The organism is Brucella pseudogrignonensis (genome assembly GCF_002252525.1).
In the GTDB taxonomy this organism is placed as follows: Bacteria; Pseudomonadota; Alphaproteobacteria; order Rhizobiales; family Rhizobiaceae; genus Brucella; species Brucella pseudogrignonensis.
In genome coordinates this window covers 1-55,446 of the sequence record NZ_NNRM01000020.1, presented here as the reverse complement: position 1 = coordinate 55,446, position 55,446 = coordinate 1, and the positions used below count along the sequence as shown (strand labels likewise).

Below are 55,446 nucleotides of genomic sequence, written 5' to 3'. Positions count from 1 at the left end.
TGCGGGTTTTGAAGCTTGTCGCACTCTCCATCGAGCGTGAACAGACTGCCGTCACGCGCATGTTGCCGCTTGCCTGAATATCGGCTGCAAAGGCGTTGGCAATCGTGCCTGTACCCCAGATACCCCAGCGAAAATCCTTGCCGTCGCGCTGCTTACTCGTCATGGTTTTACCGCCAACCCCTTCGCGATACCCTTGTCATCCATCTGTTGTATATCGCATGATATGCGGGATTACGACCGGCTTTGCCTGCCGCGTCCTTCTTCATGCAATCAAGGTAAAAATATGGGTGGAATTGTTGTAGCCGTTGCGCGCGACGCCGAGCACCGTTTCTCGAAACAGCTGGTTTCAGAGATAAGCATTGTTGCAGGCCAGGGCGTTGAAGGCGACGCGCATAAGGGTGTTACCGTCAAACATCGTTCACGCGTAAAGGTCGATCCGACTCAGCCGAACTTGCGTCAGGTTCATCTTATTCAGGCGGAGCTTTTCGATGAGCTCACCGAGAAGGGCTTTGACATTGCGCCCGCGCAGCTGGGTGAAAACATTACCACGCGCGGGATTGACCTGTTAGCGTTGCCCAAGTCGGCCATCCTCAAAATCGGGTCCGATGTTGTTCTCGAACTCACCGGCCTGCGTAATCCATGTTCGCAGATTGAAAGCTTTGAAAAGGGGCTTCTTGGTGCTGTCCTCGATAAAACGGAAGACGGCGAACTGGTGCGCAAAGCAGGCGTCATGTCGATCGTTATTGCGGGCGGAAATGTGCAGGCTGGTGATAATATCGAGATTGAACTGCCACCGTTGCCACATGTGAAACTGGAGCGTGTTTGAGCATTTAAATCGGTTAGTATTTTAGAAAAAGGCCTATCAAATTTGCGTCATATGCCCTAGATCATCCAACAATAGGATACAGACTGTACGCGCTGGCGCTAAATACTGCGACAGCAGCAGCTAAGACAGTCCAGTCTGTCGGCTCTCTATTTCTGTATGACAAGCCAGTTGGCTGTGTTTCAAAAGGGCAAAAAATGGAAAAAGCAGATATCGGAATGGTCGGCCTCGGCGTGATGGGTTCGAACCTTGCGCTGAACATCGCCGAGAAGGGCTACACGGTAGCCGTCTATGACCGCGACGAGCCCGTCCTGCAAGCATTCATCGAAAAAGCTGGCGCGCTGCGTGACAAGATTATCCCTTGCGCCACTTTTGAAGAACTGGCTGACAATATCCGCAAGCCACGCCCAATCATCTTCCTGATCAAGGCTGGCGCACCAGTTGACGCTGAAACCACCCGCCTCAAGGCTTATCTTGAGCAGGGCGACATCATGATCGACGCCGGTAACTCCGACTATCGCGACACGATGCGTCGTCTGAAGGCACTTGGCCCGAACGATCCAACCTTTGTCGGCATGGGTGTATCGGGTGGCGCAGAAGGCGCGCGCAACGGACCGTCGATGATGGTCGGCGGCACGCAGGAAGCCTATGATCGCATCGCGCCAATCCTTTTGGCTGCGGCTGCAAAATATAAAGGCGAACCTTGCTGTGCGCTGGTTGGCCCGGATGGCGCAGGCCATTTCGTGAAGACCGTTCACAACGGTATCGAATATGCAGATATGCAGATGATTGCCGAAATCTACGGCATCCTGCGCGATGGTCTCGGCCTTTCGGCGCCTGCAATCGGTGATGTGTTCGAGAAGTGGAATGCGGGTCCGCTCAATTCCTACCTTATTGAAATCACAGCAAAAGTTCTGAAGGCAACTGACCCTGAAACCGGCAAGGCGATGGTCGATATGATCCTCGATCAAGCTGGACAGAAGGGCACCGGCCGTTGGTCGGCGATTGAAGCACAGATGCTCGGCGTTCCTGCAACCGGCATTGAAGCAGCCGTTGACGCACGCTCGATTTCGTCGTTGAAAGCCGAACGTGAGGCCGCTGAAAAGGCCTATAAGCCTGCACCACGCACGCTTGATATTGCTGATCAGGCGCAGTTCCTTGCTGACCTTGAGCAGGGTCTGCTGGCTGGCAAGATCGTTGCCTATGCACAAGGCTTTGCCGTTCTGGCCGCAGCGTCCAAGGAACATGGCTGGAACATCCCGCTTGCAACCACCGCCCGCATCTGGCGCGAAGGCTGCATCATCCGTTCGCTGTTCCTCGACGATATTGCGCAGGCTTTTGAAGGCCAGGAAATCGAGAACCTTCTGCTGGTTCCTGCCTTTGTTGAACGCATGGGCAAGGCATCGAAGGGGCTTCGCAAGATCGTTGCACAGGCAGCACTTGCAGGTCTGCCGCTTCCCGCACTTGGTTCGGCATTGAGCTACTTCGACAGCTTTACGCAGTCGCAGGGTACGGCCAATGTCATTCAGGGTCAGCGCGACTTCTTTGGCTCGCACGGCTTCAAGCGCATTGACAAGGACGGTGACTTCCACGGTCCATGGGGCAACTAAGAGCTTAAACTTATGGCCCTGAGTGAGGATAATCACAAAAGGGCCATAATCTTGACAGCGCTGGAACACAAGTTTCACAAAAAAAGCCGCCCGTTTGGGCGGCTTTTTGTCATGTCATGTAGCTTAATCGGCCAAGACGAGCAGATCATGCGATGCAAAATGCACCGTCACTTTGTCGCCGCGCTGTGGCGGTGGCTGTGTGGGGTCGTTGAACGTGTCGAATGACAACTGGTTCTTACCAAGTGCCACACGCGTACGAATAACCGAACCGAGGAAGTGCACATCCTCGATGGTCGCATCGAGCGAAGTGTCGTGGCTCTTGCGCGCTTCCATGCTGACCGCTTCCGGACGCAGTGCGAGTGTGATCGCCTTGCCCTTCTGGTGATGGCTGAGCTCTTCATTCACCTTGATCGTGCGACCGTCGAGGTCGATGCTGTTCTGGCCCGGTTCGGCAACCGATGCTTCAAGCATGTTGAGCGTGCCAACGAAGGAGGCAACAAAGCGCGATGCAGGACGGTTATAGATGTCGAACGGTGTTCCGATCTGATCAGCCCGGCCTTCATGCATGACGACGATACGATCAGAGATCGACAATGCTTCTTCCTGATCGTGCGTTACGAAAACCGTGGTGATGCCGAGCTTCTGCTGGATTGCACGGATTTCCTGACGCAGCGAGATACGGATCTTCGCATCAAGTGCCGAAAGCGGCTCATCAAGCAGAAGCACTTGCGGCTTGGTTGCAAGCGCACGGGCCAAGGCCACACGCTGCTGCTGGCCGCCGGACATCTGATAAGGATAACGATCCGCAAGATGCTCAAGCTTGATGAGGCTGAGCATTTCCTTGACCGTCGCGTCGATTTCGGCCTTCGACTTGCCCGAAACCCGCAGACCGAATGCCACGTTCTGGGCAACGGTCATGTTCGGAAACAGCGCATAGGCCTGAAAGACCATGCCGATATTGCGCTGGTTTGGCTTGAGATCGACAACATCTTTGCCATCGATTTCAATTGCGCCCTGATCGGCACTTTCAAAGCCCGCAATCATACGCAGAACCGTGGTCTTGCCGCAGCCCGATGGGCCGAGGAAGGAAACGAATTCGCCCTTTTCGACAGCGAGGTTGAAATCGTGGACGACGGTAGTGGCGCCGAAGCTCTTTTTCAGGTGCTTGAGATTAAGAAAAGCCATGAATGTTACCCGGCGGTTGTCTTGAATTTGTTGAGGCGCGAAACGAGCTGCAACATGATGATGCTGAGCCACGTAATACCGAAGGAAATAATCGCCAGCGCGGAAGGTTCATAAGCGCGGTTTGCGCCGACGAGCTGGAGATAAGGACCAAAGGCAGGACGGTTGAGCAAGGATGCCAGCGTGAATTCACCAATGACGATAGCAAAGGTGATGAAAGCACCGCTCATGACGCCTGACATCACGTTGGGGAAAATCACTTTGAACATGATCCGGCCCCAGCCAGCGCCAAGGCTCTGGGCGGCTTCGGTCAGCGTGCGAACATCAATCGTGCGCATAGCCGTATCGACTGCGCGATACATGTATGGCAGCGATAAAGTCATGTAGCCGAACATCAACAACAGATCGGTTGCACGCGTTGACGAGGTGAATGGCAGCCACGACGACGAGTTATAAATGCGCAGATAACCGAACACGATGACGATTGCCGGAATGACTAGCGGCATCAGCGTGATGAACTCGATTAGCGGACGCAGATGTGGCAGACGAAGGCGAACCCAATAGGCGGTCGGCACAACAAGCAGCACACCGAAGATGATCGTCAGGATGCCGAGAATAATCGAGTAGGAGAAGGTCGCCTGGAAATTCGGATCGCTGAAAACCACGCGATAGGCGTCGAAGGAATATTCGCCACGACGCATACGCAGCGAAAATTCAAAGGTGCCGATCAGCGGAACGAGGAAGTAGATCGCGCCAATCGCGAAGGCGATCCACGCGCCGATCTTCTGGAAGTTGAAGCCCTTATTCATCGCTGCCACCTTTCGGCGCGCATACGCAGCCAGATGTAAAGGAGGTTGGAAAGACCGGTGATGACGATCATACCGAGTGCCAGCGCGTAGCCCAGATTCTGGTTATGCAGAACGTCGCCTCTGATCTGTGCATAGAGCAGGATCGGAACGATGTTGAGCGATGAGCCGGTCAGCGCATAGGCGGTTGCAATCGCACCAAAGGCGTTTGCGAACAGCAGCAGCGTTGTGCCGAGCAGGCTTGGCCAGAGAATCGGAAACGCAACCATGCGCCAATATTGGAGGTTGGTCGCGCCCAGGATCGAAGAGGCTTCACGCCATTCTTTCTTCAGGCCGTCCAGAGCAGGCGTCAGAATGAGCACCATCAGCGGAATCTGGAAGAACAGATAGGTGATGGTCAGACCGAAGAAGCTCAGAAGGTTGAAGCCGGTCGAGTACAGGTTGAAACCGAACCACTCACGAAACAGGATTGTTACGAAGCCGGTACGGCCAAGAGTTGCGAGAAACGCGAAGGCCAGCGGAACGCCAGCGAAATTCGATGCAACGCCCGAGAAAGTCAGAACTGTTGGGCGTAGCCAGCGTGGCAGATTGCCAAGCACCACAGCCCAGGCCAGAAAGAAGCCGATCAATGCGCCACCGAGCGCCGATGCGAGGCTTACTTTGATCGAAATCCAGTAGGCACTCATAATCTGAGGCTGGAAGAGATCCTGAACATTCTGGAGCGTGAAATTTCCGTCCGGATCCTGAAACGCGCCGACAATCAGATACATTGTCGGCCATAGCAGAAAGAGAATCGCAAACAGGAAAAACGGCGCAACGCCAACATAGGAGAGTGGCAGTTGACGCTTACGCACCTGACTTGGCTGTGAGGTGGTATCGGCTGTTGAACTCATACGTACTTTCTTAGAAGCAAAGTTTCGAAAACACCACAGGCGTTCCGGAAAGGTCAGCATCAAAGCAAAGGGCTAGGGTTGTTTCACAACAAATCAGGCGAACTGTTTTGGCTAAAAAGCAGAATCTGCGACGACCATTTCTGGCCGCCACAGATCATAAACAGGGTGAGTTAAAGCGACTTTTGCGCGTCCAAGAGGACGTACAGCGCTCTAAATCCGCTTACTGAACGTTTGCGCCAACAACGCTGTCCCAGTTCTTGGTGATTTCTGCCTGAGCGGCTTCAATCTGTTCAAGAGTTGGGAATATAGCCTTTTCATAGGCTTCTGCTGGTGGCAGCTTGTCGAGCAGTTCCTGTGGGATCTTGCCAGCCTTCGCCATCGCATTGAAGCGGATCGGGTGGCAGTAGCCCTTCAGATAGCCAAGCTGGCCTTCGTCAGAATACAGGTGTTCCATCCACAGCTTTGCAGCGTTTGGATGCGGTGCATAAGCGCTGATCGCCTGAACGTAAACGCCAGCAACAACACCCGACTTTGGAATTACGGTTTCGATTTCCGGGTTGCCCTTCAGGGTGTCACGGTCTGCGAGCGCGTTGTAATCCCAACGGATGACGATTGGGGTCGAACCCTGTGCCAGCGAAGCGGCCTTGCCGATGACTGGAACGAAGTTACCGTTGGCGTTGAGTTCCTTATAGAATTCAAGGCCCTTCTTGCCAGCTTCGGCACCTGGTTCTGCACCGCGTGCGATGCCTGCAGCGTGAACGCCGAGGATTGCCTGTGCGGAAACGCGTGGATCACCAGCCAGAGCAACCGAATTTGCGTAATCGCTCTTGAGCAGGTCTTCCCAATCCTGTGGGACGTCCTTAACGATGTCCTTGTTCACTTCGAAACCAAGAACGCCGTAATAATCGCCGTACCAGTAACCTTCAGGGTCCTTGGCGCTGTCTGGAATTTCGTCCCAGGTTGCGACCTTGTAAGGCTGGATCAGGCCGTCTTTCTTGGCGGTGGTGCCGAAAGCAAAGCCAACGTCGATAACGTCAGGAGCCTGTGGGCCCTTGTTGTCCTTGTTTGCCTTGATGGCTTCAATTTCGTCGCCCGAACCAGCATCAGGGTTCAGTTCGTTGACCTTAAGGCCGTACTTGTCTTTGAAGCTCTGGATGATTTCGCCGTAGCCGCACCAGTCGTGTGGCAGCGCGATGGTGGTCAGCTGGCCTTCAGCCTTGGCTGCAGCGATGAGTTCAGCTGATGGTTCAGCAGCAGCAATAGACACCCCGCCAACAGCGATTGCAGTCGAAAGCGACAGCAGACGCGCAGTAAATGCAAGCATTGTTTGACTCCCCTGTTAAAGTCGGGCGAACGCTCCCGGTCGATTCCAGTGTTCGCGCACTCCCGATAGCCGTCCTAGATGACGGTTGGATGACAGTTTGCTTAATGTCACAAAATGTCAACGACAGAAAGTGAAACACGTTTTCAGGGACTTAGCAATTGATCCATAAGGTTGAACTGCATTTTTATGACAATAAATATGACAAAGGTTTCGTCACTGTCACAATTTAAAAAGACGCTTTTCCCAAAACGACAGGAGTTTGCCTGCGCGCGGCAAATGGCGCGGAGAGCTAATTCAAACGAAAATTTATGAAATACTCGCGAAGCAGATTCGGTTTCGTATGAAATCGAATCTGGACGCTTTATACCAAAGCTCCATGAGTATGACTCATGGAGCTTTGGTTAAGCCCGAGTGGCGATTGAACTTTTTCAAGGCGTGGATAGCGTCAGCATCTTCGCGCCTTGATATTAGTGACCGCCGCCACCGCCTCCGGCGGCTTGCTTTGGCTTGCGTAACATCACGGCACAAGCTGCGAGCGTGCAGAACATCATCGTGAGAATGAAGAATACGTCGATGAAGGACATGAGTGTTGCCTGCTGGCGCACCATGCCCGACATTTTGGAGATGGCGATTGTCGCACCATCCAGACCGGCCGCATTATACTTCGCAGTCAGGTTCGCCAGCATCTGTTCGGCTTCCGCATTCCCCCAGCGCACATGCTCGGCCAGACGCTCATAATGCATATCGCTGCGACGGGTGAGAATGGTGTTGATCACAGCCAGACCGACAGCACCACCGAGATTTCGGGTCAGGTTGAACAGACCGGAAGCGTTTTTCAGCAGCGCAGGTGGCAAGGTGCCAAGCGCCAGATTGTTGATCGGCACCATGCAGAGCATCAGCGAACAGCCGCGCAGGATCTGCGGCAGCAGAAGTTCATAGAAATCCCAGTCCGCAGTCAGACCTGTGACCATCCATGTACCGGCAGCAAAGCCAAGGAAGCCGATCATCATCATCAGGCGCGGGTCCATGCGTGTGGACAGGAAGCCTGCGAGCGGTGCAGTGAAGAACATGGCAAGACCGCTGACAAACAGCGCTTCGCCGATCATCAGGGCGTCGTAGCCGCGGATGCTACTGAGAAACAGCGGATAAAGATAAGTGAGGCCATAAAGGCCGACACCCATCACGAACGAGAACAGTGAGCCAAAGGCGAAGTTGACATTCTTGAAGGCACGTAAGTCCACAATGGGTTCTTCGGCTGTGAACGCTCTGAAGAAGAAGAGAATACCGCCTATAACCATTACGCCGCTCAGAATGAAGATTGCTTCATCCTGCAGCCAGTCGTTGCGCGGGCCTTCTTCGAGCACATATTCCATCGAGCCTAAGAAGGCTGCCATACCAGCGAGGCCCCACCAGTCGAATTTGCTCAGAAGCGAGCTGTCGCCTTCGTCGAAGTCGATGAGGTTCCATGCAGCGATTGTGACGAGGATGCCGGGGCCGACATTGACCAGGAACAGCCAGTGCCATGAAAATGCGTGGCTTAGATAGCCGCCGACGGTCGGGCCGATGGTTGGTGCAAGCGTCGCGACAAGGCCGATCATCGGTGAAACGATGGAGCGTTTGGATGGCGGGAAGATCGTGAATGCGGCTGCAAACACGCTCGGGATCATGCCACCGCCGATGAAGCCCTGAATGGCGCGATAGACGATCATCTGATCGATATTGGTGGCAGTCGCGCAGAGCATGGAGGCAAGCGTGAAGCCAGCGGCGGAAACGGTAAACAGCACGCGGGTGGAGACAAGGCGACCCAAGAAACCTGAGAGCGGGATCATGATGACTTCCGCAATCAGATAGGATGTCTGAACCCAGGAGATTTCGTCGGAGCTGGCGCTGAGGCCTGCCTGAATTTCAGACAGCGATGCAGACACAATCTGGATGTCCAGAATGGCCATAAACATGCCGAACACCATCGCAAGAAAGGCAATCGCCTTCTTGGGATCGATGCGATCTTCTGCGGGAGCCATCGGCCCCATCGTGGTGTTTGCAGCCATGAAGGCGCACTCCGAATAGGAAGAGGAAAGGGGCGCGAAAGCTGTTCGCCGCGCCACCACATATTCTAATGAGCCGTTTTCACGCGCATACCGAAAGCTGTTTCACAATTTTCGGTATGCGCCCTCAAACGCAATTGCTTCTTTAGTTAGCCCTTAATTGGCCTTGTCTTCCGGTGCGGTGCGGGTGTCCACATCGACCGTCACGCTGAGACCTGCACGGATTTTGCCGGAATCGAGCGCGTCCTGTGGGATCATGATACGAACCGGAACACGCTGAACGATCTTGGTGAAGTTACCCGTCGCATTTTCAGGTGGCAGCAGCGAGAACACAGCGCCCGATGCCGGAGCAACCGATGCCACCTTGCCTTCAAAGTAAGGGCCGTCGATGGCATCAACATAGATACGCGCGGTTTCGCCGGTTTTGATGTGGCCGAGCTGCGTTTCCTTGAAGTTGGCATCGATATAGAGCGCGTTTACAGGAACGAGCGCTGCGATCTTCTGGCCAGCCGAAACGAGATCGCCCTTCTTGCCGGAAAGATTGCCGACAACACCATCAAAAGGTGCGCGCAGGGTGGTGAAGTTGAGGTCGCGTGCAGCCTTGTCGCGGGCGAGCTCCAGCGAACGCATGGTGCTTTCCGCTTCCTTATACTGCGCATTCAGCACTTCGATATTCGCATTTGCCGAAGCGATCTGCGCATTCGAACCGGCAAGCTTTGCCTTGGCCTGATCGAGCGCTGACTGTGCGTTGTCGAGTTCGGACTGTGCAGAGAAGCGCGTATCATGCAGCTTCTGAATTCGGACCATGGTGCTTTCGGCGTTCTTCAGAACGGCCTGCGAAGCCTGTTCGTCGGCCTGCGCCTGCTGCAAACTCGCCTTTGAAGCGTCAACCTGCGCATTAATGCGTGCAAGTGTCTGCTTCTGCGTGTTGAGCTTGGCTTCCGCATCGTCAAGCGCGATCTGATAATCGCCAGCATCGAGCTGGAAGATCACATCGCCAGCTTTAACGTGCTGGTTAGCGACAACTGGAATGTTTTCGATATAGCCGGTGACTTTCGGTGCAATCGAAGCAATGTCGCCCTGCACATAAGCGTCGTCCGTTGAAACCATGAAGCGGCCAACGGTCCACCAGTCATAACCATACCAAAGGCCGCCAGCAACAGCGGCAATAAGAATGCCCGGAAGCAGAACGCGCTTTCCGAAGCCTTTTTTCTTGCCGCCCTTTGCGTCAGCAGGTGGGGCGCTGGGTGCTGCCGTATCCGGAGCAGTCTGCGGAGCGGGCCGTTCACCCAAGGGTTCGGCGTTCACTCTGGACTGTTCTCCCTGACCAGCAGGTGTAGGGCCAGCAGGGGTAGGGAATGGACGGATATCAGCCGTATCAACAGACTTGGGGGCGGACATAAGGCAAACTTTCTGTATAACCGCTTCAACGAACCGCTTGGTTCGATGTTGACTTAGAGCAATAAGTTGCCCATATCAAGTGACATCGAACCGCTTGGTTCGAAAAAAATGCGAGTTTTGTACAATGAATCGTGAATACCGCATATGTGAAGGTGCTGATGTTGCTGCAGAAGGCAGCGACACTGACGCGTTCGTGTGCGAACCTGATGCGGAAAGTGGGCGTACACGCCTTGCCGCCGGACAAGATCCAATCAAGCGTCAGCAAATTCTTGAAGGCGCGCAGAACGTCTTTCTGCGTATGGGGTTTGACGCTGCCAGCATGAACGATATCACGCGTGAAGCTGGCGTGTCCAAGGGTACGATTTACGTTTACTTCAACAGCAAGGAAGATCTGTTCGTCGCTCTGTGCGAGCATTACCGCATGACGACTTTCAGCAAGATGGTCGCCAAGATCGACAAAGGTTTCTCCACGCGAGAAGAACTGGCTGACTTCGGGGTAACCCTGGTTACACTTATTACATCGACAACGGCGATCCGTGCGCAGCGCATCATTCTTGGGGTCAGTGAACGCAAGCCGGAATTGTCGGCGCGCTTTTATGAACGTGGTCCGAAGCGCAGCCATCTGATCATGGCGGACTTCCTGTCCCGAATGATTGAGGCAGGCGAGCTTGAACCGTTTGACCCGCTGGAAAAGGCCTATCAGCTGACGGACCTGTTTCTGTCTGGTCTCTATCGACCACGCCTTTTTGGCGTCTTGAGTGAGCCGCCATCAGAACAAACTATTATCAAGAATGTCGAAAACGCGCTCGACTTCTTCTTTAGGGCTTACGGAAGTAAATGTCGGAATGTTTCAAAACAGAACATTCCCCCTGAAAGCTAAGAAATAGTTTTGCGGAAATTTCATTGGTAACGTAATTTTCACTTGCAAGAGCCTTTTTTCGACACGGTTCTTGTGTGTAATACATAGCAATCAATTTATTGCGGGTTGCATAGCGGCCCATTTTTTATGTGACTGATAAGTGATTGAAGGCCCGACGTAGCCGATTCGCCACCGATATTTTGTGGCGCCAGATGAAGCTCGTTTCGTGCTTTATTACCAAGGATATTATACAATGACTCTCGACTTGATTCATTTTCCGAATTTTAAAAAGACCTTTTTTGGCACATCTTTTCAGGGCGACACATTGGCGCTTTTAACGCGTATCCGGGATGAAATCGGATGCCGTTATATTATGCATACCTATCGCGGGCGTATGGGAGATTGCACGAAGATAAACTCATCGGATCTGACAGTTGTGATGACGTTTCCTTCCAGCTGGGCGACGCGATACTCGACAAAGAACTATTTTGTCATTGATCCTATTTTTCAGGAGGACGCCCCGTATTTCCGGAATGATACAAGTGGCATCGTCCGTGATCTCAAGGAAGATGCGAATGCATGCCCTGATATTGCAGAAATGATGCAGGATGCCGAAAAGCACGGCCTTGGTAATGTGTTTATCGCTGTTTCCGCACGCAATACAAACGGCGCGGCCGGCTGTACGTTGTTTTGTTTTGAACGGGGTGAAGACGAAGCGCGTGACCAGTTTATTTCCAAGATGCGCCCACGCCTGCTAAGTGTTTCCGGCATCATTCACAACACATTGTGCGGTTGTGAGCAGACAAAGCCTGTAGCATCGCTTCTGACGCCGCGCGAAATCGACTGCTTACGTTGGGCCGCAAACGGCAAGACAGATGGTGAAATTGCTGAAATTCTCAGTATCGCCCGCTGGACAGTGGTGACCTACCTTCAGAATGCGAAGATCAAGCTCAATTGTTCGAACCGGACGTCCGCGGTAGCGACGGCGCTTTCACTCGGCATTATCGAAATGCCCGAAGTCGCTCATTTGATGTAATGCTGCAATTGATGATGAATTTTTAACACCGGATGCCACAAGCGTCCGGTGTTTTTGTGCTGGCTGGATCATTGCCAGCAAAAGTGCGAAGCGGTTTTGCGTTGGACAATGCGTAAAAACAAACAGTTACAGCGGTTCCAACGATTCAGTCTTAACTGGAACCGCTGCAATATAAAATTATGCTTTAAATATAAAGTGTTAGATCAACCTTTGTGCGCCCGGAAGGGCGCGCGGCGCTCTAAGCAGTTTTCCGCAATGGAAGTCGGGCACTGTCGATCGCGTCGATCAGTCGGGTCGTATTCTGCGCAGGGTCATCATCCGGGTTCTCAAATACAATATGGCTGAGCTCAACGCTCGCCGTCTTGCCTGAAAGCGTCAGCCGGAAATAGGCATAAACACCCTTGTTGCGGAACTCCATGTCGAGAACGATGGAGGGGGCGCTGAACCAGTCGCAGTGAAATTCGCCACCATGGCCCAGTTCAAGCGTACCAGGGAAGAAATATAGTTCGGTCGCCGAAGCAACAATGTCGGCAATGTTTGCAAACAACTCGCAGCGGATGAAAGCGATATAATCGGCAGGGTCAACCAGTCGAAGTTCAGCAACGACTTCGCGGATGTTTTCGGCAATGATTGCCTCGCGTTCGTTTGAGAATTGAAGGCTCTTCATCGTGTCACCGCCGATCGGTAAGAACAGACTGATAATATATTAGAATATTCTAAAGTCATCTGAAAACCTATCATCGTATAGCATGCCGGGCATTGATGACGCGGATCAGTTCGGCGACCGCTTTATAGAATTCAGGTGCGATCATCTGGTCGACATTCACCTGCTTATAGAGGGCGCGTGCCAATTGTACATCCTCAAATACTGGAATGGAATTTGCGGTCGCTATTTCTCTTATCTTGAGCGCGATGAGATCTTGTCCTTTTGCAACAACGATTGGCGCTGCATCTTCATTGGGTCGATAGCGTAGTGCTACAGAAAAATGGGTCGGATTTGCGACAATCAGCGTGGCAGTAGGAACTGCGTTGATCATGCGGCGCCGGGCGCGGTCTCGCCCCAGCGAGCGCAGGCGTGCTTTAACCAGTGGATCGCCTTCCGACTGCTTGAGCTCGTCCTTCACTTCCTGCCTGGTCATGCGCAGTTCCTGCTTCCAGTGAATGCGCGACCATGCAAGGTCGAAGCCGGCAATCGCGGTGATCGCGAGGACATTGGCCACCAGAAGCCGCACCAGATTTTCACGCAGAAACTCGGGTAATGCACTCGGGTCGGTCGCTACCGCTTCGGTGAAGAGATTGTTGCCTTTGAAGAAGACAAAGAACACGATCACGCTTGCGGCAATGAATTTCGCCAATGATTTGAGAAACTCGACCTGACCGGCGCGACCGAAAATGCGCGACCAGCCTTTGAGCAGGGAAATGCGCGATGCTTGTGGGCGAATACGCTCACCGACAAATCGCGGCGCATTCTGGAAGGCGGATGCAGCAATGCCCGCAAGCGGAATGATGATGAAGACCGGAATGAGGGCTGCACCGACAGACAGCGCCAGAATGCCAAACAGATGGCTTGCATCTTCTGCGCTGTTAAGGGTCCAATCTTCCGGGCGGTCCATCAGTTCGCGCAAGAAGACAGCCAGTTTGGTTGTTGCGGGTGCCGCGACGAAGACTGCAATCACCAGAAAGGACGCGATACCAGCGAGGATCGGCGTTTCGCGAGAGAAGGGCATGTTGCCCTTGTCCAATGCGTCGCGGATCTTCTTCTCGGTCGCGTCCTCGGTTTTGCTCTCTTTATCGGTATCGTCGGACATATGTCACACGCAAGATTAGAGCGCATCCCGAAAAGTGTGCAACGGTTTTCGGACAAGGATGCGCGTTAAAACAGATGATCAGAGTGCCGATTTGATCCAATCAGATTGGCGCTCTAACTCGGGTCTTCGCCTGAATCGAGAGTGATGATACCGCGCTCTGAAAGATCGATGGCGATGCGTGCAATTGCGCGCCGTGCGTCTGCGATGTTCTGGCTGGTGATGTTGCCTTGTTCGGCTGCCAGTTCGCTTTCGACCATGCGGCGACCGCGCGTGGAAAGCGAGGACAGCACCATTTCCTGAAGCGACGCATCGGCACCCCGCAAAGCGGTTGCGATCTGTTCGGTCTGGACTTCATCAAACAGCAGAAGACGGGCACGCTGCGAGAGGCGTTCCACATCTTCAAAGTTGAAGAGCTTCGCCTTGATGCGCGCGATGTCGTCCTGGCTGAGATCTTTGAGGCTCGACATGAGCTCTTCCATCTCCTGCCGGTCGAGCTGGTTGAAGATGTTGGCGATCTGTCCGTGATGGGCTTTGACCGGGCCTGCATCGCTGCGGCCAAGCAGGTCGCGACGCAATACATCTTCCAGAAGATCGGCTGCAGCTGGCGCAACATTGCCAATATGCAGCGAGCGCTGCACGACGGCACTGCGCAGCTGTGGCGGCAGACCTACAAACATGCGGGCGGCGAGGTCCGACGGCAACTTGGAAACGATATAGGCGATGATCTGTGGATGCTGATCGGCGAGATAGGCCTGCAGGCTCTCGACCGGCAGTCTCGCAAGCTGTACCCAGACGGATTCCTGAACGAGCTGTGGCTGAACGCGCTCTTCAAACACGGCATCGGCTTCGTCTTGTGGCAAGGCTTCGCGCAGCAGGCCTTCAAAGCGCTGTGCCGCTTCTGAAACGGGCGCGCCTTCGGCGAATGAATCTTCGAACTGCTTCACCAGATGTTCAAAGTCGAGCGGAGAAATGGGTTCAAGCGTGCGGGCATGGCCTGCAAGCTTCCGCAAATCTTCGGCGTTGAAGTGTTTGAGCAGCCGTGAGGCGGAAGGGCGGCCGATTGCGACGAGGATCGCAGCCGCTTTCTGCGGACCGGAAAGAGTGTCAATCACTCCGCTTACGCTATCATCGAGAGGCTTCTGCGATTCATTATCGGCCATGGTCGATCCGTTACTTACCGATGATTTCGGTGAGGCTGACGCCGAAGCGGGAGGAATCGTCTTCAAGAACGATCACTTCACCGCGCGCAATCACACGTCCATTGACGACGATATCGACCGGATCGCCGATCTGCTTGTCGAGGGTGATAACAGCACCGCGACCAAGCTTCATCAGATTGGCAACAGGCATGGTCGTTCCGCCCAGCACGACTTGCACGTCGACCGGAATGCCCATGATGAGCTCAAGATTAGGCTTCGCTGCGCCTGTCTTTGCAGCGCGCGGCTTATCTTCCTGCAATTCTTCGATTGCCTCGTTGAGCTCATGCTGCATGTCTTCATCCTTGCTTTTCTTGCTCATGCCTGCCCCGCAATTTCAACGGTCGCCTTCTTGACGGCGCGACGTACGAAGACAGGTAGTGCGTTCTTTTCTTTTGGCGCAGGCTCGCTTACGGGAGCGAAAGCCTGCTCCTCAATACGGGCGACTGTTGCCGTAACATTGCGTGCCTGACGCACATCACGGGAAAGAGCCTTGCGCACGCGGTTCAGCTCCTCAATCGCTTCGTCCATTTCCCGACGAACGCGGGCGGTTTCAGCGAGACGGGCTTCAAGGCGGACGGTTTCATCTGCAAGATCGGTGCGCTGGTTCTGCAAAGATTTTGCAACGCGCTCCAGACCGTTGGAAGCCGCAGCCACGCGAAGCGTCAGCAGCTTGCCGAGCTTGATGGTCTCGTTGGCTTTGCGCCCGACGATGATGAGCGCACCAAGCGAGCCGAGAGCCATCAGCGTGGAAAGTATGTTAGCCAGCAACAAGCTCATCGATGAGATCCTCTTCCTGATTGACCGGATCGCCAACCTTGACTGTAAAGTGAATGCCGGACTTGCCGAGCGTGCATTTGAAAAGCTGCTGATCGCCAGCGCGCAGACGTACCTGTTCCATGGCATCCGTCGGGAGCTTCAGAACCTGACCGATTTCAAGCTTTGAAAGAGCGTCGAGCGTCAGGCTCCCCTGCTGGATGAAGGCTTCAAGCTCAATCCGTGCGCGGCTGACTTCGCTGCGCATTCTTTTGCTCCAGGCGGGATCTGCCTGATCCATCGGACGGCGCAGGAATGCAGCCACGGCATCTTGCATTGGCTTGTGCGTGCTGCGGGGCAGAAGAAGATGCACGGCCCCTGTTTTGCCTGCCGCGACCACATCGATCCGGCAAACGAAGAGGCGCGAACGCTCGAATTCCTCGCTGTTGAACTCAGCCGCGTCTGCGCATTCGCCAGCAGCAAACAGCGCCTGGGCGTTGTTTGAGAAAACCTGATCAAGCGCTGCAGCCATGTGGGATGTCAGCAGGCTCGATATTTTGCGCTCCAGCATACCGAAAGGGCGTTCCAGATCGAAGCTTCCGAGATTTCCCTGTGCGCCAAACATGGCTTCGATCATGGAAAATACCAGTGTCGCATCAGCGGTTACATAGAGCGTGCAACCCCAGCGATCGGCTTTAAGCGGCGCGATAATCGCAGCCTTGTCCATGATGGCATTGAATGCTGCATCGTCCGCAGCCTCAACCTGGCCTGCTTCCGCATCAAATGCAGCAGCACTGCCCTGTTTGAGACGACCGCAAAAATGGGCGGATGCATCCTTGAACACATGCGCAAGCGACTTCAGATCGTCGCCCGACAATCCTGCCGCCCGCAACAGATTTTCAGCGAGCACGTCGTTTTTGCGGTTCTGGCCCAGTGTGGTCATATCAGGCTGCCTGCTGGATCGGCGTTGTCGCCATGGTTTCCTGCTCAACGACGTCGATGCTTGGACGTTCATAAGCGGAGATCGTCTTGCGGCCGTATTCGACGGCGATCTGCGGCAGCGAACCGTTCATATATGCAAGCAGGGTCTGCTTGACGACGGTGTAAAGACGGTTGTTCTTGTCACGCGTCGACTTGATCTTGGTAGCAATCGGACCAACGACACCATAGGAAAAGAAGATACCTGCGAAAGTACCAACAAGGGCCGCACCAATCAGATGGCCGAGCACTTCCGGGGACTGGTTGAGCGCACCCATCGCTTTAATAACACCAAGAACAGCCGCGACGATGCCGAGGGCAGGCAGCGCTTCGGAAATGCTGACCATCGCCTGATAAGGCTTGAGCTTGTCGCGCGAAAGCGTGTGGATTTCTTCATCCATAAGCGCTTCGATTTCATGCGAACGAACATTGCCAACGATGATGAGGCGGCAATAATCGCAGATGAAGTGGATGAGGTCGTCTTTCTTCAGGATGCTTGGATAGGCCTGAAAGATTGCCGATTCCTTGGGGTTGTCGATATGGACTTCCACCTCGTTGCGCGACTTGGCGCGCAGCTCACGCATCAGGCTATAAAGCAATCCGAGAAGATCGAGATAATCACGCTGCTTGGGCACTGCATTGGTAAAGGCCTCCACGCACGCCTTGCCCGTATCTTTCACAAGTGAAAACGGGTTGGCGATGAAGAATGTACCAAGGGCTGCGCCCAGAATAATGACGAATTCCCACGGCTGAACAAGCACGCCGACGTGACCGCCCATGGCGATGAAACCGCCGAGCATACAGCCCAGTGTGATGGCGAGGCCGATGAGAATACCCAAAGCGCAAGACTCCCGTTGGTTCGAAGTTATTCTTACACTGTAGGGAATGCGCCTTGCGCGAAGCTTGTCACATGACGCTTCAGCATAATTCCTTAAACTTAAATCAGTTTAAGGGAAAATTATGCTGCAAATATAAAGTGTTAGAGCGCGTTTGGGTCTGATTGGATCAGGGTGGTGCTCAAATCATTTGTTTTAACGCGTCTTGTTCCGAAAACCGTTTCACCCTTTTGCGGATGCGCTCCAAAATGCATCAGCTTCGGACAAGCTTGAGACCGCATAAAGGGTGTGAAAAATCGCAGGGGGTTCTCGCATGGTCAACACGATGATGAGTTATCGGCTGATCGCGTCCGATATGACGCGGTCGTTGCAGCGCGTTGCGAAGGAACCGCTGGTCGAGCGAGAAACCGCCTATTACAAAGAGAATATCGGCAAGGTGAAATCCATTGATGATTTCATGTCCGATACCCGGCTTTATAACTACGCCATGAAGGCATTCGGCCTGGAAGACATGGCCTATGCCAAGGCATTCGTTCGCAAGATCCTGACCGAAGGCGTCAAAGATGATGACGCGATGGCGAACAAGCTGACCGACAAGCGGTATAAAGAATTTGCGACGACATTCGATTTTGCAGGCAAGGGTGAAAAAGCCACCGAAAGCACGGCTGCCCAGCAAGGTGTGATGGATAAATATATCCGTCAGACACTGGAGACCGAGGCTGGCAGCCAGAACGAGGGTGTCCGTCTGGCGCTCTATTTCGAACGCAAGGCATCCACCATTACCAATGCATACGAAATCCTTGGCGATAAAGCTTTGCTGACCGTTATGCAGACAACGTTTGGCTGGCCCTCGGTGATGTCGAATGCTGACATCGACAAGCAGGCCAAGATGATCGAGGCCAAGGTCGATTTCTCGAAAATGTCAGACCCTGACTATGTATCGAAGATGATCTCGCGTTTTACAGCCATGTACGAAATGAACAATCCAACCACGAGCAGCCCGGCATCAATCGCCTCGCTGTTGCTCGGTGGCACGTCATCGGTCGGCATATCGTCGAGCATTCTGACCACTTTGCAGAACTTCAAGCCGGGCGGACGCTGATCAATGCAGAATAATTCCATCTATGTAGGCCTGTCTTCCCTCGTCACACTTGAACGGCGGATGGATGCCATTGCGCATAATGTGGCAAATATTTCGACGCCGGGCTTTCGCGGCGAAGGCACGAAATTCAATACAATCGTCTCGAACAAGGCCAGCGAAGACGTGAACTTCGCGACCGCAGGCAAGAGCTATATTCGCACAGAAGCAGGCTCAATGCTGGAAACCGGCAATCCTTTTGATGTTGCCGTTAAGGGCGATGCCTGGATGTCGGTCAACACCCCGCAGGGTGTTGTCTATACCCGCGACGGCCGCATGAAGATGATGCCAACCGGCGAACTTGTGTCTGTCACAGGCAATTCGGTTCTGGATGTGGGCGGTGCGCCTATCGTTCTCAATCCGGATGGTGGCGCGCCCAAGATTTCCAGTGACGGTGCGGTCTACCAGAACGGCGCACAGATCGGTGCAATTGGCCTGTTCTCGATCCCAGCAGATGCCGATCTCAGCTATGCAGGCAATTCCGGTGTCATGCCAAGCAAGCCTGCACAGGCTGTCGTTGACGATATGAGTGTCGGCGTTGTGCAGGGGATGATCGAAGGTTCCAATGTTGATGGCATGACGGAAATGACCCGTCTGATCAGCGTCAGCCGGGCTTTTGAGCAGGTGAATAATCTGCTTTCGCAACAGGAAAGCACGGTGGCTGAAGCCATCAGGACGCTGGGCTCCAAAAACGGATGACGCCTGATTTACCGCTCGCGCGGCTCGCCGCCTTTGCACGCCAACAATCGATAGCGCCAAAGTCTCTGACAGGTATTGGCGGTACGGTGAGCGATGTGTCGCGTTCGGCGATTGCGGTACGGGGTCTGTCGCGCAATGCGCGTTTGGGTGATGCGGTGGCTATCCGTGCCGACAGTGGTCAGAGCCTAGCCGAGATCATTCGTGTGGCTGATCATCAGGTGCTCGTGAAGCCGTTCGATGATCGCATAATTCCATCACTTGGCGCCGCTGTTTTTGAAGAAGGGCCGCTTCGCATTCGACCTGCGCCGGAATGGCGTGGCAGGGTCATCAATGCATTGGGCGAGGCGGTAGATGGAAAAGGCGCATTGCAACCCGGTTTGCGCCCCATGGCATCGGAAAACCTTGCGCCAGCCGCCTTGCGACGCGCACGCGTGGATCGCGGATTGCGGACCGGCGTCAATGTCATCGATATTTTCACGCCGCTCTGTTTTGGGCAGCGTATCGGCATTTTTGCAGGCTCAGGTGTTGGCAAATCCACCTTGCTTGCCATGATGACCCGCGCTGCCGATTTCGATACCGTCGTTCTGGCGCTGACCGGTGAACGCGGTCGCGAAGTGCGTGAGATGCTCGAAGAAACCATGGCGGGGCATCTCGATAAAACGGTAACGGTGGTTGCGACGGGCGACGAAAGCCCGATGATGCGCCGCCTTGCTCCCAATACTGCAACCGCAATTGCCGAATATTTCCGCGATCTTGGACAGAATGTCTTGCTGATTGTGGATTCCGTCACACGCTTTGCCCATGCTGCGCGCGAGGTGGCTATTGCTGCGGAAGAACCACCGGTATCGCGGGGTTATCCGCCAAGCGTGTTCAGTCAGTTACCGCGTTTGCTTGAGCGCGCCGGCCCCGGCATTACCGAGGCGGGAGGCAGTATCACGGGCATTTATTCGGTGCTGGTCGATGGCGACGATCACAATGATCCGGTCTCCGATACCATTCGCGGTACGCTCGATGGGCATATTGTTCTTGATCGCGCAATTGCGGCTCAGGGACGTTTTCCGGCGGTCGATATTCCTGCATCGGTTTCACGTCTGGCAAAACATAACTGGACACCAGAGCAGCGCAAACTTGCCACTCAGCTGCGCAGTATGGTTGCCCGTTTTGAAGAGACGCGCGATCTGCGTGCGATTGGCGCCTATCAGAAGGGCAATGACGGATTGCTGGATCAGGCTGTCGATTTTGTTCCGCGCATTTATGATGCGCTGCAGCAGTCGCCCGAGACAGGCCTGTCGGCTGACCCTTATCACGATCTTGCCGCGGCACTGCGCGGGGAAAAACAGGCATGAAGAACATGAAGACGGGTTCGCGCAAAACCATGGAAGAGGCCATTCTCGCTGATCTGGCAGCAGAGGTGGAAGCCGCGACTGTGAGCGAAACCAAAAAGCCGCAAAGTCAGGTTGATCGCTATCTCAAGATTGCAGCAATCACACTTGCTGTTGGCTGTGCGATGCTTCCCTTCGTTACCTATTTGCAACGTGTCGATCTGAGCCCGGATAAGAAGGCCGACAGCAAGATTGTTGATCCGCTTGACCGCTCCGAGCAGAAGACCGTGCGTCATTTTCCGTCTTTCCGCCCGAATGATCAGGTCGCCCCGAGTGAGGATATCGACACCACCACGACTGGTTCGGTCATGTCGAACGGCAAAGGCTTGCCGGGAACAGGCGCGGGTAATGGTGGTGAAGGCGGCGAGGGGCAGGCATTGCCAAAACCGGTATTCGCATTGCGCGAAGTGGTCGGCGGTATGGCGATGATCGAAGATACGTCGGGCTATTGGTTCGTCGAAAAGGGGTCGCTCCTGCCCGACGGCAGCCATCTGGTTTCTATCGGTCGCGGCAATCAGGCCGGTACGTGGAAGCTCACGACATCATCCGGCGATGTGATTGAAATGCGCAGATGAGGCCATGAGCTGGCCTTTATGAAGCTTGCGTCAGTCCGGCTTGCAAACAGTTTGGTTCATTTTTCAGAATTAAAACCACTGCTAATATAAGTATCTGATTTAAATATATTTTATGAGCGTTATCCGCATGTCGGAATGCTCTGCCTTTGCTAAACCTTGCTCCACGCAAGCTTGACGCAAGTTCCGACCTTTAAGTTAACGAACTATAAAGGCGGGATACTCAATGAGCTCCATTCATCTTTTCGATCTGGCTGCAAGGCAGGCGCAGTGGTTGTCGGTACGACAGGCCACGGTTGCGGGCAATGTCGCCAATGCGAATACGCCAGATTTCCGGGCGCGCGACGTTCAGCCCTTCGCTGATGTGCTGGACAAGACCCAGCTCACCATGGCTGCAACAAGTCCGCAGCATCTGGAAGTCGAGGCGAATGGCATCGCAGGCGCCCGGCTGCGCCCGGAGGATATCACCGAGCAGACCCATTCGGGCAATACGGTCGATGTCGAGCGGGAAATGATGAAGGCGGGCGAGATTTCGCGTGAATATTCGCTCAACACCAGCATCGTCAAAGCTTTTCACCGCATGATGCTGTCTGTGGCGAAAGGGTAAGCCATGTCGGATGCCTTGCAAAATACCCTCAAGATTGCAGCGTCGGGGCTTTCGGCGCAGTCGACCCGTTTGCGCATCGTTTCTGAAAACCTCGCCAATGCGCAGGCGACTGCCAAGACTGCCGATGCCGATCCTTACCGCCGCAAGACTGTATCCTTCCGCACGGAAGTCGAGCAGGGCACGGGCGCTGCCGAAGTCCGAGTTGCTGAAGTCGGCAAGGATACCTCGGCCTTTATCGAACAATATGACCCAAGCCATCCGGCAGCGGATGCGCGTGGCTATGTGAAATATCCAAACGTCAACATGGTCGTCGAAATGGCGGACATGCGTGAAGCCAACCGTTCTTACGAAGCCAATTTGCAGGTCGTCAAACAGGCCCGCGAGCTGATTTCAATGACCATCGATCTCCTGAGGAGCACATAATGTACGACTCAATCATGAGTGTTTCGGCGCGCAACGCCCTGTCGCGTCTTTCTGAAACGGTTGCTGAAAAGAGCGTCGGCTCGACCTCGGCTCCGCAGGCTATTCCAACGACGCCCGGCGCGTCCTTCGGGGAAGTGCTGTCGCAGATGACGGATTCCGTTGGTCAGAAGCTGCAGGCAGCGGAAGCCAACTCGATCCAGGGCATCAAAGGCGATGCGCCGCTGCGTGATGTGGTCAGTTCCGTCATGGAGGCCGAGCAGTCGCTTCAGACGGCAATCGCGATCCGCGACAAGATCGTGCAGGCCTATCTCGAAATCAGCCGTATGCCGGTCTGAGTGCTCTCACTGAATAAGGACCCGCTATGAAAGCCCTGACGATTGCCGCAACCGGTATGAACGCCCAGCAGCTCAATCTGGAAGTGATTGCCAACAACATCGCCAATATCAATACGACAGGCTTCAAGCGTGCCCGCGCCGAGTTTTCCGATCTTCTCTATCAATCGGAACGGACCGCTGGTGTGCCAAATCAGGCCAATCAGGCAATCGTTCCCGAAGGCGCGCTGGTCGGGCTTGGTGTTCAGACAGCGGCTGTGCGCAATCTGCATATTCAGGGCAGCTTCAATCAAACCGGCAATCCCTATGACGTGGCGCTGACGGGTCGCGGCTGGTTCCAGATCCAGAGCCCAACGGGCGAAACGCTTTACACGCGCGCTGGCGCATTCAACAAGAATGCCGACGGCCAGCTGGTAACGCTCGATGGTAATCCGGTCGAACCTGCGATCACCATTCCACCTGACGCCATTGAGGTCACGGTTACAGAGACCGGTCAGGTTTTTGCCAAGCTGCAGGATCAGGTCAACCAGGTCGATCTCGGTCAGCTGACACTTGCCAACTTCACCAATGAAGCGGGTCTGGAGCCACTGGGCGGCAATCTCTACCGCGAAACGGAAGCTTCTGGCGGCCCATTGGTCGGCGTCCCGGGTGATCCGGGCTATGGCGCGATCAAGCAGGGTTATCTCGAAGCATCGAACGTCGATCCGGTGAAGGAAATCACTGATCTGATTACGGCACAGCGTGCCTATGAAATGAACTCCAAGGTCATTCAGGCAGCTGACGAAATGGCCGCGACTGTATCGAAGAATCTGCGCTAAAGCATTAGAAATGCTCTCTTTTTGTTTCTACGCACATCTTGGTTCGAAAACCGGTTCCCACTTTTCGGGATGTGCTTCAACGGTGATGGCGATGAGTTATGCGAAGGCAATTTCCCGGAAAACAAGGCTGGCAGTCACTGCCGGCCTTCTGCTGTCCGCAGTAATGGGGTCTGCGACCACAGGCGTAAGCGCTGCCGACCGCATCGCTTTTGTCGTGCCTTCGGCAACCGTCTATCCCGGTCAGATCGTGAGCGATACCGCACTTCTGGAGAAGCAGTTCTTCATCAGCGCACCGGCTGCAAGCCAGTATGTGCTGTCGCAGGATCAGGCGACAGGCAAGGTTGCCCGCAAAACGCTGCTTCCCGGCAAGCCGATCCTCGTATCTGCCCTTGGGGAGCCATCGCTGGTCAAGCGTGGTGTTCCAGCTCCGCTGGTATTCACGTCTGGTACGCTTGTCATCACCGCTATGGGCACACCGCTTGAATCGGGTGCTGCTGGCGACTTTATCAAGATCCGCAATATCGACAGTGGGATCATCGTATCAGGCACAGTGCTTGCCGATGGCCGTATTCAGGTGGGGATGCAGTGAGAAAAGCACGCGCAGCCCTGATTGCCCTTCTGGCTATTGCACTGCAGCCTGTTGCTGGCTTTGCGGATGAATCTTCCAAGAACGCGCGCGAGTTTGGCTCGGCCGTGGAAGCCGACGCAGACTGGCTTGGTTCAGGTGGCGATCCGTCGAAAATGACTTATGCCGAACTGGGCAGAGGCAGCGCTGTTGCGCGCCTGAAAGACATTGCGACCATTCAGGGCGTGCGTGAAAATCAGCTCGTGGGTTATGGTCTTGTTATCGGCCTGAAAGGCAGCGGCGACAGTCTGCGCAATTCACCTTTCACCGAACAATCCATGCGCGCCATGTTGGACAATCTGGGTATTAGCGCACCGCGCAATTCGACCCGTTCCAAGAACACCGCAGCAGTTATCGTAACCGCCAATTTGCCTGCCTTTGCCGGCACCGGCTCCCGTATTGACGTGACCGTGTCTTCGCTGGGCGATGCAACATCGTTGCAAGGCGGTACGCTGGTGATGACACCGTTGATGGGTGCAGATAATCAGGTTTATGCGGTCGCGCAGGGTAACATGATCGTCTCCGGTTTTTCGGCTGAAGGCGATGCTGCAAGCATAACGCAGGGTGTGCCGACGTCGGGCCGTATTCCGAACGGTGCGCTGGTTGAGCGCGAAGTTGCGGGCAATTTCGGCAAGGACAGTGAAATGGTCGTCGAATTGCGCGATCCTGATTTCACCACTGCTGTACGTGCCGCCGATACGATCAACGTTTTTGCCAAGCGCCGTTATGGCCGCGGCGTAGCGATTGCACGCGATGCCAAGACCATCCGGCTTCAGCGCCCGAAGAACGTACCTGCCGCTCGCTTTCTGGCTGAGCTGGAAGGTCTGCCAATCACCACGGATGAAGTCGCACGCGTCGTCGTGGACGAACGCACTGGCACGGTCGTCATCGGTGAGAAAGTACGCATTTCAAAAGTGGCGATCAGCCATGGCAGCCTGACCGTGCGCGTGACCGAAACACCGATGGTCGTTCAGCCCGATCCATTCAGCTACGGCGAAACTGAGGTCGAGCCGAATACTGATATTGCGGTCAATCAGGGTGACTCCAAGATCGGTATCCTGACGGGAGCCAATCTTGAGAACCTTGTCAAAGGTCTGAACCAGATCGGCGTTAAGCCAAATGGCATCATTGCCATTCTGCAGGCTATCAAGACGTCCGGTGCCCTTCATGCTGAACTGGTGGTGCAATGATTATGGCTAGAAACGTCATTCGCTTTGGTTCAGTTCTTGCCGTGCTTTTCGGTGCAGGTTTTCCGGCTTTCGCACAGCAGCCGCTTCCACCTGTCCCGGCACCGCAGCAGGCCGAAACGCCCGCCCCATCAACCGCTGCTCAGCAGTTGGCGGCTTCTGCGCCAATAGGCAACCTTGATGAAATCCGCAAATTCTGCGGCAATATAGATGATCAGGCCGCTGATGCCCGCTATTCGCTGCAGGCCAAGCAGCTTGCCGATCTCAAGGCTGACGTTGAAGAGCGTATGCGCGCGCTGGAAGCCAAGCGCAAAGAATATGAGATGTGGCTGAAGCGTCGCGACGAGTTCGTGAACAAGGCACAGGATTCTCTTGTCGATATCATCTCCAAGATGAAGCCTGATGCAGCTGCAGCGCAGATGTCGCTGATCGGCGATGAAGCGGCAGCGGCTTTGATACTCAAGCTCAATCCGCGTGTTTCGAGCATCATCCTCAATGAAATGCCGCCTGAAAAGGCAGCCAAGCTCGCACGGGTCATTGTTGGCTCGCAGCGCACGACCGCAACGCCGCCGCCCACCAGGGAACAGCGCGCGCAGGCGGAAACCGGGAATTCGGTGCAATGACGAAAAGCATGAACAAAGCGCTCTTTGCAGCAGCAACCTTGGTCCTTTTGGCAGGCTGTGCCACACGGCCGGAAGAGATCGGCCGTGCGCCGGACCTTTCGCCGGTGGCGGCCAATCTCGGTGTCCAGAACAATCCGCAATATAGCGGCTATCCTGTCCGCCCAAGCAAGGCATCCTATTCGCTTTGGGATCAGCGTTCGACGAACTTCTTCAAAGACCCACGCGCCGCCGAGCCGGGCGATGTGCTGACGGTTATCATCTCGATCAATGATCGGGCGAACATGGATAACAAGACGGATCGCGAGCGTGTGTCGAAAGGTCTTTACGGCGGCGGCGCTTCGTTCGACACGAGCAGCCTTTCGGGTGCAGGAGCGGGTGGTACCATGGATGCGTCGGTCAATACGCGATCCAACAGCTCCTCCAAGGGCAAAGGCACGATTGAGCGCAGCGAAGATATCCGTCTGCAGGTCGCCGCCATCGTCACCGATACTCTGCCGAACGGTAACATGATTATTCGTGGTTCGCAGGAAGTGCGCGTTAACAACGAGTTGCGCGTGCTCAACGTTGTCGGTGTTGTGCGTCCGCGCGATATTTCAGGCAACAACACAATTTCCTACGACAAGATTGCCGAGGCGCGTATTTCTTACGGTGGACGCGGTCGCCTGAGCGAAATTCAGCAGCCGCCTTACGGCCAGCAGATTCTCGATCAGATTTCTCCGTTCTGAAGTTGAGCAGGTATGAGCGATACGGCAATCGATAAGGACGGCAAGGCAAAAGGCTCTATCGCGGGTCTGTTGGGCGCTGTTGCAGTTCTGACCGCAATCGCTGGCGGTGGCGGATGGTATCTGGGTGGCGTTATCTCCGCTGACCAGCAAGCCGCAGTTAAATCGACGACGAAGGAAGACAAGCCGAAACAGGGTGATTTTGAATCGCGTTCCATTGGTACAATCATCCCTCTGCAGCCGATTGTGACCAATCTTGGCATTCCGCAGACCACATGGGTCCGACTTGAGGCGGCGCTTGTTGCGAAGCCGGGTCGTGAAATTCCGCCTGCAGTTGCAGCAAGTGTGGGCGATGATTTCATGAGCTTCCTGCGGAGCGTCAATCTCATGCAGTTGCAGGGGGCCGCTGGTTTGGCCTATTTGCGTGCCGATCTTGAAGAGCGGGCGCGGATGCGTTCGGAAGGCGCGGTCGACCGCGTTTTCATTTCGACGCTGGTAGTAGAATGAAGAAAATTTTCGCCCTGAGTGGCTTGCTGACGCTGGCCTTTATTTCTGCTGCCCATGCACAAGCCTTGTCGCTGGATAATCTTCTTCCAGCCGGAAGTGGTGCAGCCAGCGGACAGATCGTTCAGCTGTTTGGCCTTCTGACGGTTCTGTCGGTGGCGCCCGGCTTGCTGATCATGGTCACAAGCTTCACGCGTTTTGCCATTGCGTTCTCGCTTTTGCGTTCGGGGCTTGGGCTTCAGACGGCTCCTGCAAGCATGGTGATGATCTCGCTGGCTTTGTTCATGACCTTTTATGTCATGGCACCAGTGTTTGATCGTGCCTGGAACAATGGCGTGCAGCCTCTGATGCGCAACGAGATCACGCAGGACGTGGCATTTCGTGAAATTTCGAACCCGTTTCGCGAATTTATGATGCGCGAAGTGCGCGACAAGGATTTGCGCCTGTTTGAAGATCTAGCAGATCCGGCATTCCGCACGGGTGAAGACGGCATTGTTGATTTCCGCGTGCTGGTTCCGGCCTTCATGATCTCGGAATTGCGTCGTGGTTTCGAAATCGGCTTCCTGATCGTTCTGCCGTTTCTGGTGATCGACCTCGTGGTCGCAACACTGACCATGTCGATGGGTATGATGATGTTGCCGCCGACGGTGATATCGCTGCCGTTCAAGATACTGTTCTTCGTGCTGATCGATGGCTGGAATATTCTGGTTGGAAGCCTGATACGATCATTCTCCTAAGTCGGGTGGTGCGAAATCAATTGCTTGCTAAGCATTTCCAGCAAAAGTGCGAAGCGGTTTTGCGTGGGATAATGCGCAAAAAAGGGGTTAGAGCGGTTCCAACGTTTCAATGTAAACTGGAACCGCTCTACACATTCTGACTAGGTATCACCCCAGAAAATACCGTTCGTTAAAAACGATCGCATTATATTAATATATTCTTAACAATTGGGTTATAGTGCTAGCATCCATAGTAGGTCCCACGCGTTTCGTGGTGACAGGCATGATGCCGCTCTCCTATGCCGGTAATATTCAATCCGGCCTGTCCCTCAGTTTGTTTTCCCAAGGGGCAATTCAATGTCTAGCATTCTTACCAACTCTTCAGCTCTTACCGCTCTTCAGACCCTTTCCTCGACCAACAAGTCGCTGGAAACCACGCAGAACCGTATTTCGACCGGTCTGCGCATCGGTGAAGCTGCTGACAATGCATCTTACTGGTCGATCGCAACCTCGATGAAGTCCGACAACAAGGCCAACTCGGCTGTTCAGGACGCTCTTGGTCTCGGCGCCGGCAAGGTTGACACTGCATACACTGCAATCAACGACATCAAGGACCAGGTTGACAAGATGAAGTCGCTTCTGGTTAGCGCTCAGGGCGCCAGCCAGGAAGACCAGAAGAAGGTCGCGACCGAACTCAAAGCAATCCAGTCGCAGATCAAGTCATCTGCCAGCAACGCGAACTACGCTGGTTCGAACCTGCTCGTGAACGACGCAGCTGCAACTTCGGACCTTAAGGTTGTTGCATCGTACAACCGTACCGGCACCACTGTAACGATCGACACCGTTGACGTTGCTGCTGCTGACGTACAGGTTTTTGCTGACGCTGCAGGCACCGGCGGTATCGCTGGTGATCTGGTCGCCACTGCTTTCTTCGATCCATCGACTGCAAAGCTTGACGACGCTGCAATCAAGACTGCTCTGGAATCGGTTGAAACCGCTCTGGACAAGCTCACCACCGGTGCAGCTTCGCTCGGTGCTGCAAAGGCACGTATCGACACCCAGAAGAGCTTCATTTCCAAGCTCAGCGACTCGGTTGAAAAGGGCGTTGGTACGCTCGTTGACGCCGACATGAACAAGGAATCGGCTCGTCTGTCGGCTCTGCAGGTTCAGCAGCAGCTGGGCGTTCAGGCTCTCTCGATCGCTAACTCGTCGAGCCAGTCGATCCTGTCGCTGTTCCGCGGCTAATCACTTAGCTGATACGGTTGATACTTTGAGGGGCGTGGAATTTATTCCGCGCCCTTCTTCTTTTCTAAAAAATCGCCTCCTCATTCAAGCCGACACTTTCGCGCAAGCTTCGCGATCTATTTTGTTCGCATCAGGATGGCGGTGGTATCGATGCAGCAGAATTTCCAGCAATTACTCGAACAGCTTAAGGGAACGCTCGGCAAGCTTGGCGCGCGAAAACTTATAGCGCTCGGACTTGTCGGAGCTGCACTGATGGGCGCTATTCTTTATACGAGCGTCTATCTGAGCCGCCCCTCCTATGAGACGCTTTATGTCGGCCTTTCGCGCGATGACGTGAACCGTATGGGGCTGGCGCTCGGTGAAGCTGGCATTGCTTTCGACGTGAAGTCCGACGGTTCATCGATCCTTGTTCCTGTCGGCAAGGCCGAACAGGCGCGTATGTATCTGGCTGAAAAAGGTCTGCCGACGTCAAACAACGCCGGTTACGAGCTTTTCGACAATATGGGCTCGCTTGGCCTGACATCGTTCATGCAGGAAATCACGCATGTTCGGGCACTTGAAGGCGAGATCGCGCGTACCATTCAGGCCATTCGTGGCGTAAAAGCTGCGCGCGTTCACATCGTCATGGCCGAAAAAGGCTCGTTCCGTCGCGGTGATCAGAAGCCGTCTGCTTCGGTTGTGATCCGCGCTGAAGGCGGCTTTGCCGCTGAATCCGCGCAGTCGATCCGCCAGCTGGTTGCTGCCGCTGTGCCATCGCTGGATGCTTCGTCCGTTACGGTTCTCGATACCAATGGTCGTCTGCTCGCATCTGCGGGAGAGGCTGCGAATGGTGCTGCTCTTCTGACCGCGTCGCTTGAACAGCAGGTTGCTGGCAATGTGGATGAGAGCATCCGCAAGGCGCTTGCTCCATATCTCGGTGTTGGTCACTTCCAGAGCAGTGTTCAGGCAACGCTTGATACCGACCGCCGTCAGACAAATGAAACGCAATTCGATCCTGAATCGCGCGTTGAACGTTCTGTTCGTGTTGTGCGTGAAAGCGGAGACTCCCGCAACGCACGTAACGACAATGCCACCGGCGTTGAGCAGAACATTCCGCAGGAAGAAATTCAGAACCGCAACGGCGAAAGCTCGTCTGAAAAGACTGATCGCCGCGAAGAACTGACCAATTACGAAATGAACACCAAGACGGTATCCACAGTCAGCGATGGCTACACCGTCAAGCGTCTGTCGATTGCGGTCGTCATCGATCAGGCGCGTCTGCTTGAAACGGCTGGCACCACGCCGCCGCCTGCCGATTTTGTCGATCAGCAGCTCTTGAAAATCCGCGACCTCCTTGCAACTGCCGCCGGTCTCAATCCTGATCGTGGTGATGTGATCAACGTAACGGCTGTCAACTTTCTCAGCCCGGCAGGCGCAGATATGGAGCCGGTTTCGACGCCATGGTCCGAGCAGCTGATGCGTCAGAGCGGTTCCTACGTTAATGCACTGGCAATTCTTGCCGCTGTTGCGCTCCTGATCTGGTTTGGTGTCCGTCCTTTGCTCCGCGATCAGAACGCGAAGCCATCCGGAACAGAAGTTGCGCTGCTTGAACCGGGTGATGTCGCTGTGCCAAACTTTGTTGGTGATACGCAGCAGGCCATCGCCGGTGAGGGTGCCAAGGCAGTGATCGGTGGACCAGAAGCCTATGCCGATCAGATGAAGACCAGCCTTAGCGATTTGCGTCAGCGTATGCGCATGCCTGCCAAATTGCGCCTCGAACAGATGATCGAGATGGATGAAGAGCGCGTTGCCGCAGTTCTCAAGCAGTGGATCCACGAAACCGCCATCAAGCAGGAAGCAGCATCAAACCAGCGATCTGTAATGCCGGAGCTTGAGGCTGCCTGATTATGAGCACGCTCGCACTCAGCCGCTACCTTCCTGATTTCTCGACGCATCGTATCGCCGACGAAGCGGTAGAAATCATTGCGGCCCCCGCACAGCCGCAGCCTTTGTCGGAGCTCTTGCCGCACACCGATCCGCAAATGGCTGAGGTTTCGGAGAAGCCTCCATTTGCAGAGCAGGCGGAAGTCGCAAGCATCATCGCCATTGAAGAGGAAAAGCGGGCTGCATTTGAGGCCGGTCGCGAAGACGGTCACAAGGAAGCAGAAGCGCTTTATGAGGCCGAGAAGGCCAGGCTGCTGCGTGAGCATGAAGCGGACATCGAAGCATTGCGTGCGAGTTTCTCTCGTGAGCAGGCCAATCTCCTGGCTGGTGCCTTGACGGAAGCTGTGAGCGGGCTTGAACAATCCATGTCCGCGCAGATTGCCGAGGTTCTCGCACCGTTGCTGGCAGCTAAAATCGAACAGGACGCGATTGCGGGTTTCGCGCAGCGGATCAGCAAGCTGGCTCTGGAAGGCGAAGCACCTGAAATCTTCGGTCCAGCGCATTTGCTTGAGCCGCTCAAGGACCATGCCGACCTTCTGCCGCCTGGATGCCGTTTTACTGAGAATGCGTCCAGCGAACTCTCATTTTCCTTTGGCGATCGTGCGCTTGAAACACGCGTCGCGCCAGTTCTGGAAGAACTAAGGGCTGCTGCCAGATGAGCATCGATCCGGAAACCAAGCGCGAAATCATTATTGTCCGCCGTGGCAAGCACGATGATCATGACGGTCATCATGGCGGCGTCTGGAAGATCGCTTACGCTGACTTCATGACTGCGATGATGGCGTTCTTCCTCGTCATGTGGCTCATCAATGCGGCCAACGAAGAAAGCAAGGCGGCTGTCGCCAGCTACTTCAATCCCGTTAAGCTGATGGATCGTCATTCAAGCCCAAAGGGCGTGCAGGACATTGACGAACAGAACGGCAAAGTTCGCTTTGAGAGCGACAAGCAGATTGAAAACAGCACCAAGGTTATCAACGATAGCGCTGCTTCCCCGCCGATTGAGCAGGAAGAAAGCCGCATGTTCCGCGAGCCATATGCGGTCTTGTCCGAACTTGCGCATGAAACGGGCGTTCTGCAGAACCAATCCACGAAGGGCGATGGCGGCAGCGCACAGGCTGGCACGCAGACAGGCGCTGATGGCGGCGATGCCTATCGCGATCCGTTCAGCCCTGACTACTGGTCGAGCAAGGCTGCGGAAGAGCTGACGCCACCGGAAGCTGCCCCTGCAACGCCGCCACAGCAAACAGCGGAAGCAAAAACCGAGGCAAAGCCCGAAGAAGCTGAAAAGCCAGCAGAGAACCAGGAAAAGCTGATTTCTGATTTGAAGAAGGCAGCAGACGGAGACGCATCGACCGATGGCAGCAAGGCGGCAAAGGCTGAGCCTATGCCTGATGTGACAGTCGTCCCGGTCGATGGCGGCGTCATGATTCAGCTGACTGATAAAGTCGATTTCGGCATGTTCACGATTGGCTCCGCCAAACCGGATGCGCGTGTTGTGCAGATGCTTGAACGCATTGCGCAGGTTATCGCGCGTCAGCCGGGGGAGGTTGTCATCAGCGGTCACACTGACGCCCGACCTTTCAAGAGTGCGACCTATGACAATTGGCGCTTGTCTTCGGCTCGTGCGCAGATGGCCTATTACATGCTGGTGCGTGGTGGGCTGGATGAAAAGCGTGTCCTGCGTGTTGAAGGCTATGCTGACCGTCAGCCAAAGAACGCCGCCGATCCAAATGCCGCCGAAAATCGTCGCATCGACATCTTCCTCAAGTCCAACCCATGAAGAAACTGGTAAAGCGCTCCCTGCTGGCACTTGTTGCAAGCCTACCGCTGGCAAGCGGAGGGGCGGTTTCCTATGGGCAGACGCAAGCAGCAGAAGAGCCACGCAGCTTGCCGGTGCTTGAGCCTTATAAGCTCGTCCGCTCACTGCGCATGTTGCAGGATCAGCTGGTTTCCGGAAAGCCTGAAGCCGTTGTGATGCTCAACAGGCTGCTGATTTTTGTGAGCGCTGATATGGAACGCGCTCCAAAGGAATTCTGGGACAAGCCTGAGAATATCTATGCGGCAATCATCTATCTGTTTAACGGCGGCAATCCTGATGCCGTGCGAAAGGTGCTTGCTGGTTTTGATGGCGAGACTGTTCCGCAAGAACTCGTCAAAGGCGCGCTTGCCTATGCATCGGGTCAGAATATTGAGGTGGTGAAGCTGTTCTCAGTGCCGCTGTCATCACAGCTGCCAGCCGAGCTGCGCTCTTCCATCGTGCTGGTAACGGCCAGCCAGATGACGGCTTTTGATCCGGCAACGGCACTTCTGCGACTTGATCAGGTGCGGCTCGATAGTCCGGGTACGCTTTTTGAAGAAGCGGCTATTCGTCGTTCGATGCCGATTGCCGCCAAGCTCGGTGACGCAGACAAGATCAGGATGCTATCGCGCAATTACCTTCAGCGCTTCCCGCGCTCGCCCTATATGCGCGATTTCATGAAGCAGTTTGTGGATGCCGCGTTGAAACTCAATGATCGCATCGGCAATGCCGAACTGGTCAAGCTGATTGGTACAGCTGATCCGGTCATGCAATATTCGCTTTATCTGCAGATTGCGCGTGGCGCTCTGGTGGATGGGCAGACGGAGCGCGCGCGCTTCATGTCGGCTGAAGCAAGAAAGCTTGCCGATCATCTGAAAGCCGACCCGAGCAGAGCCAATCTTTATGCCGCGGCAAGTGATGTTGCTTCGGATTCCGCCAAAGATGCATTGCGTGAATTGTCTCAGATTTCGCCCGATCGTTTGCAGGAACGCGACAGGCAGCTTCTGCAGGCGGCAGAAGCGGTTGGCTCGGTGGTGACACGCAAGCCTCCCGTTGAGGGTGCAACAAAGCCAGTCAGAAGCGAAACTGACATTCCGGCAATGCCGATTGCTGACGGTGATGAGGCGCCCGTCGTGCCCAAGGCGCCAGAGACCCCTTCGCCTGCTGCCGGTTGGAAGCCATCCCAGCCTGCAAAGCCGGAAGATGATGTGCAGAAGACCATGGATGATGCGCGGCGCAAGCTTGCGGAAATTGATGCCTTGCTAGGAAAGACTATTCAATGAGCGTAGATCTTTTGCTCACTACGGCTGGAAGACTGGCTTCACTTGCCAAAGGTACTGGCGCCCAACAGGGCGCTGTGGCAAAAGCCAATGGCGAAAATCAGGAACAGTCTGAACCGGCAAAATTGTTTGGCGCATTGCTGGAAAAGTCTCAAAACAAGCTATCGCTTGAAGGCGAGCAGAAGGATGAGACGCAGTCGGAAGATAGCGACAAAGCTGATCGCGATACGCCTGCTCAATCTTCGGTCTATGGTGTGTCGCAGAACCTGCTTGCACTTGCTGCAGGGTTCAACAACCCAAAAGATGAGGATCAGCTTGCTGCGCGTGATAATGCCGCCAAACAGTCGATGAATGTATCGGCGCTGGCCGATGCTGCTGAAGCTGCAGATCCTGCACTGACGACTGCAGTTGCCGCTGACCTGCCTATGCCTGATGCAGAGCTAAAGAAGGATCAGAAGGAAAACGTTCAGGCAAACAAGCAGACGCAAGCAACAGCAGATTCCAAGGGTGCCGCAAAGCCTGAGAATTTGGCCAGCCACACTCCACCTGCTGCAACGAAAGATCAGCAGACTGACAGCGCCACAGACGGATCTTCTGCATCGCCCAAGCCTGAGCTTACACCTCAATCCAACAATGCCGCAGAAGCTGATCGTCCAAATGTTCAGCCGCAGCAGCAAACAGGAAAGTCTGCACCTGTTGCCGATGTAAAATCGCCTTCACCAGCAGCGCCAACTGCTGCTGCACGTATCGCGGATATCCAAGTCCTCTCTGAACGCAGCTTTGGTGCTGTGAAAACCTTGCAGATCAGGCTTGATCCGGTGGAGCTTGGTGCAGTGACTGCTCGTATTCGTCTGGTTGCCGACAGCGTGGAAGTGCATCTGGTGGCTGACAAAGCCCATGCTGCCGAGGCGCTGGCTGCCGATCGCTCAATGATCGAAAAAGCTTTGAAAGTTGCAGGCATTACGGACGACACGAAAATTTCGGTCACGGTGACTGAACGCGGAGCAGTCAGTGCAGTTCAGCACAGCTCCGCGAGCCATAGTGCCGGGCAACAGCAGGCCAGCTCTCAACAGCAAGGCCAGCAGACTTTTGACATGCAAAATGGCTCGGATGGCCGGGGAAATGCGCAGGCGCAGTCTCAGGCGCAATTTATGGGTGGTGAGGGCAGGCAGAATGGCGAATCTGGCCAGGCAGACAGCAATAATGCACGCGCTCGCACATCGACTGAAGCCAATGAGCGCGAAATTTCTGGTCTTTCTGGCGGCCGCAATCGCGGCCTCGTCGTTTAGTTTAGCAGGCGCTAAAGCAGAGAATATTTGCGAACGGGAAATGCATCGAGCGTCCGCCCGCTATGATGTGCCACTCGGTATTCTTTATGCTGTTGGTCTGACCGAAACCGGGCGCAAAAACTCGCTCCAGCCCTATGCGATGAACATTGAAGGAAAGGCAGAGTTTTTCCCATCTCAAGCGGCCGCTTTAAGACGTTTCACCCAAGTACACGCCGAAGGTGCAAAACTGATTGATCTGGGCTGTATGCAGATCAATCACTATTATCATTCCAGCGAATTTCCGTCTGTCGGCGCGATGCTGCAACCAAGCCTCAATGTTGATTATGCTGCGCGCTTCCTAAAGCGTCTGCGTGAGCGCGAAGGCAACTGGACAATGGCAGTCGCGCGTTATCACGCAGGTCCAAATAACGATCCTGCACAGAAGCGATATGTGTGTCGGGTGATGACAAATATGATCGCAACAGGCTTCGGAAATTGGACGCCTCAGGCAAAAAACTTCTGCGCAGGTTGATCGGGAATCCCGCAAAATTGCGGGTTGTAGAGCGATGCCATATACACGCAGTTTTTAGAGACTCAACCTGTAATTGCATATAGCTAGATAATGTATTTTAGAGGGTAAATTTTTAAGTCCTTGTAAAGAATCGTTAAACTTCGTGAGCGCGTTAACGACTTGTTAAGATTTTCAGACCAAGAGTGCCAGGCCGATGCAATCATGGCGATTCCTCTTAAATTAGATAATACTAAAATGCCTCCCAATTTATTGCGGGCAACTTTGTGTAATTGCCGCTGACTCCTCCTGCCAGTTACTTCTGTCTTGCTTGGGTTAACATATTGATTCGGAAGGCGGGCCGATGATCGTAGTCGTAGATGAGCGGAATATTGTGACTGAGGGGTACTCCTCTTGGTTCAGCCGAGAAGGCATCACGACAACCGGGTTCACACCATCCGATTTCAATGAATGGGTCGAAAGCGTCCCCCATCAGGATATTATGGCTGTAGAAGCCTTCCTGATTGGCGAGTGCGAGGCTCAGAACGGTCTGCCAGCGCGTATTCGTGAACGCTGCAAGGCGCCTGTTATTGCCGTAAACGACCGCCCGTCACTGGAGCACACTCTGGAGCTTTTTCAATCCGGAGTTGATGATGTCGTCCGCAAGCCAGTTCACGTCCGCGAAATCCTCGCCCGCATCAACGCAATTCGCCGCCGCACAGGTGCTTCGGCTGCATCGGGCAATGATGGAACCGAGCTTGGACCGATCCGCGTTTTCTCCGATGGCCGTGATCCACAGATAAATGGTGTGGATTTCCCGCTGCCGCGTCGCGAGCGCCGGATCCTTGAATATCTAATTGCAAACCGTGGTCGCCGCCTGAACAAGGCGCAGATTTTCAGCGCGATTTACGGCATTTTCGACAGTGAAGTCGAAGAGAATGTGGTCGAAAGCCATATTAGCAAGCTCCGCAAAAAATTGCGTGAAAAGCTTGGTTTTGATCCTGTTGATTCAAAACGTTTTCTTGGATACTCAATCAACATCGATTGAGATTCGTGTCCTTTCTATCGAGCTTTCAAAAGCTCAAATCCAGTAATTCGCGGTTTTTAAAGGTAGTCTTGTCCAGGCAACCCCTGAAACTGATTGTGTCCTCAGTAAAAGCGTAAAAAATCTTAAGGCTACAGTTTCACGCAAGCGTGGCCCGATAGCTTATCTGCGGATTCTCAAATTCTCAGGAGTTGCCAATGAGCCTCTACGGTATGATGCGGACCGGCGTTTCAGGTATGAACGCGCAGGCTAACCGCTTGTCGGCAGTCGCAGATAACATCGCGAATGCAAGCACGGTCGGCTATAAGCGCGCCGATGCGCAGTTCTCATCGCTCGTTCTGCCAAGCACCGCAGGCCAGTATAACTCCGGTAGCGTCGCGACCAATATCCGCTACGGTATTTCGGATCAGGGCGGCATTCGCTCGACAGCTTCCGCGACCGACCTTGCAATCGACGGCAATGGCTATTTCGTCGTCAGCAATGCTGATGGCACACCTTATCTCACGCGCGCAGGTTCGTTTGTGCCGGACCAGTTCGGCAATCTCGTCAATACGGCTGGTTATTACCTGATGGGTTATCCGGCGGATGCTAACGGCAATGTTAACACGGTCGCCAACAGCTTTGACGGTCTGGAACGTGTGAACGTCAAGCAGTCCGATCTTGTTGCAACACCTAGCACCTCCGGCAATTTCACCGTCAACCTGCCTTCGACGGATTCGGTTCCTGCTGCCGGCGAATTCAATCACAAGACATCGCTGATCGCTTACGACAATCTCGGCGGCAAGATCACGCTGGACGTCTATTTTACCAAGACCGCTGACAATACCTGGGATGTTTCGATTAAGAACGCCGCAGATGGTGTTGAAGTCGGCGCAACAACGCTGAACTTCGATGGCACAAACGGTAAGCTGCTTTCTGGCGGTGATGTTGCTGTCGATCTGACAGCCTATAATGGTCAGGCGCTGGACCTTAATCTCGGTTCGTCCAAGCAGCTGGCAAAAGACTATACGATCACTGAAGCTGTTATCAACGGTCAGGCCCCTTCATCGATCAAGGGCGTTGATATCGGTAAAGACGGTTCGGTCGTTGCTCTTTATGAAAACGGCTCGCAGAAGCTGCTTTACCGTATTCCGCTGGGAACTGTGGCAAGCCCGGACCGCATGTCGGTAATCAGCGGCAACGTGTTCTCGCCAAGTGCAGAATCCGGCAATATCCAGCTCGGCTTCCCTGAAAACGGAGGCATGGGCAAGGTTTCGGCAGGGGCTCTTGAAGAATCCAATGCGGATATCGCGCAAGAGCTGACCGACATGATCGAAGCTCAGCGCAGCTACACCGCCAATTCGAAGGTCTTCCAGACCGGCTCCGAATTGATGGACGTGCTGGTTAACCTGAAAAGATAAATTGATGCGGTTCCGGGGAGGTGGTCAGTCTCCCCGGAATTGCAGTTTTAAAACTGGACTGTTTTCGCAACAAAAACGGTTCGACGTAGGATGGGGATAAGATGTCGCTTAGTTCTGCTCTTCTGACGGCCAAAAGTTCGCTTGCGGCAACGTCCAAGCAGACGTCAGTCGTCTCTCGCAATATTGCGGGGGTCAATGATCCTGATTACTCGCGCCGCACTGCGTCGCTGGCTTCGGGGCCGTATGGTTCGCTTTATGTCAATATAAGCCGATCCGCTGACGAAGCGTTGTTCAACCGCTTTATCCAGTCGAACAGCATGGCATCGTCGTCGTCCATTCTTGCAGGCGGACTTGACCGCCTTTCGTCGCTTTATTCGGCAGATAATTTCTCAGGTTCGCCTTCGGCGTTGATCGGCGATCTTCGCGATGCGCTCCAGACTTTTGCTGCCTCGCCATCCAATTCGGCCCTTGGTGATAGCGTTGTTTCAACGGCGCAGTCGCTGGCCGATGCATTGAACGCTGGCACGAAGCAGATCCAGTCTCTGCGTACCGATGCAGATAATGAAATCGCGGACTCCGTTGCCAATATCAACGACGTGTTGTCGAAATTCGAGAAGATCAACCAGCAGATCGTCAGCGGCACACGCGCTGGCAACGATGTGTCTGATTTTCTTGATCAGCGCGATTCACTGCTGAAGCAGCTTTCCGGCGAACTGGGCATCACAACCATGGTTCGCGGCGATAACGACATGGTCATTTTTGCGGAAAATGGCGTGACGCTGTTTGAAACCACGGCACGCAAGATCAGCTTCGAATCTTCCGGCGGTCTGGCGGCTGGTGTTGCTGGCAATGCCGTTCTCGTCGATGGTGTCCCGCTTACGCATGATACATTCGATCAGCCTTATGGCACTGGCCGTCTGAGCGGACTTCTGCAGCTGCGCGATCAGATTGCGCCGCAGTATCAGATGCAGCTCGACGAGATCGCTCGCGGTCTGGTGTCGATGTTTGCAGAAACCGACCAGACTGGTGCAGGTCCAAAACTAACAGGCCTTTTCGGCTGGTCAGGTTCGCCTGCCGTTCCGGGTGCGGGTGTGACAGCTGGTCTCGCAGGCACGATCAATGTGTCATCGGCATTTGTTGCAACCGAAGGCGGCAGCTCGCTGCTGCTGCGCGATGGCGGTGCAAATGGCGCGAATTACAAATATAATTCAACCGGTGCCAGTGGCTTTAGCGATCGTCTGCGCGCGTTGAATGAGGCGTTCTCCGAGCCGCTGACGTTCGCTTCTTCGGCAGGTCTCAGCTCAAATGCGAGTCTGATTGATTACAGCGCGTCGTCCATCAGCTGGCTTGAAGGCAAGCGCAAGACTGCGAATGCCAATTTCTCCTATAACCAGACTGTAGCAACTCAGGCCGATCAGGCTCTGTCCAATGCCAACGGTGTCGATATCAACACCGAGATGGCACTGCTTCTCGATCTGGAACATTCCTATCAGGCATCAAGCCGGGTACTGACGACGGTCAACGCCATGCTTGACGAACTTCTCAGAGCGGTGTGAGGCTTATGAAAGCGCAATCTATTTCTACATATGGTGCAGCTTCAGCCCTCAAGGTTCTCGTCGCAAAGACGAAGGCCGAGCTTGCAAAGGCGCAGCAGGAAGCCACCACAGGTACGGTTTTCGATGTTGGTTTGTCTCTTGGTTCCAAGTCTGGACAGACCATATCGCTGCGCAAGGAATATGATCGCCTTACCGTTCTGACCGATATGAACAAGCTGCTGCAGCAGCGCATGACGACGACGCAGACTGCGACCACCACCATTATCGAGAGCACGCAGAATTTTCTGGGTGATCTGACGGGCGCAAACAGCACAATTGAAAGTGCGCAGACTGCTGCGAAAACGGCAAAGTCGTTGCTGGATTCAGTCACCGGCCTGCTCAACACCAGCTATAATGGCGAATATATCTTCTCAGGCGTGAACACCGACGTGAAGCCCATTGCTGACTACACCGAAGGCAGCCAGGCACAGAATGCGGTTCGTCAGGCATTTGAAGATCATTTCGGGTTTCCCATGAATGATCCGCAGGTTGCCAATATCACTGGCGATCAGATGAAGACCTTCCTCGAAGGTGATTTTGCCGAGCAGTTCAACGATGCCAACTGGGATGCCAATTGGTCGAATGCTTCCGATACGGTGATCAAGAGCCGTATTTCGCCAACTGAAACGGCTTCGACCTCCATTTCGGCAAATGCTGATGGTTTCCGCAAGACCATCATGTCTGCAGTCATGGTGTCCGAGTTCGCAACGATCGGTCTGAGTAATTTAGCGTTTCAGGCGCTGACAAATCAGGCAATGCAGACCACAACGCAGGCAATTACCGAGACGACGTCTGAACAGACGACGCTGGGTCTGGCTCAGCAGCGCACCAATGCCGCGACAACCCGGATTGGGGCACAGCAGAAGATCCTCAATGAATCGGTTCTGGATCTTGAATCGGTCGATCCTTATGAGGCTGCAACACGCGTCAATGCGCTGATGTCGCAGATCGAGACTTCTTATGCGCTGACTGTTCAGCTGCAGAATCTGAGCTTGCTCAACTATTTGAAATAAGACCATTGAGCGCCATGCGCTCTCTTGGATGCATAAAGGTCGCTTTCAACTATTGGATCGACGCGTTGTGCCTCTAAAGCGGTTCCAGTTAAGAATGAATCGTTGGAACCGCAGCAACTGTTTGTTCTACGCATTATCCGACGCAAAGCTGCTTCGCACTTTTGCTGGAAATGCTCAAATACTGTGGGGCGCTCGCCCGCCCCGAAGAAGAACATCACAAATCGGGCAGCATGATGCGGTTCGTATGGGTGGTGCCGGAAAACGGAGACTACATGTATCAGCTGCGCTACGAAGACGTCATGAATGATGATATGGCGAGCGCCAAGGAACGCGAGCGGATGCTTTTTGATCGCTCGATTGAAATGCTCGCCGCCGCGAAAGCCCATGGTGCCGGATCGCGCGAAGGCATCGATGCTTCCTACTTCACAACCAAGCTGTGGACCACAATCATTGAGGATCTTGGTTCAGAAGAGAATGTGCTTCCAAAAGAACTGAAAGCCGCAATCATTTCGGTTGGAATCTTCATTCTCAAAGAGATTGAGCAAATTCGACAGGGTGAAAGCACCGATTACGACACGCTGATCGAGATTACTCAATCTATCCGTGACGGTCTGTGACATGACGACGAACGGCAAATCAGCGATCCGTCTTTCGCTGCGCGCAGGCGAAAAGATTTATATCAACGGCGCGGTTTTGAAAGCTGACCGCAAGGTTTCGCTGGAGCTTTTGAACGACGCGACATTCCTTCTGGAAAACCATGTTTTGCAGCCGGAAGAGACGACATCCCCGCTGCGTCAGCTCTATTTTGCGGCGCAGATGATCCTGATTGAGCCGGCTCTGAGGGAACAGGCGCGCAACACGTTTGCCCAGATGCTGAAGGGCATGTTTGCGACGTTTAAGGATGCGGAAATCCTCAATGCGCTCAAGCTCGTTGATGAGCTGGTGCATAACGGGCGCGTCTTCGATGCACTGAAAACAATTCGCACGCTATATAAGCGTGAGGCAGAGCTGATGGGTGAAAAAGACCTGTCGGTCTCTGCCATACAAACAGAAAAGCCTATGGCAACGGCCCAAGAATCTAACTCGGTTTTTGGAACCAGATCCGCGTAAGAACAAACAGATAGAGTATTTCCTATGATTCAGTTTCAACAGGAAATGCTCTAGAGCGTCCTTTGGGACAAACAGCGCTCTAAGGGGCAAGTCTATGACGACAACATCGACAGTCGGCGCCAACAATACGACCAACAACACGGCAAATTCGTCATCAAGCAGCAGTTCTGCTGCCGCAAAGGCGAGTGTGGATTACAATTCCTTTCTGAAGCTTCTCGTCACTCAGATGCAGAACCAAGACCCCACACAGCCGATGGATGCGACACAATATGTCTCGCAGCTTGCGACATTCTCCAATGTCGAACAGGCGGTGCAGATGAACAGCAAGCTCGAAACGCTGATCGCCAATTCGTCGCTTTCGCAAGCTGAAGGCTGGATTGGCCGCACGCTGACCAGTGCTGACGGCACGGTTACGGGTGTGGTCAAGTCTGTCACGATCCAGTCGTCGGGGATGCTTGCTGAACTCGAAGACGGCAAGACGATGCTGATCGGCCAGGGCGTCAAGATCAGTTAAACGATATCTCCAAAGCCGGGTGCGGGTTTGGAGACAATGGCATGTGCTAAAATCTGGATTGAGACGCAGTTTCGATAGTTCATCTGAACCGAAACTGCGCAAAAGCGCCGTGCGCTGAGGACCTTACCTGTGAACGAAGCTGATGCGCTCGATATCGTCAATTCGGCGATCTGGACCGTGCTGATGGCGAGCGGACCAGCCGTACTTGCGGCGATGCTAGCAGGTATCGGCATCGCGCTTTTTCAGGCTTTGACCCAGATTCAGGAAATGACGCTGACTTTCGTGCCGAAGATCATCGTTATTTTTGTGGTACTTGCCTTCACCGCGCCATTTGTTGGCGCGCAGATTAACTCTTTCACGCTGCTTGCTTATTCGCGCATCGAAAAGGGTTTCTAGAGCGCGTTTCGATCTGATTGGATCAGATCGGCGCCGTAAGCCTTTTTATTTGAAGCATAATCTTATCGATCTTTGTTTCACTCCGATAAGACTTTTGCTCTAACGCAGCCCTCGCGCAAGCTTCGTCGTTTATGTTCCGTCTGACAACAGGAGACGGACGTGCAGCAGGCAGCAGCTAAACCATTGACAAAACGTGGAATTCTGACCGGTAGCGACATGGGTCTTGCTGCCGGTATCGTCATTATTTTGACAGTGCTTTTCCTGCCTGTTCCTGCGGTTGTTCTGGATATCGGCCTCGCTTTCTCGATTGCGTTCTCCGTCCTTATCCTCATGGTTTCGCTCTGGATTCAGCGTCCGCTTGATTTCTCGGCCTTCCCGACGGTGTTGCTGATTGCGACCATGATGCGTCTGTCGCTCAATATTGCGACGACACGCGTGATCCTGACCCATGGTAATGAGGGCTATTTAGCTGCAGGCCATGTTATTCATGGCTTTTCGCAGTTTGTGATGGGCGGTGATTTTGTCATCGGTCTTGTGGTTTTCACGATCCTCATCATCGTCAACTTCCTCGTCATCACCAAGGGTGCGACGCGTATCGCAGAAGTGGGCGCCCGCTTCACGCTCGATGCTATCCCCGGCAAGCAGATGGCGATTGACGCTGATCTTTCGTCGGGTCTGATCGACGAAAAGCAGGCACAGCATCGCCGTCGTGAACTGGAAGAAGAAAGCTCGTTCTTCGGTTCGATGGACGGCGCGTCCAAGTTCGTGCGCGGTGATGCGATTGCTGGTTTGATCATTACCGCCGTCAATATTTTCGGCGGGATCATCATTGGCGTTACCCGCCATGGTATGGATATTTCGGAAGCTGCTGACGTCTTCACCAAGCTCTCGGTTGGTGACGGTCTGGTTACGCAGATTCCTGCGCTGATCGTTTCGCTCGCAGCAGGTCTTCTGGTGTCAAAAGGCGGGACCCGCGGTTCCGCTGATCAGGCGATCTTTGGTCAGCTCGGTGCTTACCCCAAGGCACTTTTGATTGCTGCCTTCCTTCTGTTTGTTCTGGGTATCATGCCAGGCCTTCCGGCTTTCCCGTTCTTCCTGCTTGGTGGTGCAATGGCATTTGTCGGTATTGCCGTGCCACGCCGTCAGGCGCGTCAGCGCGAGGCGGAAGAGGCAGAAGCACAGTCGAAGCAGCGTGATGCAGAAGAGCAGGAGCGCAACTCGGTCAAGGCTTCGCTGGAAACCACGCAGATCGAACTTTGCCTCGGCAAGCAGCTTTCCGCACGTCTCATCGCTTCGCAGCAGGAGCTGGCGCACCGCGTCGCCAAGATGCGCAAGAAGTTTGCTCAGGAATATGGTTTCGTCATTCCAGAGATCAAAGTTACTGACGATATTTCGCTGCCGCCAAAGAGCTATCGCATCAAAATTCACGGTACCGCGGTTGCGAGCCATGAATTGCGGGTTGGTGAAATTCTCGTGGTGCTGGGCGAGCGTCCATTGCCATCCATTCCGGGTGAAGAAGTACGGGAACCAGCTTTCGGTATGCGTGCTTATTCCGTGCCGGAGACTTTTGCTTCAGATCTTCGCCGCGACGGCTATATGACTGTCGACAACTTGTCGGTTCTGCTCACCCATCTTAGCGAAATCGTGCGCAACAATCTGGCGCAGCTTCTCTCCTACAAGGATATGCGTATTCTGCTGGACCGCCTTGGTCCGGAATATCGCAAGCTTCTGGAAGATATTTGCCCGGCCAATATTTCCTATTCGGGGCTGCAGGCAGTCTTGAAACTGCTGCTTGCGGAGCGAGTCTCGATCCGTAATCTGCATCTTATTCTTGAATCCATCGCCGAAATTGCGCCTCTGGTCCGCCGACCTGAGATGATCGTCGAGCATGTTCGGATGCGGATGGCGCAGCAGATATGCGGCGATCTTTCAGACAATGGTGTTCTTAACGTGCTTCGTCTTGGCAATCGTTGGGACCTCGTGTTCCACCAGAGCCTCAAGCGCGACAATAAGGGCGAAATCGTCGAATTTGACATAGACCCGCGCCAGCTTGAGCAGTTCGGCACAGAAGCAACCACAGCAATTCGCAAACATTTCGATAGCGGCGAGCGTTTCGTCCTCGTTTCTTCGCCGGAAGCGCGCCCTTACATCCGCATGATTATCGAGCGGCTGTTTGCAACGCTTCCCGTGCTGTCACATGTGGAGATTGCGCGTGGTGTCGAAGTGAAATCGCTCGGCGCGATTTCCTGACGGGGGAGTGAACCCGTTGCCCATCACGCAACTGCCGATCAATGAACTTGTCTTCGCGGCCATGCTTGCATTCTGCCGTGTTGGCGCATGTCTGATGCTGATGCCCGGCATTTCAAGCGGACGCATTCCCTTGCAGGTCCGATTGTTTATCGCGCTTGCCTGTTCTTTTGCGGTCTTGCCTTTGGTGATCCAGAATATTGCTCCGAGCTTAGATGGCAGCCATCCGCTGGCGATGTTCCGCCTGATGCTCAGCGAAATGTTCATCGGAGGGGTGATCGGAATTCTGGCGCATATCTATTTCTGGGCATTGCAGTTCATGGCCAACATGATGGCAATGGCTGTTGGTTATTCGGGTACTCCAGCAGACGCGATTACAGAAGCAGAGCCACAGGCAACGCTTGCGACCATTGTTACTTTCAGCGCGCTATTCCTGTTTTTCGTCACGGATATGCATCTTGAAATTCTGCGAGCGCTGCTTAGTTCCTATACGGCTATCCCTGTTGAGGGGCATTTCAGGCCTGATGCTGCGATGATCGACATCAGCGACGCGCTTTCCGCAGCATTTCTGGCGACGTTACGCATCGCAGCACCCTTTATCGTGTTTGCGATTCTGGTCAATTTCGCCATCGGTCTTATCAATAAGTTGACGCCGACGATCCCGATCTACTTTGTGTCGATGCCCTTCGTGTTGGGCGGCGGTCTTCTGGTTGTTTACTTCATCCTGCCCGAGTTGCTGCGTTTTTTCACCGGCGAAGCTGCAACGCTGTTGCGCGATTTGTTCTGAGGATTGCATGGCTCAAACCAATGCCCGTAATCTGAAAAAGCTCATCACCTTGCAGAAGCTCGGCGCTGCACGGCTGGAAGCCTCGCTGGCAGCAACCAGCAACCGCAAGGCTGTTCTGGATGAAGAACGTGACGCGCTGATCGCCATGCAGGATCGCCGTTATGACGGCGATGCCTTTTCTGTCGATCCATCTCTGCTCATCAAACGGCTGGGGGCGAATGCGCTCGCAACTGAACAGATTGAGCAGCAGCTCGAATCAGAACGCAGAGGCCTTTTGAAAGAACAACGTCGGGTAGAACTTTTGGAAGATCGGCTCGAAACTGTTCGCAATGATGCCGAAAGACGAGAGCTTGCAAGCCTGATTGAAGAGTTTGTTAGCCGGAAAACCACCGCGTCGTAGGGCTGTAAGTCGCGATCACAATCGAAAAATAGTAAATAAAATCAGTTAATTGCAATAAATCTGGTGAGTTTGCACCGGCCGCGTTGACCAAGGCTTTGTCATAAAATTGAAACTGATTCGTACCGCAAGCTTCAGTCAAGTTTGACAGATTAATGTGCAATCAAGAGATGAAGAAGGACAAGTTGTATGGCGATTAATCCGCCGTCAGATCTGGTTATGGACGTGGCGCGTGCGGCTGATCCGCAGGCGTATCGCTTTGCGGCAGAGCGTCTGAAATCCATATCGGCAAACACTGGTCCGGCGGGCGCTGATACGGATACGGGATCAAACTTCGTCAGTTTTTCTGAAAGCCTGGCTTCAGGCGTTCGGTTCAATCCGCAAGGGGCGAACACGGTCAATCCGGCTTATCGGAAGTTTGAAGCTTTCATGCTGCAATCTTTCGTTCAGTCGATGTTTACAAGCGATACGACAGCGACCTTCGGCAAGGGCATTGCAGGCGAATACTGGAAATCGATGATGGCCGAAGCGATGGCGAACAAGATGGCTGATACCGGCGGCGTTGGTATCGCAAAAATGCTTGAAGCGCAGGCAGCGCAGAAGGTGCGCGCGGAAAACTCGTCAACCTTGGCCTTAGGAGGCGTGATCGACGATCTGGGACAGGGAATGAACACAGACGCAGTTTCAAAAGATATCGTTCACGGATTTGAACGGCAGCTCATTCAGAAACAACTGGGAAACAATGAAAGTGGAGATCGCGCTCGTAGCTGATGCTGAACATTGAGCACAGAATCGAGCGGTCAGGACAGAAATCTTTCCAAGACCTGACCGGCGAATAAGACTGCGACCTGCTAATACATATAATTGAGGAACCCGAAAATGACTGACACAAGCTCCGAAATCAGCCTGCTGCCGCAAGTGGCGGAAGCAGCACTGGAGGCAGACCCGGTTCAGGAACTGGAACAGCAGCCTGTACTCACGCCGGTCGTGCGTGCAATCCAGCGTCTTGAGGACGTCATTGATACTGAAACTCGTCTTTTGCTTGAAGGCGGTCATCCAGATCTTGCTGAGATTAATTCACGCAAGAGCCGTGGCCTGTACGACTTCAACAAGGCAATCAAGAAGGCTGCAAGCCTTGCTGAGCCTGCGACGATGAAGGGATTGCAGCCATTGCTCGATAGCCTCAAGCAGAAGCTTGAGAAAAATTGCGAAGCGCTGCAGCTGCATCTGCGCGCTGTTGGCGAGCTGGCCGATCTTATTCGCGGTGCGCTTGAAACGCAGGATGCCGATGGCACTTACAGCATGCAGAGCGCGAGGCTCGGTCACGCAAGATGATCCGCACAATCGTAATTGGCCTCTGGATCTGTGCAGTCGCTTTGGGCTCGCTGTTTTTCGCCGTTCGCCAGAATGATGGATCATCTGGTGAGGTGAAAGCGGAGGCCGGAGGATTCGGCGGGCTCGATTACGTGAAAACGGATGTGATGAGCGTTCCCATCATCTCCAATGGCAGCGTCGCCGGCTATGTCGTGACGCAGCTGGTTTATACTATCGATTCGAATATCCGGAAAAAGATCACGGTTCCGCTCGAATATTTCATCAGTGACGAGATTTTCCGTAAGTTCTACGGCAGCTACTCGGATACGAAAGAAGTCGAGAAAGTGAAGTTTGAGGATGTTCGGGCATCGGTGATCACCGATTTGAATGCACGTTTTCCAGAGCCGGTCATCAAAGACCTGCTCGTCGAGCAGTTCAATTATATTTCCGCTGAAGAAATCCGCGCCATGAATATGCGTGGCGGTGGGGTATCACCGGATACAGCGGGCAAGCAGGCGTCGGCCGAACACTAATTCACAGCATTTCCTGCAAAGTGCGGAGCGCCTCCGCAGAGAAATCAGTTCGCCGGACCGATTTCTTTTCCTGCTGCGATGCGTTGGATAATGCAATAAAAATAAGTAGTTAGAGCGAATAGTACTTTCCTGCCAGCTGGCTTAGACGTTCGTCATCCAACGGGGGCAGGGAAGGATCTACAGTAAACTGGATGCCGACTTCACGTTTTTCACGCCAGACAATCTGCGCCAGAAGTGCGCGCGCATAATGATCGTCAAACAGCCAGAAGCGTTCGGGAAGACTGGGAACTTCGGTGATTCTCAACCGTGCGCCGTGTGGAGCAATATCGCTGAACTGGCATTCGATAATGAACCGACCATCAAGATCGATAACCTTGCCTGATCGCAGCCGCGTACGCTGTCGCTCCTCCTTACGTCGCTCCTGAGACGGCTTGTTGCGTACCATAAATTTCTGCCTGCTGTTCCCCTTGAAGGGAAAATATAGCAGGCATCGCTTTAGTAAGCGTTACCTAAGTTCAATGCTCACCGCATTTTTCACAGCGACCACGCAGTTCCAGCGTGGTTTTGCGTGACTTGAACCCGCTTTGGAGGCTCCAGGCGCTAACGAGATTTTCGATGGCCGGATCGGAAAACTCTGTCACCTGACCGCATTGCTCGCAAATCGCAAAAGCAATCAATCCGTGCTGGTGGCATTGCGGATGAGCACAGGCAACAAAAGCGTTGAGGCTTTCAAGGCGATGCACCATGCCAAATTCGAGCAGCTTTTCGAGCGCCCGATAGACCTGCAGCGGCGCACGGAAACCGTCGTCACGGAGCTGATCGAGGATCGTATAGGCGCTGAGAGGACCATCCGCCTTGGACAGCACGTTGAAAACGAGCGTCTGATTGCGGGTCAGATCATGCGATGCATGGTTATGATGGTGGTGATGATTGCTCATTGGCCAGCGGTCCGTTTCAGTGATGCCTCCCCTTTATGTAGGGGCAAGAGGCTGAAAATGAAAATAGCAAGTGCGGCAACCACGATCGATGGGCCGGATGGCGTGTCGAACTGGACAGAGCCATATAGCCCGCCAATGACGCCGAGCGCACCAATCACAGATGCGAGAATGGCCATTCTCTCCGGTGTGGAGGAAAAGCGCCGGGCGGTCGCTGCGGGAATGATCAGAAGCGATGTAATCAGCAGAATGCCGACGATCTTCATCGCAATGGCAATCACAATCGCCAGAAGTAACATGAAGACAATCCGCGAGACGGCAGGGTTCATCCCTTCCGCACGCGCAATGTCCTCGCTGACGGTTGCAGCCAGCAAAGGGCGCCAGAGCCAGGCAATGACACCCAGAACGAGAATGCCGCCGCCATAGATGAAGGCAATGTCGATACGCGAAACTGCAAGCAAATCGCCGAAAAGGAACGAGAGCAGATCGATGCGCACCCAGGTCATGAAAGCCACGATCACCAGACCAAGCGACAAGGTCGCATGGGACAGAATGCCGAGCAGGGAATCTGCCGATAACGTATGGCGTCGCTGCAAAAGCAGAAGAATTGCCGAAATCATGACGGAAACGGCAAAAACCCCGATCATCAAATTGATGTCGAAGATAAGAGCAAGTGCTACACCCAGCAGTGCTGAATGGGCCATCGTGTCGCCAAAATAGGCCATGCGGCGCCACACAATGAAACAGCCAAGCGGACCCGTGGTCAGCGCCAGACCGACACCGGCAATGAGGGCGCGGGTGAAAAAGTCATCAAGCATGTGGCTTTTCCCCGTGATGCCCGTGATTGTTGTGGCCTTCGTGCCCGTTCCCACCGTGATCATGTTCATGATGATCGTGATGATGACCGTCATCGGCATGACAATGATCGGTTACAGAACCATCGGCATGAAGTACGCGGCCATCGGGCAGGTGGGTATGATCGTGGTGATGTTCATAAACAGCAAGCGGAGCGACCGCTCGGCTGCCGAAAAGTCGCGTATATTCGGGACTTGAGGTCACATCGCGCGGTGTTCCACTGCAGCAGACATGACCGTTCAGGCAGATAACGCGATCTGTTGCTGCCATCACCAGATGCAGATCGTGTGAAATCAGCAGGACACCGCAACCGGTATCGTCGCGCAGTTTTGCAATCAGCTCGTAAAGTGCGGCTTCACCGGAAAAGTCTACGCCCTGTACCGGCTCATCCAATACCATAATGTCGGGTTTGCGTGCCAAAGCGCGTGCCATGAGGGCGCGCTGAAACTCGCCACCAGAAAGATTGGCAATCTCGGCTTTCAGGAGATGGGAAATGCCGACCGCCTGAAGGGCATCCGCAATTTCACCTTTGCCGAGGGGACCAGTCAGCGTCATTAAACGCTCGACCGAGAGCGGCATGGTACGATCAATATTGATCTTCTGCGGCACGTAGCCGATGCGAAGGCCGCTTTTATGGACGATTGCGCCCTCATCGGGCTTCAAAACGCGCAGAGCCATTTTGGCAGTGGTGCTTTTTCCCGCGCCGTTCGGTCCAATCAGCGTAACGATCTCGCCGCGATGGACGGCAAGATCAACATTGCGCACAAGCCATCGCCCGTCGCGATAAACGCCGGCGCCTTTCAGCTCGATCAATGGTTCCCGCTCTGAATGCGCGGGGAGGGCGGTCTTATGGGCCATTCTAATTTGAGCTTTCGCTGCCTTTAACGATGCTTTTGGTAAAATGAATCGTGCGTTCTAAAATTCTTGTCTCAAGAATTAGGGAGAGTATGCCGATTCGGGTCTGTTTGCCTTGGCCGTCTCTCGGCTGTGCACATTTCTCCAAAAAGAGGTTGTATCTCCTTATTGCAGACGTTATAGCATAACGCAAATGACGTAATAAAATAACATATCACTTATCTATGTTGTTCCCCTCGGCGAATTCTTCAAGAGAGACCCATGAAACATCTCCGCTCCCTGCTTATGGCATCTGCATTTATGGCGGTTTTCGGCACCGCGGCATCAGCCGCCGAGCGCGAAGGCGTCGTTGTTTCCATCAAGCCGCTGCATTCGCTTGTCGCAGCAGTTATGCAGGGTGTGGGCGAGCCGAAGCTCATTGTTCAGGGCGCAGGCTCTGAGCATTCCTATAGTCTGAAGCCATCGGATGCCGAAGCCATTGAACATGCCAAGGTGATTTTCTGGGCCGGGCCTTCGATGGAAACCTTCCTCGACAAACCTTTCGACACATTGGGCGAGGGTGCCAAGGTTGTTGCACTTGGCGAAGCCGAAGGGCTGACGAAGCTCAAATTCCGCGAAGGCGGCCCGTTTGAGGCGCATGATCATGGCGGCGAGGAAGGCGAGCACGCGCATAACAATGAGCATGAGGGCCACAAGCACGAAGCTCATGACCATGCGCATGAAAAGAAGCATGACGACCATAATCACGCCGATGAAGCATCAGAAAAGACCGATGAGCACCACCATCATGGCGAGTATGATCTTCACTTCTGGCTTGATCCACAGAACGGCAAGGTTCTTGTCGGTGATATCGCCAAGGTTCTGAGCGAAAACGATCCTGAACATGCCGCGCAATATGAAAAGAATGCTGCCGACTATGCCGACAAGCTCGATGCACTGACCAAAGATATCGACAGCGAACTTCAGCCGATAAAAGACAAGCCGTTCATTGTCTTCCATGATGCATATCAGTATTTCGAGAATCGCTTTGGCGTGAAGGCTGCAGGCTCGATCACTGTGAGCCCTGAAAAGGCGCCGGGTGCTGGACGCATCAAGGATATTCACGAAAAGATCAAATCACTGGGCGCTGTTTGCGTGTTCTCCGAGCCGCAGTTTGAGCCAAAGCTGGTCAATACGGTTATCGATGGAACGGATGCCAAAGCCGGCACCCTTGATCCGCTTGGCGCGGAATTGAAGGACGGCCCGGATCTCTACCCGCAGCTCATTCGCAATCTGGCCGATTCCCTCAAGAATTGTTTGTCGAAGTAGCACTGGTCGCACCTTGTTCTCGTGGATTGAATTTGACGTTTGATAGCCCGCCGACACTGATGCTGTTTCAAACGTCAAATTCTAAAAATCCACGAGGTTACAATGTTGCTAGTGGTCTTTAAATTCCGACATTTGCTCAACATCGATATTTGGCGCTTACAAATGTCGGAATTAGACCACTAGGCTGCCCCACCCAGAAGCGACCTGTTGTGGTGCCGGGCTGTCTGTATGGGCGGTCCGGCATCTTCGATAGGCGATGAATGCTTTGTAAAGCCGGGCATTCAAGAACAGGTCGGGATTCTGCAATGTATTGCCGCGACACGAATTCCTGCTCACGCGGGATCATCCGTCGAGTATTTTTCTTATAGGATCTCTCAAAAGGTGGCTTTGCCGCCTCTTTTTAGCCAAACGAATGTAATGATATAACATTAATAGCCAGCAGCGCTGCTACTGCAGCGTATCTCACAACCGCCAGCAAAGGAGTTGCCATGAAAAGGCTTCCCGTCACTGTACTCTCCGGCTTTCTCGGTGCAGGCAAGACCACCCTTCTCAATCACGTCCTCAACAATCGCGAGAACCGCCGTGTTGCGGTGATCGTCAATGACATGAGTGAAATCAATATCGATGCGGCCCTTGTGCGCGAGGGTGGGGCCGACCTATCCCGAACCGAGGAACAGCTCGTTGAAATGACCAATGGCTGCATCTGCTGCACTTTGCGGGATGATCTTCTGAAAGAAGTAGCCCAGCTTGCGGCTCAAGATCGCTTCGATTATCTGCTGATCGAATCGACGGGCATATCGGAGCCTCTGCCGGTGGCAGCAACCTTTGAGTTTCGAGATGAAAAGGGCGAAAGCCTGTCCGATCTGGCGCGCCTCGATACGATGGTAACGGTGGTTGATGCAGCCAATCTGCTGAAAGACTATTCTTCTAATGATTTTCTGCGCGACCGCGGTGAATCGCTGGGCGATGAGGATGAGCGCACGCTGGTCGACCTACTGGTCGAACAGATCGAGTTTGCAGATGTCGTGATACTCAACAAGATTTCGACAGCGAGCGTGGAGGAGCGAGACCTTGCGCGCAAGGTGATCCGGTCGCTCAATCCCGATGCCCAAATTGAAGAAGTGGATTTCGGTCAGGTCGGGCTTGATGCGATCCTCAATACAAGACGTTTCGATTTCAATCGCGCCCATGAGCATCCTCTTTGGTATAAAGAGCTTCACGGCTTCAACGATCATGTGCCTGAAACAGAAGAATATGGCGTGCACTCTTTCGTCTATCGTGCGCGACGTCCCTTCGATCCGGCCCGCTTTCAGGCCTTTATCGATAAGAGCTGGCCGGGTGTTGTCCGTGCCAAGGGTTTTTTCTGGCTGGCGACAAGACCTGATTATGTAGGAGAACTCAGTCAGGCCGGTGCGCTGGTCCGTACCAACAAACGTGGTCGCTGGTGGTCTGCAGTTCCGCGCAGCTATTGGCCGGCAGAACCGGAATGGCATCGTGCAATGCAACCCTATCTCGATGCCGAATGGGGTGATCGTCGGCAGGAGATCGTCTTTATCGGCGTTGATCCAATGAACAGGGCTGCAATTACCGCCGAGCTTGATGACTGCCTTGTGCCGGAAGAGGTGTTCAAGCCGGAAAGCTGGCTGCGCCTGAGTGATCCGTTTCCGAGCTGGTCGGTCGCAGCGTAGAAACTACTCAGCCGACAGCGCGGCGATTTCGGAAGCCCTGCTGTCGGCAAGCGTGCGATGGTCGAGCACATTGGCGATTGCTTCCCGCACGTCGAGCATCATGTGCCGCACTTCACATTCGGTCTCGTCGCAGTCATCGCAAGGCTGGTAGTCGGTCTTGCTCGCGCAGGCGATTGGTGCGAGCGCGCCGTCCAGTGCCCGGATAATATTGCCAATATGAATTTCGCTGGCGGGACGTGCCAGACAAAAGCCGCCGCCCTTGCCTTTGCGACTCAGCACAAAGCCCGCATTGCGCAGTTCGATGAAGATATTATCGAGAAACTTACGCGGGATGTGATGCCTTTCGGCAATCTCACTTGCGGAAACTAGCTGCCCATTAGACACACCGGCAAGATGCACCATGGCTTTCAGGCCGTATTTGCCTTTTTTGGTTAGCATAGCATCCCTGCTGCAATGTCCTTCGGACGATCCAATCCCAATGCGTATTCACAAAAGAATTAGGGAGGAAAGCACCCTGCGGCAAGTTACTTTCGCGTCGCAGTCGCTTGATCTCTGTCGTTTTGTAAGGCCAGAGCCAAAGCGCCTTGCAAACTGTCGCCCTTTGCCGGGGTGTAAAACTCTTTATACGGTAGCAAATCGAGCCCAGCATAAGATGCCGCCAAACCGCCGGTTATACTGAAACGCCCCAGTGCTTTGATATCTAAGGCGCGCAGGTTCCGCTCAATCATGATGCAGGCATCGGAAACAAGTTTCATGCCAAGAGGGTCGCCCTTTGCTGCAAACTCAAACACCATGGGGGCGAAGGCTGCATAATCAGCGGCAGTTGCCGTGCGGGAGAACTGCGTGATCCGCCTTGCTGCGTCACCAAACTTGCCGAGAGTTTTTCTGGTCAATTCCGTTTCGTCGTTGATTCCATCTGAAACCAGCAATGTCTGCTCCAGAAGATCACGGCCAAGACGGGCTCCGCCTGCATGATCGCTTAGCATAAAGCCGCGCCCGCCAATAACATCGACCGTGTCGCCGGTTCTTTTCACAAATGCCGAGCCGGTTCCAAGAATTGCAATGGCACCGTCGCCATTTCCAAGTGCGCCCTGTAGAGCTGTTACCGTATCGGAAACGATACTGCTTCTGCCGAACGGCAGTTGCTTATAAGCGGCGGCATGGTCGGTAAGTGAGTTCGCACCGGCAAGGCCAAGTACGGCAACGCTCGTTATATATATAGAAGAAGGCAAGCCGACCTGAAGACGCGCCTGCTCGGCTGCTTCCTTTATATGCAGGATGGCATTTGCCGTATCCGCTCCTATATTAGCGGGACCGGATACTCCCTTTCCGAGAATGGCTCCGTTTCCATCGGACAGCACTGCACGGCATCCGCTGCCGCCGCCGTCGATTCCGAAGTAGTAATGCATTGGCTTGTCATTTCATTGTCGTAAAAATGGGAATCAGCCCGCCGCAACGGTTGAAATTCAGTTAAAAGCCACCATATCCCCTGTGGAAAGAAACTTTGTATTTTTTTATGAATGAACGTTGA

General features: G+C 54.0%; 60 protein-coding genes and 1 pseudogene (1 of these 61 only partly in view). 41 read left to right on the top strand and 20 right to left on the bottom strand.

What is annotated here, in order from left to right; all coding sequences use genetic code 11:
- A protein-coding gene (locus CEV34_RS11355) for a Gfo/Idh/MocA family protein (protein WP_007877095.1) crosses the window boundary here: on the bottom strand, positions 1–163 show its 5' portion. It extends 893 nt beyond the left edge of the window; only the first 163 of its 1,056 coding nucleotides appear in the window; the start codon lies at positions 161–163; the stop codon falls past the left edge of the window.
- A gap of 120 nt (positions 164–283) precedes the next feature.
- Here CEV34_RS11355 and CEV34_RS11350 point away from each other — a divergent pair, with 120 nt between their 5' ends.
- A complete protein-coding gene (locus tag CEV34_RS11350) occupies positions 284–826 on the top strand; it encodes an MOSC domain-containing protein (protein WP_007877093.1) in 543 nt (180 codons plus the stop codon).
- A 194-nt stretch (positions 827–1,020) separates the two neighbouring features.
- Complete coding sequence (gene gndA, locus CEV34_RS11345) at positions 1,021–2,433, top strand: NADP-dependent phosphogluconate dehydrogenase (RefSeq protein WP_007877092.1); 1,413 nt, start codon at positions 1,021–1,023, stop codon at positions 2,431–2,433.
- Between the two features lie 123 nt (positions 2,434–2,556).
- Here the strand turns inward: gndA and CEV34_RS11340 are convergent, their stop codons facing one another.
- The 6 genes from CEV34_RS11340 to CEV34_RS11315 all read right to left on the bottom strand — a co-directional run bounded on the left by CEV34_RS11340 (position 2,557) and on the right by CEV34_RS11315 (position 10,084).
- Positions 2,557–3,618, bottom strand: a complete 1,062-nt coding sequence (locus CEV34_RS11340) for an ABC transporter ATP-binding protein (protein ID WP_007877090.1) — start codon at positions 3,616–3,618, stop codon at positions 2,557–2,559.
- Positions 3,619–3,623: 5 nt separating this feature from the next.
- Positions 3,624–4,424, bottom strand: coding sequence for an ABC transporter permease (locus CEV34_RS11335; RefSeq protein ID WP_094543636.1), 801 nt, complete (start codon positions 4,422–4,424; stop codon positions 3,624–3,626).
- Entirely contained in the window at positions 4,421–5,314 is an 894-nt protein-coding gene (locus tag CEV34_RS11330; protein ID WP_007877086.1) for an ABC transporter permease, read from the bottom strand. The genes CEV34_RS11335 and CEV34_RS11330 overlap by 4 nt, the downstream gene beginning before the upstream one ends.
- 220 nt (positions 5,315–5,534) lie before the next feature.
- Positions 5,535–6,638, bottom strand: a complete 1,104-nt coding sequence (locus CEV34_RS11325) for an ABC transporter substrate-binding protein (protein ID WP_007877085.1) — start codon at positions 6,636–6,638, stop codon at positions 5,535–5,537.
- Positions 6,639–7,105: 467 nt separating this feature from the next.
- Complete coding sequence (locus CEV34_RS11320) at positions 7,106–8,686, bottom strand: DHA2 family efflux MFS transporter permease subunit (protein WP_007877084.1); 1,581 nt, start codon at positions 8,684–8,686, stop codon at positions 7,106–7,108.
- Positions 8,687–8,839: 153 nt separating this feature from the next.
- Positions 8,840–10,084, bottom strand: a complete 1,245-nt coding sequence (locus CEV34_RS11315) for an HlyD family secretion protein (protein ID WP_039860235.1) — start codon at positions 10,082–10,084, stop codon at positions 8,840–8,842.
- 124 nt (positions 10,085–10,208) lie between these two features.
- Here CEV34_RS11315 and CEV34_RS11310 point away from each other — a divergent pair, with 124 nt between their 5' ends.
- Both CEV34_RS11310 and CEV34_RS11305 read left to right on the top strand, forming a co-directional pair.
- On the top strand, positions 10,209–10,964 hold the full coding sequence (locus CEV34_RS11310; protein ID WP_007877082.1) for a TetR/AcrR family transcriptional regulator: 756 nt from the start codon (positions 10,209–10,211) through the stop codon (positions 10,962–10,964).
- A gap of 232 nt (positions 10,965–11,196) precedes the next feature.
- Positions 11,197–11,979, top strand: coding sequence for a helix-turn-helix transcriptional regulator (locus CEV34_RS11305; RefSeq protein WP_007877079.1), 783 nt, complete (start codon positions 11,197–11,199; stop codon positions 11,977–11,979).
- 238 nt (positions 11,980–12,217) lie between these two features.
- On the opposite strand, the gene CEV34_RS11300 is transcribed toward CEV34_RS11305, so the two are convergent.
- The 7 genes from CEV34_RS11300 to motA form a co-directional block, all read right to left on the bottom strand.
- On the bottom strand, positions 12,218–12,646 hold the full coding sequence (locus CEV34_RS11300; protein ID WP_007877078.1) for a hypothetical protein: 429 nt from the start codon (positions 12,644–12,646) through the stop codon (positions 12,218–12,220).
- A 70-nt stretch (positions 12,647–12,716) separates the two neighbouring features.
- Complete coding sequence (flhB, locus tag CEV34_RS11295) at positions 12,717–13,787, bottom strand: flagellar type III secretion system protein FlhB (protein ID WP_007877077.1); 1,071 nt, start codon at positions 13,785–13,787, stop codon at positions 12,717–12,719.
- A 113-nt stretch (positions 13,788–13,900) separates the two neighbouring features.
- Positions 13,901–14,947, bottom strand: a complete 1,047-nt coding sequence (locus tag CEV34_RS11290) for a flagellar motor switch protein FliG (RefSeq protein WP_007877076.1) — start codon at positions 14,945–14,947, stop codon at positions 13,901–13,903.
- A 10-nt stretch (positions 14,948–14,957) separates the two neighbouring features.
- The gene (gene fliN, locus CEV34_RS11285) at positions 14,958–15,305 is read right to left on the bottom strand and encodes a flagellar motor switch protein FliN (RefSeq protein ID WP_039860233.1); all 348 of its coding nucleotides are present in this window, start codon (positions 15,303–15,305) and stop codon (positions 14,958–14,960) included.
- Entirely contained in the window at positions 15,302–15,763 is a 462-nt protein-coding gene (locus CEV34_RS11280) for a BAB2_0123 family type IV secretion system effector (protein WP_007877072.1), read from the bottom strand. The genes fliN and CEV34_RS11280 overlap by 4 nt, the downstream gene beginning before the upstream one ends.
- On the bottom strand, positions 15,744–16,682 hold the full coding sequence (locus tag CEV34_RS11275; protein ID WP_007877071.1) for a FliM/FliN family flagellar motor switch protein: 939 nt from the start codon (positions 16,680–16,682) through the stop codon (positions 15,744–15,746). The genes CEV34_RS11280 and CEV34_RS11275 overlap by 20 nt, the downstream gene beginning before the upstream one ends.
- Before the next feature lies 1 nt (position 16,683).
- Positions 16,684–17,556 (bottom strand): flagellar motor stator protein MotA, encoded by an 873-nt coding sequence (gene motA / locus CEV34_RS11270; RefSeq protein WP_007877070.1) that lies wholly within the window; start codon positions 17,554–17,556, stop codon positions 16,684–16,686.
- A gap of 310 nt (positions 17,557–17,866) precedes the next feature.
- Between motA and CEV34_RS11265 the strand changes: the two genes are divergently transcribed.
- The 35 genes and pseudogenes from CEV34_RS11265 to CEV34_RS11095 all read left to right on the top strand — a co-directional run bounded on the left by CEV34_RS11265 (position 17,867) and on the right by CEV34_RS11095 (position 48,274).
- The gene (locus CEV34_RS11265; protein WP_094543635.1) at positions 17,867–18,655 is read left to right on the top strand and encodes a DUF1217 domain-containing protein; all 789 of its coding nucleotides are present in this window, start codon (positions 17,867–17,869) and stop codon (positions 18,653–18,655) included.
- 3 nt (positions 18,656–18,658) lie between these two features.
- Positions 18,659–19,390, top strand: coding sequence for a flagellar basal-body rod protein FlgF (gene flgF / locus CEV34_RS11260; protein ID WP_007877067.1), 732 nt, complete (start codon positions 18,659–18,661; stop codon positions 19,388–19,390).
- A complete protein-coding gene (gene fliI, locus CEV34_RS11255) occupies positions 19,387–20,736 on the top strand; it encodes a flagellar protein export ATPase FliI (RefSeq protein WP_007877065.1) in 1,350 nt (449 codons plus the stop codon). The genes flgF and fliI overlap by 4 nt, the downstream gene beginning before the upstream one ends.
- Positions 20,737–20,741: 5 nt before the next feature.
- The gene (locus CEV34_RS11250) at positions 20,742–21,347 is read left to right on the top strand and encodes a hypothetical protein (RefSeq protein WP_039860274.1); all 606 of its coding nucleotides are present in this window, start codon (positions 20,742–20,744) and stop codon (positions 21,345–21,347) included.
- Positions 21,348–21,570: 223 nt separating this feature from the next.
- A complete protein-coding gene (gene flgB, locus CEV34_RS11245) occupies positions 21,571–21,951 on the top strand; it encodes a flagellar basal body rod protein FlgB (RefSeq protein WP_007877061.1) in 381 nt (126 codons plus the stop codon).
- Between the two features lie 3 nt (positions 21,952–21,954).
- Positions 21,955–22,374, top strand: a complete 420-nt coding sequence (flgC, locus tag CEV34_RS11240; RefSeq protein ID WP_007877060.1) for a flagellar basal body rod protein FlgC — start codon at positions 21,955–21,957, stop codon at positions 22,372–22,374.
- Entirely contained in the window at positions 22,374–22,709 is a 336-nt protein-coding gene (locus CEV34_RS11235; protein WP_007877059.1) for a flagellar hook-basal body complex protein FliE, read from the top strand. The genes flgC and CEV34_RS11235 overlap by 1 nt, the downstream gene beginning before the upstream one ends.
- A 26-nt stretch (positions 22,710–22,735) precedes the next feature.
- A complete protein-coding gene (gene flgG / locus CEV34_RS11230) occupies positions 22,736–23,524 on the top strand; it encodes a flagellar basal-body rod protein FlgG (protein WP_007877058.1) in 789 nt (262 codons plus the stop codon).
- Between the two features lie 91 nt (positions 23,525–23,615).
- Entirely contained in the window at positions 23,616–24,113 is a 498-nt protein-coding gene (gene flgA, locus CEV34_RS11225) for a flagellar basal body P-ring formation chaperone FlgA (RefSeq protein WP_007877057.1), read from the top strand.
- A complete protein-coding gene (locus CEV34_RS11220) occupies positions 24,065–25,339 on the top strand; it encodes a flagellar basal body P-ring protein FlgI (RefSeq protein ID WP_235819036.1) in 1,275 nt (424 codons plus the stop codon). The genes flgA and CEV34_RS11220 overlap by 49 nt, the downstream gene beginning before the upstream one ends.
- A complete protein-coding gene (locus tag CEV34_RS11215) occupies positions 25,336–25,959 on the top strand; it encodes a MotE family protein (RefSeq protein WP_007877054.1) in 624 nt (207 codons plus the stop codon). Before CEV34_RS11220 ends, CEV34_RS11215 begins: the two co-directional genes overlap by 4 nt.
- Entirely contained in the window at positions 25,956–26,684 is a 729-nt protein-coding gene (flgH, locus tag CEV34_RS11210; protein WP_064321432.1) for a flagellar basal body L-ring protein FlgH, read from the top strand. The genes CEV34_RS11215 and flgH overlap by 4 nt, the downstream gene beginning before the upstream one ends.
- A gap of 12 nt (positions 26,685–26,696) precedes the next feature.
- A complete protein-coding gene (locus CEV34_RS11205) occupies positions 26,697–27,188 on the top strand; it encodes a flagellar basal body-associated FliL family protein (protein WP_007877052.1) in 492 nt (163 codons plus the stop codon).
- Positions 27,185–27,922 (top strand): flagellar type III secretion system pore protein FliP, encoded by a 738-nt coding sequence (gene fliP / locus CEV34_RS11200; RefSeq protein ID WP_007877050.1) that lies wholly within the window; start codon positions 27,185–27,187, stop codon positions 27,920–27,922. The genes CEV34_RS11205 and fliP overlap by 4 nt, the downstream gene beginning before the upstream one ends.
- Positions 27,923–28,258: 336 nt before the next feature.
- Positions 28,259–29,146: a flagellin N-terminal helical domain-containing protein gene (locus tag CEV34_RS11195; RefSeq protein WP_007877048.1), complete on the top strand. Its 888-nt coding sequence runs from the start codon at positions 28,259–28,261 to the stop codon at positions 29,144–29,146.
- Between the two features lie 135 nt (positions 29,147–29,281).
- Positions 29,282–31,030: a flagellar basal-body MS-ring/collar protein FliF gene (fliF, locus tag CEV34_RS11190; RefSeq protein ID WP_007877046.1), complete on the top strand. Its 1,749-nt coding sequence runs from the start codon at positions 29,282–29,284 to the stop codon at positions 31,028–31,030.
- Between the two features lie 2 nt (positions 31,031–31,032).
- The gene (locus tag CEV34_RS11185) at positions 31,033–31,728 is read left to right on the top strand and encodes a hypothetical protein (protein WP_007877044.1); all 696 of its coding nucleotides are present in this window, start codon (positions 31,033–31,035) and stop codon (positions 31,726–31,728) included.
- Positions 31,725–32,849 (top strand): flagellar motor protein MotB, encoded by a 1,125-nt coding sequence (locus CEV34_RS11180; protein WP_064321436.1) that lies wholly within the window; start codon positions 31,725–31,727, stop codon positions 32,847–32,849. The genes CEV34_RS11185 and CEV34_RS11180 overlap by 4 nt, the downstream gene beginning before the upstream one ends.
- A pseudogene (locus CEV34_RS11175) lies at positions 32,846–33,917 on the top strand (chemotaxis protein); the annotation flags it as partial. The gene CEV34_RS11180 and the pseudogene CEV34_RS11175, both read left to right, overlap by 4 nt.
- Positions 33,918–34,146: 229 nt before the next feature.
- Entirely contained in the window at positions 34,147–35,436 is a 1,290-nt protein-coding gene (gene fliK, locus CEV34_RS11170) for a flagellar hook-length control protein FliK (RefSeq protein ID WP_007877034.1), read from the top strand.
- Positions 35,437–35,476: 40 nt separating this feature from the next.
- The gene (locus tag CEV34_RS11165; protein WP_007877033.1) at positions 35,477–35,947 is read left to right on the top strand and encodes a transglycosylase SLT domain-containing protein; all 471 of its coding nucleotides are present in this window, start codon (positions 35,477–35,479) and stop codon (positions 35,945–35,947) included.
- 340 nt (positions 35,948–36,287) lie between these two features.
- Positions 36,288–36,971: a flagellar transcriptional regulator FtcR gene (ftcR, locus tag CEV34_RS11160; protein WP_007877029.1), complete on the top strand. Its 684-nt coding sequence runs from the start codon at positions 36,288–36,290 to the stop codon at positions 36,969–36,971.
- 194 nt (positions 36,972–37,165) lie between these two features.
- Complete coding sequence (locus CEV34_RS11155) at positions 37,166–38,368, top strand: flagellar hook protein FlgE (protein WP_007877027.1); 1,203 nt, start codon at positions 37,166–37,168, stop codon at positions 38,366–38,368.
- A gap of 101 nt (positions 38,369–38,469) precedes the next feature.
- Positions 38,470–39,924, top strand: a complete 1,455-nt coding sequence (gene flgK, locus CEV34_RS11150; RefSeq protein WP_007877025.1) for a flagellar hook-associated protein FlgK — start codon at positions 38,470–38,472, stop codon at positions 39,922–39,924.
- A gap of 5 nt (positions 39,925–39,929) precedes the next feature.
- Positions 39,930–40,976, top strand: a complete 1,047-nt coding sequence (locus CEV34_RS11145; RefSeq protein ID WP_094543634.1) for a flagellar hook-associated family protein — start codon at positions 39,930–39,932, stop codon at positions 40,974–40,976.
- A 272-nt stretch (positions 40,977–41,248) separates the two neighbouring features.
- On the top strand, positions 41,249–41,593 hold the full coding sequence (flaF, locus tag CEV34_RS11140; RefSeq protein WP_007877021.1) for a flagellar biosynthesis regulator FlaF: 345 nt from the start codon (positions 41,249–41,251) through the stop codon (positions 41,591–41,593).
- A 1-nt stretch (position 41,594) separates the two neighbouring features.
- Entirely contained in the window at positions 41,595–42,086 is a 492-nt protein-coding gene (gene flbT, locus CEV34_RS11135) for a flagellar biosynthesis repressor FlbT (protein WP_007877015.1), read from the top strand.
- Between the two features lie 94 nt (positions 42,087–42,180).
- Positions 42,181–42,600 (top strand): flagellar hook assembly protein FlgD, encoded by a 420-nt coding sequence (flgD, locus tag CEV34_RS11130; RefSeq protein WP_007877014.1) that lies wholly within the window; start codon positions 42,181–42,183, stop codon positions 42,598–42,600.
- Between the two features lie 129 nt (positions 42,601–42,729).
- Positions 42,730–42,996, top strand: a complete 267-nt coding sequence (fliQ, locus tag CEV34_RS11125; protein ID WP_064321443.1) for a flagellar biosynthesis protein FliQ — start codon at positions 42,730–42,732, stop codon at positions 42,994–42,996.
- A 159-nt stretch (positions 42,997–43,155) separates the two neighbouring features.
- Entirely contained in the window at positions 43,156–45,246 is a 2,091-nt protein-coding gene (gene flhA, locus CEV34_RS11120; RefSeq protein WP_007877012.1) for a flagellar biosynthesis protein FlhA, read from the top strand.
- Positions 45,247–45,262: 16 nt separating this feature from the next.
- Positions 45,263–46,030, top strand: coding sequence for a flagellar biosynthetic protein FliR (gene fliR, locus CEV34_RS11115; RefSeq protein WP_094543633.1), 768 nt, complete (start codon positions 45,263–45,265; stop codon positions 46,028–46,030).
- A gap of 7 nt (positions 46,031–46,037) precedes the next feature.
- Positions 46,038–46,430: a hypothetical protein gene (locus CEV34_RS11110; protein ID WP_007877010.1), complete on the top strand. Its 393-nt coding sequence runs from the start codon at positions 46,038–46,040 to the stop codon at positions 46,428–46,430.
- Between the two features lie 186 nt (positions 46,431–46,616).
- Positions 46,617–47,198, top strand: coding sequence for a rod-binding protein (locus CEV34_RS11105; protein WP_007877009.1), 582 nt, complete (start codon positions 46,617–46,619; stop codon positions 47,196–47,198).
- A gap of 108 nt (positions 47,199–47,306) precedes the next feature.
- Positions 47,307–47,762 carry a hypothetical protein gene (locus tag CEV34_RS11100; protein ID WP_007877008.1) on the top strand — a complete coding sequence of 152 codons (456 nt, stop codon included), beginning with the start codon at positions 47,307–47,309 and terminating at the stop codon, positions 47,760–47,762.
- On the top strand, positions 47,759–48,274 hold the full coding sequence (locus tag CEV34_RS11095) for a hypothetical protein (RefSeq protein WP_007877007.1): 516 nt from the start codon (positions 47,759–47,761) through the stop codon (positions 48,272–48,274). The genes CEV34_RS11100 and CEV34_RS11095 overlap by 4 nt, the downstream gene beginning before the upstream one ends.
- A 109-nt stretch (positions 48,275–48,383) precedes the next feature.
- Here the strand turns inward: CEV34_RS11095 and CEV34_RS11090 are convergent, their stop codons facing one another.
- The 4 genes from CEV34_RS11090 to CEV34_RS11075 all read right to left on the bottom strand — a co-directional run bounded on the left by CEV34_RS11090 (position 48,384) and on the right by CEV34_RS11075 (position 50,922).
- Entirely contained in the window at positions 48,384–48,719 is a 336-nt protein-coding gene (locus CEV34_RS11090) for a PilZ domain-containing protein (RefSeq protein WP_007877006.1), read from the bottom strand.
- Positions 48,720–48,789: 70 nt separating this feature from the next.
- A complete protein-coding gene (locus CEV34_RS11085) occupies positions 48,790–49,212 on the bottom strand; it encodes a Fur family transcriptional regulator (RefSeq protein WP_007877005.1) in 423 nt (140 codons plus the stop codon).
- Positions 49,209–50,090 (bottom strand): zinc ABC transporter permease subunit ZnuB, encoded by an 882-nt coding sequence (gene znuB / locus CEV34_RS11080; RefSeq protein WP_374891651.1) that lies wholly within the window; start codon positions 50,088–50,090, stop codon positions 49,209–49,211. The genes CEV34_RS11085 and znuB overlap by 4 nt, the downstream gene beginning before the upstream one ends.
- Positions 50,020–50,922 (bottom strand): ATP-binding cassette domain-containing protein, encoded by a 903-nt coding sequence (locus CEV34_RS11075; RefSeq protein WP_007877001.1) that lies wholly within the window; start codon positions 50,920–50,922, stop codon positions 50,020–50,022. Before CEV34_RS11075 ends, znuB begins: the two co-directional genes overlap by 71 nt.
- A 258-nt stretch (positions 50,923–51,180) precedes the next feature.
- Between CEV34_RS11075 and znuA the strand changes: the two genes are divergently transcribed.
- Entirely contained in the window at positions 51,181–52,227 is a 1,047-nt protein-coding gene (gene znuA, locus CEV34_RS11070; RefSeq protein ID WP_007876999.1) for a zinc ABC transporter substrate-binding protein ZnuA, read from the top strand.
- 488 nt (positions 52,228–52,715) lie between these two features.
- Positions 52,716–53,915, top strand: coding sequence for a zinc metallochaperone GTPase ZigA (zigA, locus tag CEV34_RS11065; protein ID WP_007876997.1), 1,200 nt, complete (start codon positions 52,716–52,718; stop codon positions 53,913–53,915).
- A 3-nt stretch (positions 53,916–53,918) separates the two neighbouring features.
- Here zigA and CEV34_RS11060 read toward each other — a convergent pair whose 3' ends face one another.
- Positions 53,919–54,353, bottom strand: a complete 435-nt coding sequence (locus CEV34_RS11060) for an RrF2 family transcriptional regulator (RefSeq protein ID WP_007876995.1) — start codon at positions 54,351–54,353, stop codon at positions 53,919–53,921.
- Between the two features lie 86 nt (positions 54,354–54,439).
- A complete protein-coding gene (locus CEV34_RS11055; protein ID WP_094543632.1) occupies positions 54,440–55,324 on the bottom strand; it encodes a glucosamine kinase nucleotide-binding domain-containing protein in 885 nt (294 codons plus the stop codon).
- Between the last annotated feature and the right edge of the window lie 122 nt (positions 55,325–55,446).

What these genes read in the sequence shown, in the direction of transcription:
- CEV34_RS11350 (WP_007877093.1), top strand. Translation starts at nt 284, where the DNA reads ATGGGTGGAATTGTTGTAGCCGTTGCGCGCGACGCCGAGCACCGTTTC.
- CEV34_RS11145 (WP_094543634.1), top strand. Translation starts at nt 39,930, where the DNA reads ATGAAAGCGCAATCTATTTCTACATATGGTGCAGCTTCAGCCCTCAAG.
- flhB (WP_007877077.1), bottom strand. Translation starts at nt 13,787, where the DNA reads ATGTCCGACGATACCGATAAAGAGAGCAAAACCGAGGACGCGACCGAG.
- CEV34_RS11320 (WP_007877084.1), bottom strand. Translation starts at nt 8,686, where the DNA reads ATGGCTGCAAACACCACGATGGGGCCGATGGCTCCCGCAGAAGATCGC.
- CEV34_RS11310 (WP_007877082.1), top strand. Translation starts at nt 10,209, where the DNA reads ATGAATCGTGAATACCGCATATGTGAAGGTGCTGATGTTGCTGCAGAA.
- CEV34_RS11235 (WP_007877059.1), top strand. Translation starts at nt 22,374, where the DNA reads ATGTACGACTCAATCATGAGTGTTTCGGCGCGCAACGCCCTGTCGCGT.
- CEV34_RS11095 (WP_007877007.1), top strand. Translation starts at nt 47,759, where the DNA reads ATGATCCGCACAATCGTAATTGGCCTCTGGATCTGTGCAGTCGCTTTG.
- CEV34_RS11155 (WP_007877027.1), top strand. Translation starts at nt 37,166, where the DNA reads ATGAGCCTCTACGGTATGATGCGGACCGGCGTTTCAGGTATGAACGCG.
- flgF (WP_007877067.1), top strand. Translation starts at nt 18,659, where the DNA reads ATGCAGAATAATTCCATCTATGTAGGCCTGTCTTCCCTCGTCACACTT.
- flgA (WP_007877057.1), top strand. Translation starts at nt 23,616, where the DNA reads ATGAGTTATGCGAAGGCAATTTCCCGGAAAACAAGGCTGGCAGTCACT.
- CEV34_RS11100 (WP_007877008.1), top strand. Translation starts at nt 47,307, where the DNA reads ATGACTGACACAAGCTCCGAAATCAGCCTGCTGCCGCAAGTGGCGGAA.
- CEV34_RS11195 (WP_007877048.1), top strand. Translation starts at nt 28,259, where the DNA reads ATGTCTAGCATTCTTACCAACTCTTCAGCTCTTACCGCTCTTCAGACC.
- flgD (WP_007877014.1), top strand. Translation starts at nt 42,181, where the DNA reads ATGACGACAACATCGACAGTCGGCGCCAACAATACGACCAACAACACG.
- CEV34_RS11075 (WP_007877001.1), bottom strand. Translation starts at nt 50,922, where the DNA reads ATGGCCCATAAGACCGCCCTCCCCGCGCATTCAGAGCGGGAACCATTG.
- flgH (WP_064321432.1), top strand. Translation starts at nt 25,956, where the DNA reads ATGACGAAAAGCATGAACAAAGCGCTCTTTGCAGCAGCAACCTTGGTC.
- CEV34_RS11315 (WP_039860235.1), bottom strand. Translation starts at nt 10,084, where the DNA reads ATGTCCGCCCCCAAGTCTGTTGATACGGCTGATATCCGTCCATTCCCT.
- CEV34_RS11330 (WP_007877086.1), bottom strand. Translation starts at nt 5,314, where the DNA reads ATGAGTTCAACAGCCGATACCACCTCACAGCCAAGTCAGGTGCGTAAG.
- fliN (WP_039860233.1), bottom strand. Translation starts at nt 15,305, where the DNA reads ATGAGCAAGAAAAGCAAGGATGAAGACATGCAGCATGAGCTCAACGAG.
- flaF (WP_007877021.1), top strand. Translation starts at nt 41,249, where the DNA reads ATGTATCAGCTGCGCTACGAAGACGTCATGAATGATGATATGGCGAGC.
- CEV34_RS11165 (WP_007877033.1), top strand. Translation starts at nt 35,477, where the DNA reads ATGCATCGAGCGTCCGCCCGCTATGATGTGCCACTCGGTATTCTTTAT.
- CEV34_RS11300 (WP_007877078.1), bottom strand. Translation starts at nt 12,646, where the DNA reads ATGAAGAGCCTTCAATTCTCAAACGAACGCGAGGCAATCATTGCCGAA.
- CEV34_RS11340 (WP_007877090.1), bottom strand. Translation starts at nt 3,618, where the DNA reads ATGGCTTTTCTTAATCTCAAGCACCTGAAAAAGAGCTTCGGCGCCACT.
- CEV34_RS11335 (WP_094543636.1), bottom strand. Translation starts at nt 4,424, where the DNA reads ATGAATAAGGGCTTCAACTTCCAGAAGATCGGCGCGTGGATCGCCTTC.
- CEV34_RS11275 (WP_007877071.1), bottom strand. Translation starts at nt 16,682, where the DNA reads ATGACCACACTGGGCCAGAACCGCAAAAACGACGTGCTCGCTGAAAAT.
- fliK (WP_007877034.1), top strand. Translation starts at nt 34,147, where the DNA reads ATGAGCGTAGATCTTTTGCTCACTACGGCTGGAAGACTGGCTTCACTT.
- fliP (WP_007877050.1), top strand. Translation starts at nt 27,185, where the DNA reads ATGAAGAAAATTTTCGCCCTGAGTGGCTTGCTGACGCTGGCCTTTATT.
- zigA (WP_007876997.1), top strand. Translation starts at nt 52,716, where the DNA reads ATGAAAAGGCTTCCCGTCACTGTACTCTCCGGCTTTCTCGGTGCAGGC.
- gndA (WP_007877092.1), top strand. Translation starts at nt 1,021, where the DNA reads ATGGAAAAAGCAGATATCGGAATGGTCGGCCTCGGCGTGATGGGTTCG.
- flgK (WP_007877025.1), top strand. Translation starts at nt 38,470, where the DNA reads ATGTCGCTTAGTTCTGCTCTTCTGACGGCCAAAAGTTCGCTTGCGGCA.
- znuA (WP_007876999.1), top strand. Translation starts at nt 51,181, where the DNA reads ATGAAACATCTCCGCTCCCTGCTTATGGCATCTGCATTTATGGCGGTT.
- fliF (WP_007877046.1), top strand. Translation starts at nt 29,282, where the DNA reads ATGGCGGTGGTATCGATGCAGCAGAATTTCCAGCAATTACTCGAACAG.
- CEV34_RS11280 (WP_007877072.1), bottom strand. Translation starts at nt 15,763, where the DNA reads ATGAGCTTGTTGCTGGCTAACATACTTTCCACGCTGATGGCTCTCGGC.
- flbT (WP_007877015.1), top strand. Translation starts at nt 41,595, where the DNA reads ATGACGACGAACGGCAAATCAGCGATCCGTCTTTCGCTGCGCGCAGGC.
- ftcR (WP_007877029.1), top strand. Translation starts at nt 36,288, where the DNA reads ATGATCGTAGTCGTAGATGAGCGGAATATTGTGACTGAGGGGTACTCC.
- CEV34_RS11105 (WP_007877009.1), top strand. Translation starts at nt 46,617, where the DNA reads ATGGCGATTAATCCGCCGTCAGATCTGGTTATGGACGTGGCGCGTGCG.
- CEV34_RS11205 (WP_007877052.1), top strand. Translation starts at nt 26,697, where the DNA reads ATGAGCGATACGGCAATCGATAAGGACGGCAAGGCAAAAGGCTCTATC.
- CEV34_RS11305 (WP_007877079.1), top strand. Translation starts at nt 11,197, where the DNA reads ATGACTCTCGACTTGATTCATTTTCCGAATTTTAAAAAGACCTTTTTT.
- CEV34_RS11180 (WP_064321436.1), top strand. Translation starts at nt 31,725, where the DNA reads ATGAGCATCGATCCGGAAACCAAGCGCGAAATCATTATTGTCCGCCGT.
- znuB (WP_374891651.1), bottom strand. Translation starts at nt 50,090, where the DNA reads ATGATCACGGTGGGAACGGGCACGAAGGCCACAACAATCACGGGCATC.
- CEV34_RS11290 (WP_007877076.1), bottom strand. Translation starts at nt 14,947, where the DNA reads ATGGCCGATAATGAATCGCAGAAGCCTCTCGATGATAGCGTAAGCGGA.
- fliI (WP_007877065.1), top strand. Translation starts at nt 19,387, where the DNA reads ATGACGCCTGATTTACCGCTCGCGCGGCTCGCCGCCTTTGCACGCCAA.
- CEV34_RS11055 (WP_094543632.1), bottom strand. Translation starts at nt 55,324, where the DNA reads ATGCATTACTACTTCGGAATCGACGGCGGCGGCAGCGGATGCCGTGCA.
- CEV34_RS11325 (WP_007877085.1), bottom strand. Translation starts at nt 6,638, where the DNA reads ATGCTTGCATTTACTGCGCGTCTGCTGTCGCTTTCGACTGCAATCGCT.
- CEV34_RS11250 (WP_039860274.1), top strand. Translation starts at nt 20,742, where the DNA reads ATGAAGACGGGTTCGCGCAAAACCATGGAAGAGGCCATTCTCGCTGAT.
- CEV34_RS11085 (WP_007877005.1), bottom strand. Translation starts at nt 49,212, where the DNA reads ATGAGCAATCATCACCACCATCATAACCATGCATCGCATGATCTGACC.
- CEV34_RS11060 (WP_007876995.1), bottom strand. Translation starts at nt 54,353, where the DNA reads ATGCTAACCAAAAAAGGCAAATACGGCCTGAAAGCCATGGTGCATCTT.
- CEV34_RS11215 (WP_007877054.1), top strand. Translation starts at nt 25,336, where the DNA reads ATGATTATGGCTAGAAACGTCATTCGCTTTGGTTCAGTTCTTGCCGTG.
- flgG (WP_007877058.1), top strand. Translation starts at nt 22,736, where the DNA reads ATGAAAGCCCTGACGATTGCCGCAACCGGTATGAACGCCCAGCAGCTC.
- CEV34_RS11110 (WP_007877010.1), top strand. Translation starts at nt 46,038, where the DNA reads ATGGCTCAAACCAATGCCCGTAATCTGAAAAAGCTCATCACCTTGCAG.
- CEV34_RS11185 (WP_007877044.1), top strand. Translation starts at nt 31,033, where the DNA reads ATGAGCACGCTCGCACTCAGCCGCTACCTTCCTGATTTCTCGACGCAT.
- flgC (WP_007877060.1), top strand. Translation starts at nt 21,955, where the DNA reads ATGTCGGATGCCTTGCAAAATACCCTCAAGATTGCAGCGTCGGGGCTT.
- flgB (WP_007877061.1), top strand. Translation starts at nt 21,571, where the DNA reads ATGAGCTCCATTCATCTTTTCGATCTGGCTGCAAGGCAGGCGCAGTGG.
- CEV34_RS11265 (WP_094543635.1), top strand. Translation starts at nt 17,867, where the DNA reads ATGGTCAACACGATGATGAGTTATCGGCTGATCGCGTCCGATATGACG.
- CEV34_RS11090 (WP_007877006.1), bottom strand. Translation starts at nt 48,719, where the DNA reads ATGGTACGCAACAAGCCGTCTCAGGAGCGACGTAAGGAGGAGCGACAG.